The organism is Hymenobacter aranciens, assembly GCF_030580865.1.
Lineage (GTDB): Bacteria > Bacteroidota > Bacteroidia > Cytophagales > Hymenobacteraceae > Hymenobacter > Hymenobacter aranciens.
On sequence record NZ_JAUQSY010000003.1, the window covers coordinates 55,671 to 112,246 of the forward strand.

A 56,576-nucleotide genomic window follows, 5' to 3' on the forward strand; every position below is an offset into this window, starting at 1 on the left:
TATCAACGACGAGCTGAAATAAGCGCTGGGCCGCTACGGCGGCTGGCTTTAGCAGATTATCAAACGCCCCCGGCTTGCAAAGGCCGGGGGCGTTTTTTTGCCCGATTTATACTGCCCAGTTTGCTTAGTAAATAGGGTTGATTTTCTGCCGGCTAATTGGTAGATAAACCGTGTAGTTAATGCGTTGTCTAACAGAGCGGTTTGCTTGCTAAAAACTTTGTCAAAAATTTTAGTAAACGTGCAACTAAAAACCTTCGCACGCGGTTTAGCCAGCATGAAGACTACAGAGGAAACCCGCATCATTCAGCTCATCCCGCAGGAAGCTCCTGCCGCTGATGAGCAACAGGAGAAGCAAGCCGATGAAACCTGGCGCAAGTCTATTCCGGCCCAGGTTTTCCTGAACTACTTCTTCGCTATCAATTACCACATTCAGGAAAACGACACGGCCCTCGGTGGCTTGTCGCAGCTCCCGTTTTTCCGCAGCCACGAGGCCCAGTTGGAAGAGGCCGACGTGGCGGCCATTACCAAGCTGCTGCACACGAGCTGGAGCACCGAGTACGCCCTGCGCGCCACGGCCGAGCTGGGCGATGAGAACTTCCTACGCAATGCGCTGCACTGGACTTTTCCGCAGGCTTACCACGCTATTCTTTCCGGCTTGCAGGCGTTTCTGTACACCACCGGCGTGCGTTCCAGCAACTCGCAGCTCATTCGCCGGGAGGTGGGGCGGCTGGTGGTGAAGAATGCCTACCCGCGTCCGGTGGCGTTTTATGCGGCTGGGGCTTATGGCGACTTCAGCATTCACCGCTTGCCGCTGGCGGGCTACAAGGCCGGGCTGCACATTGCCAGCCAGGAAATTGATGCCCAGGCCCAGATTGGCCAGTTTCTGCGCACCACGCGCAAGATGAAGGCGCAGTGGACGCGCCAGCAGGTGCAGGCCAACCCCAACACGGCCATCCGCAGCCAGAAAACCGGGCGCCCGCTCGATAAGTGGACGGCCAGCCACTGGCAGCAGATTACCTGGCGCCTGGGCTACACCACCATCTTCGACCTCTTGGGCCGCCTGCGTATCTCGCAGAGCAGCCGCGAAATCGAGCGCTACGTGGAGGCCGACATCGACTTCAACCTCTTCCATACCTCGCTGCTCAACATCGTGAGCTACCTCAACGGCATTCACGAGACCTACGTGGCGAAGGCCCTGGGGCTGGAGCGCTACCAGCAGCTGGTGGCCGAGCTGCCGGCGCACTTGCAGGCAGGCTTTGTGCAGGAGCGGCTGCGCACCCGCGTGGAGCCGGTGCTGGCCCCCACGCCGCCCTCGAATCCGGCCCTGCGCCTGGAGGGCGAAGAGCCGCAGCAGTACCGCATGGCGGCCTAATTGCCCGTCATTTGCAGATAAAGCCGCTCCGGTTTCGGAGCGGCTTTTTTCGTGTTGTACTTTTGTGGTTCACTTTTAACCGGTCCCACGGCCGTTGGCTTGCCTGGCAGGCCTTTTCGGGTGATTTGGTTGCCACAGCTGTGGCTGCCGGCGAATCCGAATGAATCCGTGGTTCAGATAACAATGCATCAACTAAGCGAGCAGGAAATCCTGCGCCGTAACAAACTGGAAGAGTTACAGAAGCTAGGTATTGAGCCCTATCCTTCCGAGCTGTTCGACGTGAACTTTTACGCCCAGGAAATTCACGACAACTACCACCCCGAGCTGAACAACTTCCAGGAAGTGGTGCTGGCGGGGCGGCTGATGTCGTCGCGGGTAATGGGCAAGGCTTCGTTTGCCGAGCTCATGGACTCGTCGGGGCGTATTCAGCTCTACGTGAACCGGGATGAAATCTGCCCCGGCGAGGACAAGACGCTGTATAACGTCGTGTTCAAGAAGCTGCTTGATTTGGGCGACTTTATCGGCGTGAAAGGCCATGTGTTCAAGACGCAGGTGGGCGAAACGTCTATCCACGTCACGGAATTGAAATTGCTGGCGAAGGCGCTACGCCCGCTGCCGGTGGTGAAAACCCAGAAGGACGAAGCGACCGGCGAAACCATTACCTACGACGCCTTTACCGACCCCGAGCAGCGCTACCGCCAGCGCTACGTGGATTTGGTGGTGAACCCGCATGTGCGCGACACTTTCGTGAAACGCTCGCAGCTGGTGCAGTCGATGCGGAATTACCTCAACGACAAAGGCTATTTGGAGGTGGAAACGCCGATTCTGCAACCGCTGTACGGCGGGGCGGCGGCGCGGCCGTTCAAGACGCACCACAATACGCTGGACATGGACTTGTACCTGCGCATTGCCAATGAGCTGTATCTGAAACGCCTGATTGTGGGTGGTTTCGATGGTGTGTATGAGTTCTCGAAGGACTTCCGCAACGAGGGCATGTCGCGGTTTCACAACCCCGAGTTTACCCAGATGGAGCTCTACGTGGCCTACAAGGACTACGCCTGGATGATGGACCTGGTGGAGGAAATGGTGGAGCGCGTGGCCCTGGCTTTGCACGGCAAAACCGAGGTGCAGGTGGGCGACAATGTCATCAACTTCCAGCGGCCCTGGCAGCGCTACACTATGTTCGAGGCCATCGAGAAGTACACCGGCGAGGCCATCGGCGAGATGGACGAGACGGCGTTGCGCGCCACGGCGGCTAAGCTGAACGTGCACTTGGAGCCCAGCATGGGCAAAGCCAAAATCATCGACGAGATTTTTGGCGAGCACGTGGAAGGCAAGCTCATTCAGCCCACGTTTATCACGGATTACCCGGTGGAAATGTCGCCGCTGGCCAAGAAGCACCGCGACCGGCCCGGCATGGTGGAGCGTTTCGAGGCCATCTGCAACGGCAAGGAAATCTGCAACGCTTTCTCCGAGCTCAACGACCCCATCGACCAGCGCAAGCGCTTCGAGGACCAGCTGGAGCTGGGCAAGCGCGGCGATACCGAGGCCATGGTGCTCGACGAAGACTTCCTGCGCGCCCTGGAGTACGGCATGCCGCCCACGGCCGGCCTGGGCATCGGCATCGACCGCCTGAGCATGATTATGACCAACTCGCACTCCATTCAGGACGTGCTGTTTTTCCCGCAGATGAAGCCGGAGAATAACGGGTAGGGAATAAAGATTACTAAAAGGAAAGGGCCTCCTGCTACACGCGGGAGGCCCTTTCCTTTTTGGGGTAATGGTTGCTGCAGGGGCTACTGCTTCACGATGCGGCGGGTGAGCTGGCGGCCATCGGTGAGCTGGCCGTGCAGCAGGTAGGTGCCGGCTGGCAGGGCGCGCAGGTCGAGGCGGGCATCGGCGGGCAGCTGGGCTGGCGTGAGCACGGGGCGGCCGCATACGTCGAGCAGGCGGAGCTGGCGCAGGGTGGCCGTGGGCGGCAGGTCGATGCGGAGCCAGTCGTGGGTGGGCGTGGGGTGCACCTGCCAGGGCTGGGACGGGGCGGCAGCGGCGGCGAGCACCGCGTTGCCCAGGGCGTAGTCTTTGATGATGATGATGAGGCGGTCGGTGCCGGTGGTTTGCACTAGCAGACGCAGCCAGCCGTAGCGCCAGCTGCCGCCCGCCCGCAGCCGCAGGCCCAGGTAGTGGTCTTGCCCGCCCAGCCACATGCCGTACGACTGATTACCCGCCGGATTGTTGTTCAGGCGCACCAGCCACGAGGGGCCGTAGGGATAGATGGTGCTGCGGCTGCCCCAGGTATTGGGCGGCAGGGAGCTGGCGGGCTGCGGGCCGCGCGCCTGAATGGTATCGGCGGCGGCAAAGGCAACCAGCGCGGGCGCCTGCGAGGAGGAGTAGAGGGCTACGTCGTCGTGCCGGGGGTGCACCTGCGCCTCGGCGTAGCTGGGGAAGTTGACGGTGCTGACCACGGCCGTCAGCTGCAGGTCGAAGCGGCCGTCGCCATCGAGGTCCAGCGAATCGGTGCTCTGATTGACGCCTGGGCGCTGCCCCGCCAATACTTTATTGGGCCTTAGGTTGATGTAGCGGGCATTGGTGGTGCTGCCGGCCACAATGTACTGGGCCTGCGCGGTGAGGCTGCTGAGGCTGACGGCTACCGCAAGCAGCAGGAGAGGTTTAGGCATCGGAGATGGGAGAAAATGTGGGGCCACGCGCTGGTAAGACCGAAAGAATGGGCGGGAGGTTGCTGCGCCGGCCCCCGCTCAGCGGTAAGTTGGCCGGGCCGTAGGGCCAAATTAGCTTCTAAGTAGCGAAAATCCCGGTGTAAGTGGTGGGGCACCGCACGCATGGCAGTGGCGGTATTTGCAAAACTCAGGAATAAAGTCGTACTTACTGCCTCAATTCTCTTACCACCAGTTTACCCATGAAAAAGAAGTACTTCTCCTATTTCGAAAACCCCTTCCTGGCCCTGCGCATGCCGCGCCCGGCCTACAAGGAGCAGGCCCAGCACACGCTGCGGGCGGTGCGCGAAGCCGACCTCGGCGCGGCCTTCGAGCCGCTGTGCGAGACGCTGGAAACAGCCATCAATGATTTTGATGAAAACCTGACCGAGCGCGAGGAATCGACTGCCGGCGACACCCGGGCCTACCACACGGCCCGCGCCAACTGGCTCGAATTTGTGGACGACACCTACATCGACTACGTGAAACCCAAGCTGCGCAAGCTCGATGGCTTCGCCGATTTCAAGCCCTATGGGAAGTCGCGCCTCGATGCGCTGACGCAGGAGGATTTGATTGTCAAATCCAACGCTCTCATCGAGCTCTACGTGGAGTATGAGGATAAGCTCTACCCTACGCTGGTGAAGGATGCCCGCGCCAAGCTCAAGGCCATGACCGACGTGGACGAGCACCGCGACACCCAGGATGCCACCACCGACACCACCATCCTCGACCTGGCCGACGACCGCCGCGCCATTGCCCTGGCCCAGCGCCGCGTGAAGGCGCAGCTGGAATTGACGTTTGACGAGCCGGACAAGGTGTATAGCTTTTTTGATTTCGCGAAGGCGACCGTCAATAAGTCGGGCAAAGCCAAACCCACGCCCAAACCCGCCGCCAACTAGCCAGCGCTGCACGGGCGTGCAAGGCGGTTGTTGACTTCTCGCAAACGCCTTACACGCCCGTGCAGACGACTTGCAAAACTGCTAAACCGGCCTACACGCCCGTGTAAGGCATTTACGGACTACCCGCAACTGCCCTGCACGGGCGTGTAAGGCTATTACCATAAAACAAAACCGGCTTACACGCCCGTGTAAGCCGGTTTTTGCCTGTTGGCAGGTGTGCTACACGCCCGTGCCGCCGTGAGGCCCACCGATGCCCAGCCCCAAGCGGATGGATTATCTTCGCTGCCTCATTCCTTCGTGCTCATGGCTGATTCTCCCCAAACCGCTTCCGCTGGTGCCACCCAACCGCCTTACCTCAAGCACGTGCATCTGCGCAACGTGCCACCGCTGCGCGACGTGACGGCGGATTTCAAACCGGGGCTGAATGTGATTATCGGGAAGAATGGGTCGGGAAAGACGCGAGCTATGAAGCTAATAAAGGAGTTAGTGGAGATGTTCGAAGAGAAGCATAGCGGAGTGGGAAGCGAGATAGTAATAGGTGGTAAAGAAGATGTGAAAATATCTTTTAAAGAACAGCTGGTAAGTAAAGACTCTCAAAGACCATTTCTATCAAAAGCAATGGTTAACCAGTTAGCTCTAATTGCCGTTGCAGTTTCACTTGTAATAAACAAGACGAAAATCGAAGAAAATGAAGTACTAGAAGAGGCAATGTACCGTGTGACTAAAGACCATCAACTTCATTTCGTTGTGCCTATTTGGCATGGTATACCTACTTTACCTCTAATTGATACTAGTGCTGACTTTTCTATTACAAAGGCTGGGAGCCCAACCCTGATGAACACCAATTTGGAATGGTGGAAAGTAGATAGCCAATTGCTTAGTGCCTTGTTTAGAACTTTTGACGAAATTAGGTGGGATGAAATTATCGGTACAAATTCTGATGCAGACTCTCAATTACATACTGCCCGACAAAGGATAAGCAGTGCTGCCGATAGTCATGTAGCTCGACTAAACGTATATCTGCCACTCTATTCCCCTCTCGAAGCAGTAAGAAGAAGCGACCAATTTCAGGTTTATTATAATTCGGGGAATGAGGAGATAATCGTTAAAGGGCTTGTGCTGGAATATAAAATTGCTGGTGACTGGCTGCCGTTTAGCGCACTTTCAGATGGAACCAAGCGGCTCCTCTTTATAATAGGAGAGCTAACGGCATCTTTTGTTGCTTACTGGCACGGCAAGGATTTTCAACTTAATGACGAAGGTTTCAACAAAATCATCCTCCTCGAAGAGCCCGAGCTCGGCATCCACCCCGACCAACTGCAACTGCTGCTCCAGCTGATTCGCGAAGTATCGCGCGAGCACCAGGTGATTATGACCACCCACTCGCCGCAGACGCTGGACATCCTGAACCGCGACGAGCTGGACCGCATCAGCATCTGCGAGTACGTGCCGGGCAAGGGCACCCAGATGCGCCAGCTCAGCGCCGCCAAGCAGGCCAAGGCCCGCGCCTACCTGCGCGATGAAGGCTTTTTGAGCGAGTTCTGGCGCTTCTCCAACCTCGAAGACCCCGACTAAGCAGGCCCAGCCATGAGCAAAGCAGCTATTGCGCCCCGGTTTCGGGTGGGCCTGCTGGGCGAATCGCCCAACGACACGGTAGCGGTGGAGAAACTGCTGCTGCCGCGCTACGGGGCGCAGGGCGAGTTTATCACGATGGTCGATAACGTAACCGGCGACAACCTGGAAACACAGGGGGCTTTCCGGCAATTGCGCCGCGAGTACCAATTGGAAAAGCCCAACCTCGTACTGGTCATCCGCGACCTTGACGACTTGGAAAAGCGCCGGGACCGGGTGAAATACCGGCGCCGATATAAGTTCTTCCGCAAAGTCGACAAACAAGTAGAAGGCAAAGGGCTATTCCTGCTCAACATCTACACCATCGAGGCGCTGATTGCCGCCCACATCGAGAAGTTCAACGAGCACTACGGCTGCCACTGCGTCATCGAAGGGGACGTGATGAAGATTGAAAAGCCCATCGAGCTGCTGCGGGCCGCCACGGCCGGCTGCAAAACCCATTACCTCGAAGGCCACTGCGGCGAGCTGCTGGCTAAAATGGACTACAATCGGCTGTTGGCCAACTGCCGCTACTTCCAGAAATTCGATACTGACTTTGCAGCCCGGCTACCGGGTGCCTGATGCAGTGCCGGGTTCCACCACCAGCCGGTAGACCACGAAATGCGGGATTTTGTAGGTTTTAAACCACTGCTCGACCGGCGTTTTGCTCTGGGCCAGGCTGCAGTAGAGCAGCATCCCGTCTTCCTCGTAGGGCAGCGTGTACACCAGGAAGGGCAGCTTCTGCCGCACCGGGAAGGTGTGGGTTTCGGTGGGCTGCTGGCCAGGGGCTAAAGCTTGCTGCAGCGGCTTATAGGGCCAGATATCGGCCCGCAAGCTATACTGGTCGGCGCGGCCGGGCACCGGCTGGAAGGTCTTTTTAGTGGAGCCGCCGGCAAAGAAAAACTGGTTTTCGAGGGCATTGCCGGGCGTTTGGCGGGCAAAGACGTCGAACCCGAACCGGCCCTGGGTATCGAAGCTGGTGAGCTGGCCGCCATCGCGCAGCAGCTCCTGCTCGGGGCCGGGCACGCCCTGGCGGTACTCCTGGTAGGTGAGGTGAAAGCGGTGGCCCGCCAGCCGGGGATGGTGGGCTGTCAGGTGTAGCTTCTCGACGTGCATGACGTGGCTCATGAGTTGGTGCAGCTCGGGGTTGTCGGAGCCGAAATGCAGCTGCACGGCCACGCTGTCGGGGGGCAGGAGCGGGGCCGACTGGGCCCAGGCGGTAGCCGGCAGCGCCAACATAGCCAGCCAGAAGTAAACGTGTTTCATAGAAAAAAGACAGGCTTGAAAGCCCGCCGCGAAGAAACATCACCGGCCGTAAGCAAACGAGGGATTGCCGCGCAGTGCGGCAATCCCTCGGGAAATAATTGCGGCGACGAGCTGCTAGTTACAGCTTATCCGTAATCTGCCGCGTCACCTGCTGGCCCAGGCGCAGGGCCTGAAACTCGGCCTGATTGGCGCGGATAGACAGCTTTTCGTCGAGCGTGAGCACGGAGCGCAGCTGCTCGTAGCGGGTGTTGAGCGAGGCCATGACGCTGGCGGCGGCGGTCCAGTCGGCGGCCTGCCAGCCCGAGCGCTTGTTGCGGGTTTGCTCCAGGAGCTGGTCGTAGGCGGCTACCAGGTTGGTGTTGGTGAGGCTGGAAACGGCGGTTTTTTTGCCCAGCGTTTTCGACACATCGGCGTCGGAGGCGGCCATCACGGCGCCGCGGGCTTCGGCCTCGGCGGCGGCGGCGGCGGGCACCGGCTCCGAGTAGCTGCGGGTGGTGCGCTTGGTGACTTTGCCGGTGGCGGGGTCGATGGTTTCGGTGACCTCGGTTACCTGGTGGGTGGCGGGGGCCGTTTGGGCCAGGGTGGCGAAGGGCAGGGCCAGCAGCAGGGCCGGGAGTACGTGCGAGAGTTTCATGGGAATAATAGAAAAGTGCTTGCGGCCTTTAACGCAAAACCGGGGCCAGATGATGAAAACCGGGCGATAAACCGGCCGCCACCGGCTCCAAAAGGAAGAAATGTAAAGCCTGATGCCCGGCGGGTAACCAGCTGACAGCAACAGGTGAAAGGATGAGCGGAGGGGCGTTTTTAAAATCCCCGGAACGCAATTCGCAGCATGGCCGGAGGGCACCGGCCGGGCGTACTTCGCATTCGCTAAGCCACCGGGGCCGGCTGCCCAGCCCCCGCCCCCCGGCCCTCACCTCACTTTCCTGACTTATGGAAGCTGCCACCCCCAAACTGCCCCTCGCCCTCAAACTGGCCTTCACCGCCTTCCTGGCCGTGATGGTGCCGGTGTACTACGTCAACTACGGCCCCACCAACTTTCTTTACTTCTGCGACATTTCGTTGCTCTTGTGCCTCATCAGCATCTGGACCGAGCGGGCCCTGCCGGCCTCGATGGCGGCCGTGGGCATCCTGCTGCCGCAGGTGTTCTGGTGCCTCGACTTCCTGGGCGAGCTATTGGGGATGCGCTTGGTGGGCATGACGGGCTACATGTTCGACGCCAACCGCTCGCTGTTTCTGCGGGGGCTGTCGTTTTTCCACGGCTGGCTGCCGTTCCTGCTGCTGTTTCTGGTGAAGCGCCTGCGCTACGACGCCCGCGCCCTCTGGGCCTGGACCGGCCTGGCCTGGGGCCTGTGCCTGGTGGCCTACTTCCTGCTGCCCGCCGCCGGCACCGTGCTGCCCGACCCTAAAATTCCGGTGAACGTCAACTACGTCTTCGGCTTCGACGACGCGCATCCGCAGACCTGGATGTCGGCCCCGATGTATCTGCTGGTGTGGATGACGGGGCTGCTGGTGGTATTTTACCTGCCTACGCACCTGGTGCTGCGCCGGCTGTTTGGCCGCCCGGCCGGGCAGAAAAATCAAGTGGAGCCCGCCCGCCTCGGCGGGGAGCCGGTGCTGGGCTGATTACGCGGGCTACTCCCTGGGCCTGAGCAAGCCCGGCTGCCGGAACCTGCCGCGTGGTCCGTCGGTTAGTATATTGCTTTCCAAACCAGTATTTCCGTTGTCCCATGCGCCAGGAAACCCTCGCCGATGAAATTCCGCCCATGCGCCCCGGGCGCCTGAATCTGTACTCTCCCGATGACATCAAGCGTTGGGGGGTAGAGCGTTTTTTAGATACTGTGTGCCGGAAGGAACCACTGGAAATTCCTGACCTGGGTTTTACGGAGGAAGAAAACCGGGCGATGGATGAGATTTTGCGTCAGGAACGAGAAGCCTCAGCCCGTGGTCTTTGATACCAATGCTGTTATTGCACATGTACGTCGGCAGCAGCGTTTGCCGGTACGTGCGGTGCTGCCTATTGTAGTGATTGGCGAATTGAAAGCCTTCGCGTTGAAAAGCAATTGGGGCTACCAGCGCGTAGAATTTCTGGAATACCTTCTTGAAGAATGCCCGGCCGTTGCGATAATAGATTCTATGACCGACCTCTACGCTCGCTTGGATGCCTATAGCCAAGGAAAGTTGTCTGGCCTGCCTCTGCCCTACGGGCTTACGGCGCGTAATATGGGTAAGAATGACCTATGGATAGCAGCTACTGCTCTTTATCTGGACATGCCACTTCACACGGCTGATAAAGACTTTGACCATCTGCTACCGTTAGGCCTGACTTTGGTGCGGGAGCCTTTTAAGTAAAAGTGATTAAGCGGTAGCCTGCTGTAGATGCTCTGCCAGCGCCGCCCGCACCCGGCGCAAATCCTCGTCGGTCATGGCCGTGCCGCTGGGCAGGCACAGGCCGCGCTCAAACAGGTCGGCGCACACTTCGCCGCCGTACATGGGCGCGTCGGCAAAGAGCGGCTGCAGGTGCAGCGGCTTCCAGAGCGGGCGGCTTTCGATGTTGTGGGTTTCGAGGTGCTGGCGCAGGCTTTCGGGCGTGGCCGTCGTCTCGGCCGGGTTTAGCAGGATGGTGGTCAGCCAGCGGTTGGAGTGGCTGCCGGGGCGCTCGGTAGCGGGCGCCACGGTGAGGCCCGGCAGGCCCGCCAGGTGCTCGCGGTACCAGTTGAAAATCTGGCGGCGGCGCTTCACGCGGTCGTCCAGCAGCTCCATCTGGCCGCGGCCGATGCCGGCCAGGATGTTGCTCAGACGGTAGTTGTAGCCCAGCTGCGAGTGCTGGTAATAAGGCGCCTCGTCCTTGGCCTGGGTAGCCAGGAAGCGGGCCCGCTCGGCCAGGGCGCGGTCGTAGGTGACAAGCGCGCCGCCGCCGCTGGTGGTCAAAATCTTGTTGCCATTAAAGGAAAACACCCCAATGTGGCCAAAGCCCCCCAGCGGCTGCAGCTGCCACGCCGAGCCCAGCGCCTCGGCCGCATCTTCCAGCACGGGCAGGTCGAATTCCTGCGCCACGGCCAGCAGCTCGGGCAGCAGCGCGGGCATACCGTAGAGGTGCACCAGCAACAGGGCTTTGGGCTTTTTGCCCCGGGCCAGGCGGTCCGTGATGGCCTCGCGCAGCCGTACCGGGCACATATTCCAGGTTTCGGCCTCGCTATCCACGAATACCGGCGTGGCCCCGCAGTACACGATGGGGTTGGCCGTAGCCACGAAGGTGAAGGACGGGCACAGCACTTCGTCGCCCGGGCCCACGCCCAGCAGCAGCAGCCCCAGGTGCAGGGCCGCCGTGCCCGAGCTCAGCGCCACGCAGTAGGGCACGCCCGCCGCCGCACAGATATCGGTCTCGAAACCCGTCAGGTTGGGGCCGGCGGGGGCTACCCAGTTGTCCTCAATAGCCTTGTTTACATAATTCAGCTCGTGCCGCCCCAGGTGCGGCGGGGAAAGGTAGAGGCGGTCGTAACGCATGGGTTTTTAATTAATAATTAAGAATTAATAATGAATAAGGGGAGAGGGAAGTGAGCTAACGGACACGAAACGTAGCTGCATGGCAAATACATAGTCTGTCAGGCGTTGCACACTTAATTATTAATTCTCAATTATTAATTAAAGAATTGCCCTCGCTGGTACGCCCACGGCCGTGATGCCGGCCGGCAGGTCGCGCACGGCCACGGCGCCGGCGCCCACGATAGTACCCGCGCCCACCCGCACGCCCTGGATGACCGTGGCATTGGTGCCCAGGTACACGCCGGTCTCGAGCCGGGCCGCGCCGCCTACGTTGGCGTGCGGCATGAGGGAGCAGAAGTCGGCCAGCGCGGCATCGTGGCCCAGGGTACAGCCCAGGTTCAGCAGTACGAAGCGGCCCAGTTGGATGTCGGTGGTGAGGATGCAGCCCTGCTGCACAATGCAGCCCTCGGCCAATTGCAGGTTCTGGTAGGGCTCGTGGGCCACGCCGGGGTGTAGCAGGGTGGGGAAAAACAGCTTGGGCGAGGTCAGGCGGCTTACCACGGCGGCGCGGCCGGCGCTGCTGCCCACGGCCACGGCCACGTGCAGCGGCTCGCGCGCGGCGTTGAGGTCGGCGGCGGTGCCGAGGTAGGGGAGGCCCGCCACGGTAGCAGCGGCCGGGGCCACGTCGTCGTAGAAGCCCCGTAGCTCCCAGAGCGGCGCGGTGGCGGCTTCGTTGATTTGGTGGATGAGTACGGCTACCTCGCGGCCCAGCCCCCCGGCCCCAAAAATCACCAGCGGCAGGGCGGCGTCAAAGCTGTCGTATTCGGGGAAGAAAAGTTGGCTCATGGGTAGGAGAAGTCGGCAATCTGGGTACAAAAGAACGTCATGCAGAGCGCAGCGAAGCATCTCGCGTGCAGCGGTAATCAATTACTACCACAGGTGAGATGCTTCGCTGCGCTCTGCATGACGTTCTTTTTACTTCTTTACCTGTTCTATCTCAGCACTCCCCACAAACCGCTCGGCTGGCGCGTACGCCCCCGCCGGCTGCTCCCGCGCCAGCACATGCCGCAGCGTCAGCCAGAGAATACGCAAATCGAGCGCCCAGCCCCGGTGCGCCACGTACCAGGCATCGAGGCGAAATTTCTCTTCCCAGCTCAGGGCATTGCGCCCGTGTACCTGGGCCCAGCCGGTGATGCCCGGCCGTACCTCGTGGCGCACGGCCTGGGCGGGGGAGTAGAGCGGCAGGTACTCGGGCAGTAAAGGCCTGGGGCCGATGAGACTCAGCTCGCCGCGCAGCACGTTCCAGAGCTGGGGCAGCTCGTCGAGGCTGCTGCGGCGCAGGCTGCGGCCCAGGGTGGTGAGGCGCTGCTCGTCGGGCAATAATTGGCCGGCGGCGTCGCGCTGCTGCGTCATGGAGCGGAATTTTACGATGTCGAACAACCGCCCGTGTCGCCCCGCCCGCCGCTGCCGGAACAGCACCGGCCGCAGCCCGCCCAGCCAGGCCACCACCGCCGTGGTTAGCAGCACCGGAGCCAGCAACAGCAAGCCCAGCGCGGCGGCCGTGAAGTCGAAAAGGCGTTTGGTGCGCTCGTACATAGCTTAAGTTTGCCCCGAAATTACCACCCGCCATGCTCACCTTCCCCAACGCCAAGCTCAACCTCGGCCTCTACGTCACGGCCCGGCGGCCCGACGGCTACCACACCCTGGAGTCGGCCTTCGTGCCGCTGCCTTGGTGCGACGCCCTAGAGCTGGTGCCCGCGCCCGCCAACCAGTCCAGCAGTCTGGCCCTCACCGGCCGCCCCATCCCCGGCGACCCCGCCACCAACCTCTGCCTGCGCGCCTACGAGCTGCTGAAAGCCGATTTTCCCGCGTTGCCGCCGGTGCAGCTACACCTGCACAAAATCGTACCTATCGGCGCCGGCCTGGGCGGCGGCTCGGCCGACGCCGCCTTCGCCCTGAAGCTGGTGAACAGCGAATTTGACCTGGGTTTGAGCGAGGATGCGCTGGAAAGTTACGCCCGCCGCCTGGGCGCCGACTGCGCCTTTTTCATTCGCAACCAGCCCGTGCTGGCCGTGGAAAAGGGTGACGTATTTGAGCCGCTGGACCTGAATCTGAAAGGCACCGCCTGCGCCGTTATTTACCCCGGCCTGCACATCAGCACGGCCGAGGCCTACGGCCGCATCACGCCCCGCCCGCCGCAGCACGAGTTACGCGCCGCCCTGGCCCAGCCGATGGCAACCTGGCGCGACACGGTCAGCAATGATTTTGAGGAGGCCCTGACGCCGCACTACCCGGTGCTGGGCGAAATCAAGCAGCTGCTCTACGCGGCCGGGGCCACGTATGCCAGCCTGTCGGGCTCCGGCTCGGCCGTTTATGGCCTGTTTTCCGGTCATGAAACGGTGCCGTCGTTGTCAGCCAAGGACGACTATTTACTCTGGACGGGCCTGCTGTAGCCGTTGCAAACGGCGCTGGTCCCAGCCTTCTACCAGCGGGTGCACCAGCACGCTCACCAAAATCAGCAGCGTGCCCAGGTAAAAGCCGCCCGACATTTTCTCCTCCACTCCGAAAATCAGTACCGCCAGCCCGATGCCGTACACCGGCTCCAGGTTGGTCGTCAAATTTACCACGAAGGCCGACAGGCGCTTCATCAATTCGACGGAAGCCGAAAAGGCATACACCGTGCAGGCGCCCGCCAGCAGCAGCAGCCACAGCCAGTCGAGGCCGTGCCAGCCCAGTTGCACGCCCCGCCCCGCGGTGAAATAATGGCCGTAAAAGGGCAGAAAAATTACCACGCTCAGGCAGGCGCCCAGCATTTCGTAAAACGTGAGCCGCAGCGGCGGGTGCTGCTTTACCAGCTTCGAATTCAGCACGCTGAACAAAGCCGACAGCACCGCCGACAGCACCGCCACGCCCAGTCCCAGCAGCTGGTCCAGCTCAGCCTGCGACACCAGGTAGAGCCCCAGCATCGTCAGCATGCCCAGGCCCACTTCGTAGCCGCGCACCCGACGCCACAGCAGCAACGGCTCCAGCAGCGAGGTCCACAAGGCCAGCGTGGCCAGCCCCGCTAGGCACACGCTTACGGAGGAAATTCGCGCCGCCAGGAAAAAGGTAATCCAGTGCGCTGCTACCAGCGCGCCCACGCCCAGCAGCCGCCCCACCTGCCCGATGGGGATGCGCCAGGGCTGCCGCCGCCCCAGCAGCAGGGCCGCCAGCCCCCCCGCCGCCAGCAGCGTGCGCCAGAATACCAGCTCCACCGGCGGCACCGTCAGCAGCTTGCCCAGGATGGCCGTGAAGCCCCACAGCAGGACGATGAAATGGAGGCGGAGGTAGTCTTTTAACAAGGGTAGGAGGGTAGGAAGGTGTGAGGGTAGGAGTTAGGAGTGAAGAGGCCGAGATAATAAGAAAAGCAGTGCTGAGAAATCGGCGGTCAAAAAAACTCCTACCCCCATACCCTCTCACCCCCACACCCTATTTAGGCACAAACCGGTACAGCGCCAGCCCGATACCGGCGAATACCACCGTGGGCACCCAGGCGGCCACCAGCGGCGGCAGGCTGCCCACTTGCGCCAGGTTGCGCGAGAGCATCACGAAAATGATGAAGATAAACGCCAACACAAACCCCAGCGCAATCTGCCCGCCCACCCCGGCGCGCGACTTCCGGGCGCTGAGAATCACGCCTATCAGCGTCAGCACCACGATGGCGAAGGGGTAGGAGTACCGCTCGTACTTCTCGCTCAGGTAGAGCTGGGTATCGTCGGCCCCGCGCTGGATTTTCTGCCGGATGAAGGCGTTGAGCTCCGGCAAAGTCATGGTTTCGGCCAGCTTGAAGGTGCTGGCAAAGTCCTTCGGGAAGAGGTTGAGCGTGGTGTCGCGGGCGGGCAGCGTGAGCAGGGCTTCGTCCTGCGGCCCGCGGAAGGTGCGGACGAGCTGCGGCGTCATGTGCCACACGTGCTTCACCGAGTCCCAGGTGATGGCATCGGCCGTCATACGGCGCTTAAGTACCGTGCCATCAATGGTTTCGAAAGCAAAGCGGTAGCCAATGTTATTGGTGTTCTCGTAGCTTTCCATGTACACGTAGGTGCGTGCGCCCTCCTTGATGTGCACGTTGCGCCCCGTGAAGCGGTAAGGGTTCTTCACGTACCGCCGCTCAAAATCCACCCGCGTCTTATTGCCCATCGGCAGCACCCAGCCGATAAGCCCGAAAATCAGCAGCGCCACCACGCTGCCACCGATGGCGTAGGGCATCAGCAGCCGCCGAAAGCTCACCCCACTGGCCATAATGGCCACAATCTCGGTGCGCGCCGCCAACTGCGCCGTCACGAATACGGCGGCAATAAAAATGGTAATCGGCGCCAGCAGATTGGCGAAATAAGGGTACAGGTAGATGTAATAGCCAAAGACAATCTTGCCCATCGACAGATTGTGCTTGATGAAGTCGTCGTTCTTCTCCGTGAAGTCGATGACGCAGATAACCGTCACCAGAATCAGCACCGTGAAGAAAAACGCGGTGAGAAACTTCTTGATAATGTAGAGGTCGAGTATCTTCATTTTCAATCAATGAGCAATGAGCAATGAGCAATGAGCAATGCAGAACGAAATTGTTCATTGCTCATTGCCAATTGTTAATTGAATTAAAGCCTGCGCATCACCTGCTCCACCATGCCCGGCTTCCAGGCCCCAAACGTACCGGCCACGATTTGCTTACGTGCTTCTTTGACGAGCCACAGGTAAAAAGCGAGGTTGTGCGCCGAGGCAATTTGCGGCCCCAGCAGCTCCTTGCTCTGAAACAAGTGCCGCACGTACGACTTCGAATAGAACGTGCTGGCCGGCCCGCTCAGTTCGGCGTCGATGGGAGAGAAGTCGGTTTCCCACTTCTTGTTGGTAATGTTGATGATGCCCTGCGAGGTGAACAGCATGCCGTTGCGGGCGTTGCGGGTCGGCATCACGCAGTCGAACATATCCACACCCAGGGCAATGTTTTCCAGGATGTTGCCCGGCGTGCCTACGCCCATCAGGTAGCGCGGCTTGTCCTCGGGCAGGATGTCGCACACCAGCTCCGTCATCTCGTACATCTGCTCGGCCGGCTCACCCACGCTCAGGCCGCCGATGGCGTTGCCGGGCCGGCCCTGCTCGGCAATAAACTCGGCCGATTGCCGCCGCAAGTCCTTGAACGTGCTGCCCTGCACTATCGGGAACAGCGTCTGCTCGTAGCCATACAGCCCCTCGGTGCTGTCGAAGCGATGGATGCAGCGCTTCAGCCAGCGGTGCGTCATGTCGAGCGAGCGGCGGGCGTAGTCGTACTCGCAGGGCCAGGGCGTGCATTCATCAAAGGCCATGATAATATCGGCCCCAATCACGCGCTGAATATCCATCACGCCTTCCGGCGAAAACAGATGCTTCGAGCCGTCGATGTGCGAGCGAAAGGTTACACCTTCCTCCTTAATCTTGCGGGTGTTGCTGAGCGAAAAAACCTGGTAGCCCCCCGAGTCAGTCAATATCGGCCTGTCCCAGCCGTTGAACTGGTGCAGGCCGCCGGCCGCGCGCAATACGTCGAGCCCCGGCCGCAGGTATAGGTGGTAGGTGTTACCGAGGATAATCTGGGCCTGCACCTCTTCCTTGAGCGTTTGCTGGCTCACGGCTTTCACCGAGCCGGCTGTACCCACGGGCATGAAAATCGGCGTTTCAATGGTCCCGTGGGCGGTTTGGATGAGGCCGGCGCGGGCTTTGGTACTGGGGTCCTGGGCGAGAAGGTCGAAGGTCATGGAGTAAAAACGGGCAGTAGTGGGCAGAAAGGAAGAATTGGTATTGGGTGTTAGGTTTTTGGTATCAGGTACTGGGAATAAAAGGCATTTTGCCTAATACCAAAAACCTAACACCCAATACCCAAAACGGCAGCGCCACCTCTACACTGTTTCAGATTGTGCGATTACCGTGCAAAGATACCCCTGCCCGCCCCGCGCCGTACCTTTGTCGGCCCGTGCCAACATTCGATTACCATCCCCATTCGCCCATTTTCTGGCTGCTGCTGGCCACCGTACTGCTGCAACTCTACTACGCGGTGTACTATTTCTGGCCCTTCGCCACCCGCCCCGCCGAAGCCCCGGCCGACACGCCCGGTCCCGACGACGAGCCCGTGTCCATCGTCGTTTGCGCCCGCAACGAGCTCGACAACCTGTGCCGCCTGCTGCCGCTGCTGCTTCAGCAGGACTACCCCGGCGGCTTCGAAGTCGTGCTCATCGACGACCGCAGCTACGACGAAACCCAGCTCTACGCCCAGCAACTGGCCCAGTATTACCCCGAAAAATTCCGCCTCGTCACCGTCGACCGCACGCCCGACGGCTTCGCCCCCAAGAAATACGCCCTAACCCTCGGCATCAAGGCCGCCAAACACCCCCGCCTCCTCTTTACTGACGCCGACTGCATCCCCGCCACCAACCAGTGGCTGCGCCTGATGCAGCGCGGCTTCGCGCCTACGGCCAAAAATCCCGCTGCTGATTTGGTGATTGGCTTCTCGGCCTACGGCGAGCAGCCCGGCTTCCTCAACCGCCTCATTCGCTTTGAAACGCTGCTCACCGCCGCGCAGTACCTGAGCTTTGCCTGGCGCGGCAAACCCTACATGGGCGTCGGCCGTAACCTCGCCTATTCCCGCGCTACCTTCAATGCCACCAAAGGCTTCGCTTCCCACATTCGCCAGCTCAGCGGCGACGATGACCTGCTGGTGCAGGATGCCGTGGTCCTGGGCCGCCACGCTGCCGTAGTGGCCGACGCCTCGGCCCACACCCTCAGCGAAGCCCCCGCTACCTGGACGCACTGGTGGCGCCAGAAGCGCCGCCACCTCTCGGCCGGCCGCCGCTACCGGCTACCCGACCGCCTGCGCATTGGCACCTTTATGGCCGCCAATGGGTTGTTCTACCTGACTACTATTTGCCTCCTTATTTTCCGTGAAAATTGGGTACCTTTGATAACATTGTGGGCCGTGCGAACTTTATTTGTGGCGGCCGTATATGCCCGGCTTAGTCGCCGCTTGCAGCAGTCGCTCCCAATCGGGTGGCTACTCTTGCTCGATATCGTTTATTTTTTCTACTACTTCGCCTTAGGGGTTTCCCTATCCTTCAATCGCGCCCTCCGATGGAAGTAACCAATCAGGACATTCAAAAGCAGTTTTCGGCCAAAGCCAAGCACGACTTCAAGCTCATTCGGGCCGCTGTCGACCACGGCGACGAAAAAGCCTACGCCGAGCTGATGCACATCTACAAGAAGCCCGTGTATCACGTGGTGCTCAAGATGGTGCGCAATCAGGACGACGCCGAAGACCTCACCATTGAGGCCTTCGCCAAGGCTTTCCGCAACCTGCACAAGTTCAACCCGGAGTACGCTTTCAGCACTTGGCTGTTCCGCATCGCCACCAACAACTGCATCGACTTTATTCGCAAGAATAAAATCAAGACGATGTCCATCGACTCGGCCATCAAGGTCGACAACGGCGACGAAATCACCATCGACTTCCGCGACAACGACCTGAATCCCATGGAACACGCCATGCGGAATCAGAAAATCGAAATCATGCGCCTCGTGGTGTCGAAGCTGCCCGACAAGTACCAGCGCCTCGTGAGCCTGCGCTACTTCGACGAGTTGAGCTACGAAGAAATCGCGCAGGAGCTCAAAGCGCCGCTCGGCACCGTGAAAGCCCAGCTGCACCGCGCCCGCGAGCTGCTCTACGACATGGTGAAGAACACCAAGCAGGTGATTTAATCCCGTATGTCATCCTGAGCAAAGCGAAGGACCTTATCAGGTTAGAACGAATTGTTCTGGCGTGATAAGGTCCTTCGCTTTGCTCAGGATGACAGCTATTTGGTTTTGAAAACAATGAATTTGATTCAACACTACTTCCCCGAGTTCACCCCGCAGCAACTCCAGCTATTCAAGGAACTCGAAACCGAATTTAAAGCCGTCAATGAGCAAATCAACCTCGTGGCCCGCACCGACGTCGATAACCTCGTGGAGCGGCACATTCTGCACTCGCTGGGCATCGCCAAAGTCATCCAGTTCCCTAAAGGCAGCACCGTGCTCGACGTGGGCACCGGCGGCGGCCTGCCCGGTCTGCCTCTCGCTATTGCCTTCCCCGACGTGCATTTCCATCTCGTCGATAGCATTGGCAAAAAGATTCGCGCCGTGCAGTTTATGGCCGCCGCGCTGGGCCTGCACAACGTGACGGCCGAGCAAACCCGCGCCGAGCAGCTCCGCACCAAATACGACTTCGTGGTGAGCCGCGCCGTGGCCCGCCTCGCCACCTTCCACACCTGGATTGCGCACCGCTACAAGCCGCAGGGCGTGCCCAACAGTGGCCTGTACTACCTGAAAGGCGGCGACCTGACCGAAGAAATTGCCGAAAGCGGCCTGAAAACCACCGTGACAGATTTGAGCGACTTCTTCCAGGAAGAGTTCTACGAGACGAAAAAGGTCGTTTTCGTCCCCGCCAACAGCGCCCGTTAGCCTCTGCGTCTTCTGCGCTACCCTCTGCGTCCTTTGCGGGAGGTTTGTCTACGCCGGCACCTCCGCCGTCAGAAATTCCACCGCCCGGCGCTCCGAATAATACTCCCCATCGCCCTGCGGGAAGCCCACGTGCCCACCTGCCGTCGGCGTTTCCAAAAACACAAACTCCGAAGCTGCCGCTACCTCCCGCGGATAGCACGAGGGCGGCAAAAACGGGTCGTTCTGTGCGTTCACCAACAGCGTTGGAATGCGAATGCCCGCCAGATACTGTCCCGAGCTGGCGTGCGCATAGTAGGCATCGGCCGAGGCAAAACCGTGCATCGGCGCCGTGTATTTATCATCGAATTGCGGAAAGTCCCTCAGCAATTCCAGCCCTTCCACCTCCACTTGGCCCGGCATCAGCGCGGCTTTATCGCGGATTTTTTGCCGCAACGATTTCAGAAACCGCCGCAAATACACCTGGTTCTGCGGCCGGGCAATGTGAATGGAGCTGGCCCGCAAATCCGTCGGCACCGAGAACACGGCCGCCCGCTTCACCTCGGCCGGCACGCGGGCGGCGTTCTCGCCCAGGTACTTCAGCGTCACGTTGCCGCCGGCCGAGAAGCCGGTGAGGTAGATGCGCCGGTAGCGCCCGGTGCTCAGCGCGTGGCGGATAACGGTGTCGAGGTCGCCGGTGTCGCCGAGGTGGTAGGAGCGGAGCAGGCGGTTCATTTCGCCGCCGCAGCTGCGGTAGTTCCAGGCCAGCGCGTCGAGGCCGGCGTGGTTGAGGGCGCGCACCATGCCGCGCATGTAGGGCCGTTGCGCATCGCCCTCCAGGCCGTGCGAGACAATGACGAGGCCATCGGTGGGCCGGCGCGGCGGCAGGCGGCTCCAGTCGAGGTTCAGGAAGTCGCCGTCGGGCAGTTCGAGCCGCTCGCGCTGGTATGTCACGTCGGGCACCTTGCGCCAGAGGCTGGGCACGATGGTTTGCAAGTGGCCATTGAAGAGGTAGAACGGCGGCTGGTAATGCGATTGGGCGACGAGGGGCATGCGGGCGGGTGGCTTTGGCTTCGGTAAAGTTCGGAAATAATCGGCATGCCGAGTAGTTTTTAATTGCCTGTCTTGAACGCAGCCCCTGTCATGCTGAACGCAGTGAAGCATCCTCTCGCGACACAACGCTTCGTTTAAACGTGATAAGATACTTCATTGCGTTCAGCATGACAGAACCCACTTGACATATTTTTTCTATCAACCCGTTGGTTTTGCCAAACCCTTTGCGTACCTTTGCCCTCCCAAAGACAGAAAAAATCAGCATTAAGCTCCCCTATACTCCTTCTCATGGCAAACCATAAGTCGGCCCTCAAACGCATCCGCAGCAACGAAGCCAAACGCGTGTTGAACCGTTACCAGCACAAATCCACCCGCACGGCTATCAAAAAACTGCGCGGCACCACCGATAAAACGGCCGCTCAGGAGCTGCTGAAAAAGGTGTCGTCGATGCTCGACCGTCTGGCCAAGAAGAGCATCATCCACAAAAACAAAGCTGCTAACAACAAGAGCAAGCTGACAAAACTCGTTAACGCGCTCTAGTGCGACTACGAGTCTAGGAAGGCCGGGCTGCGCCGCCCCAAGGCCCGGTCTTCCGCTCCCATCACCGCAAGCCCCGTTTCCGTCAGGAAGCGGGGCTTGCTGCATTCAGACCGTGCGGGCCGCAATGTTGTGCGAAGAAAAAGCCGGTACTTTGGAGTAAGCCATTTTCTCTTCATTGCTTATGAAACGATTCTACCCCGTATTGGCCGCGCTATTGCTTACGAGCATGGCCCACACCACCAGCGCCCAGACGACCGCTTGGCGTCCCTTCCGGCCCGGCCTGATATACACCTACGCCGACCCCCAAGCTACTGCATTACAATTGCACAGTCTGCGGGTCGATTCCAGCTATGCTACTTCGGGCGGCGACTCGGTGTATACCTTCAACCGTCTGTTGCGCAAGCCGTCGAGTGGAAGTTATGGCTACTACCGGAGCCGCAATAACCTGTTTGGCGCCCGGCTACGTTGGCGCCCGGGCACGGCTGAGTATTACCTGGAAGCCAATGCCGAAACTGTGGCTGGCACGGCTTTTACGCCCACGGCTATCAGTTTGCGGCTGTTGCCCCGGGCGGCAGTAGGCAGCACCTGGCAGGCCAGCAGCCAGCCAGCGCTGACGGCCACGTTGAGCAATCGGGGCTTGGGCACTGGCACGGCCGCAACGGATACCGTGGCTACCATCACGCTTAGCAATGGGCAGGTAGTGAAAATGGGGCGGCAATCGGGCCTGATACAAGGGCCGCAGTGGCTGGATATTGCCAATGCAAGTGCAGGGCAATGGCAGGCATATTATGAGCCTCAAACGCTGTTGCAATCCCCCTATTCGCCAATACAGTTGTTTCGGGTGCTGGTGGGCGACCGGCTCGGTTATGAAACCACGCCGATTATGACCAATCCGTTTCCCTGCTATGAAGGGCATATGCTACGGGAAATTACAAGCCAGCAGATTGTAGGCGACAGCTTGATTATGACCTACCGGCAGCAGCGCCAGTATCAGACTTTTGCTTATCCCAACTGCAGTGGGGCCAGCAATACAGTTTATCCCGTCGAGAACGGGCGTTGGGCTTTCTCGATGCGCACTGGTAAGTCGCCACAGTTTACGACGCTGGGGCTGCTGACGGGCGAATATCAGCCGTATCCGAACGCCGCCTTCAACGGCCTGGAGATGTCGATGGGGATAGGAACTACTGGTACCACGGGCATTTGCACCTCAGCCGTCGAGTTACGCTTTCAGCGCGTGTACAATGGCACAAGTGGCCCTCCCGGCTTCTACTACCCGGGCATTGATTACCTGGGTTGGCAGCAGGTATTTGCCGGCCCCGACCTCAATGCTATGCTTGCCTATGGTGCCGGCGACCTGCAGACGCACGAAACCCGGCTGGTGTACATCCGGCGGGTAATTCCCGGTGTCGGTACTTATAGCAGTTGCGGCAACGCTAGCAGCTTCAGCACCTTGCTCAGCAGCCGGGCTGCCCAGGCCACCGCTGCTGCCACACTTGCTCCCAATCCTGCCAACGACCAGGCAACCCTGACCCTAACGCAGCCGCTCACCAAAGCCGCCACGCTCACGCTAACCGATGCACTGGGCCGCCGCGTGTGGCAAGGCGCGGTAGCTGCCGGGCAAAACTCCGCTGCGGTACCGCTGGCTAGTCAGCCTGCTGGCTTGTATTTAGTGCAGATGCAAACCGGCAACTCTGCGCTGCTCACTTGGAAGCTAACGCACGAATAAGCCGTAATTACAAGGCAAAAAAAGAAGCCTGCTACCATCGTAGCAGGCTTCTTTTTTGGGAAAATGCAGTGTTCTATGCTACGCTCACCTTCATCATATTCGTGCGGCCCTTCTCGTTAATCGGCATCGAAGCGGTGTTGATAAACACGTCGCCCTTTTGCAGGTGGCCGGTGGTGGTCAGCACGTAAGCGAGGTCACTGATGGTGCTGTCGGTGCTAATGCGGCGGTCGTAGTAGAAGCCGCGCACGCCCCACGAGAGGCTGATAACCGTGAGCAAATCGCGGTTGTCGGTGAAAACGAAAATGCCCGCCTGCGGGCGGTATTTCGAGAACTGGAAGGCCGTGTAGCCGCGGTGCGACATGGCCGTAATGGCCTTGGCGCCGGTGTTTTTGGCCAGGTGACAGGCGGCCGAAATGATGCTGTCAACCATAAAGTTGGGCGAAGTCGGGTCAATCGGCCACCACTTGTGGAACAGGCGCGGCATACCCGTTTCTACGCTCAAGATGGTGGCCACCATCGAGCGGATAACTTCGGCGGGGTAAGCGCCCACGGCGGTTTCGGCCGAGAGCATCACCGCGTCGGCCCCGTCGATGACGGCGTTGGCCACGTCGCTGGTTTCGGCGCGGGTGGGGCGGGGGGCCGTAATCATCGACTCCATCATCTGGGTGGCCACGATAACGGGTTTGCCGGCCTTGTTGCATTTCTCCACAATAAGCTTCTGGGCCATCGGCACTTCTTCCATCTTCACTTCCACGCCGAGGTCGCCGCGGGCCACCATCACGGCGTCGGTGAGGGCGATGATGTCGTCGAGGTTTTTGAGGCCCTCGGGCGTCTCAATTTTGGCGATAACGCGGGTGTTTTTGCCAGCGTCGGCAATCAGGTTTTTGATGAAGCGGATGTCGTCGCCGCGGCGGGCGAAGGACAGGGCCACCCAATCCACGCCGTTTTCGAGGCCGAATTTCAGGTCCTCGATGTCCTTCTCGGTCATGGCCGGAGCCGACACTTCCGAGTCGGGCAGGTTGATGCCCTTGCGGGGTTTTACCAGGCCGCCGTAGATTACCTCCACGTCCACTTCGGTGTCGCGGTCAGTGGCCAGCACTTTCAGCTCGATTTTGCCGTCGTCGATGAGAATCATGTCGCCGGGCTTCACGTCGCGGGCCAGGCCCAGGTAGATGGTACTCAGGCGCGTGGCGGTGCTGATTTCCTTTTCGCCGCACACGAGCTTGATTTTGTCGCCGGGCTTGATTTCGACGCCGCCGCCTTCTACGTCACCGAGGCGAATTTTCGGGCCCTGCAAATCCTGGAGCAGGCCCACATTGGTGCGCATGTCCTTGTTGAGGCGGCGCACGAGGTTGATAACGGACAGGTGGTCCTCGTAGGAGCCGTGCGAAAAGTTCAGGCGGAACACATCCACGCCCTCGCGGATGAGCATGCCCAGCCGCTCGTAGGTGTTGGACGCGGGGCCGACGGTGGCCACGATTTTAGTCTTGTTGAACGTGGGACGATTTTCCATGCGCTAAGGCCGCTTCAAATCCAGCAGCAAATCGAGGGGTTAAGGTGTAACGGGGCAAAAAAACGGCATCTTGACGATGCCGCTCACAAAATTAAATTTTCCTTGTACTTAAGCGTGTTCGGGTCGAATTGACAAACATACTGCACCTGCGGCAGGGCCGCAAGTAGCTGCGTAATTTCGTCGGCCGCCAGCGGCCCCGCGCCGTTGCTCACGGCCAGCAGGTAGTCGTATTCCTTGATGTCGGGGGCCAGGAAGGGCTTTTTGAGCACGGAGGGGGCCACGGAGCGGTTGCGGAACAGGCGCAGCGAGAGCGTTTCGGTAGCGTGCAAATAATGACTGAACACGAGGCGGCCGCGGTTAAGCAAATCGAGGAGCAATTCGGGTTGTTTGACCAGGCGCAGGCGCAGGGCGCGGTTCAGCGCCCAGGCCAGGTGGTAGTCGCGGGTGCTGGAAACGAGTCCGAACAAGTCGAAATCGCACTCATAATCAACTTCCAACGTAAATGTTTTCATGATGGCAATAATAGGGCCTCAGGGCCGGGCCAACGACAAAGCTACGATTTCCCCGGGCGGGGGCCATAATGTTGTACCGGGTTTTTGCAGGCCCGGCCGTGGCGCAGTTGAAATTTTCCCCGTTACTTTGTGCGAAAGTTTTCCCTAACCCATTCCTACGGAAATGTCTGAAATCGCAGAAAAAGTAAAAGCCATCATCATCGACAAGCTGGGCGTCGAAGCTTCGGAAGTAACGCCGGAGGCAAGCTTCACCAACGACCTGGGCGCTGACTCGCTGGACACCGTTGAGCTCATCATGGAGTTCGAAAAGGAGTTCAACGTGAGCATCCCCGACGACCAGGCCGAGAACATTGGCACCGTAGGGCAAGCCATCAGCTACCTCGAAGAGCACGCTAAGTAGTTCTCTTAGGCTGGCGCAGGCGCTAACTGGCAGCTGAGCGGCCCCCGCGTGGGCTGCCCTGCGGAGCGCGTGCTGCTGGCCCCCGCTTAGACTTCAGTACCGGCCGGCTCGCCGCCGGCCGGTTTTGCTGTTTTATTCTCTTTCAACTTTTTGCGCCTGCTGGCGCCCGCTTATGTCGTCCATTCGACGCGTCGTCGTTACCGGAATCGGAGCTATTACACCGCTGGGCAAAACTGCCCCGGCTTATTGGGAGGGCCTGCGCTCGGGCACGAGCGGCGCCGCGCCCATCACCCGCTTCAATGCCGAGAAGTTTAAAACCCGCTTCGCCTGCGAGGTAAAGGACTATAACATGACCGATTACTTCGACCGCAAACAGGGGCCGAAGATGGACATGTTCACGCAGTTCGGGGTTATTGCTTCCGACGAGGCCATTGCCGACGCCGGCCTGCTGGCCGAGGGCGGCAACATAGACAAGGACCGGGTGGGCGTTATCTGGGGCTCGGGCATCGGCGGGCTGCGCTCGCTGCAGGAAGAATGCTTCCAGTTTGAGCGGGGCGACGGGACGCCGCGCTACTCGCCGTTCTTCATCCCGCGCATGATTGCCGACTCCGCGTCGGGCAACATCAGCATCAAAAACGGCTTCCGCGGGCCGAACTTCGTGACGACCTCGGCCTGCGCCTCGTCGAACGACGCTATTATCGCGGCTTTCAACAACATCCGCCTCGGCCTGGCCGACGTGGTGGTGACCGGCGGCTCCGAAGCCGCCATCACCGAATCGGGCGTGGGCGGCTTCAACGCCCTCAAAGCCATGAGCGAGCGCAACGACGACCCGGCTTCGGCTTCGCGACCTTATGACAAGGACCGCGACGGCTTCGTGCTGGGCGAAGGTGCGGGCGCCATCATCCTCGAAGAATACGAGCACGCCAAGGCGCGCGGCGCGAAAATCTACTGTGAGATGATTGGCGGCGGCATGTCGTCGGACGCTTACCACATCACCGCGCCCGACCCCAGCGGCTCCGGCGTGGTGCTGGTGATGCGCAACGCGTTGCGCGACGCCGGCATCCAGCCCGAGGATGTGGATTACATCAACACCCACGGCACGAGCACGCCGCTCGGCGACGGGGCCGAAATCAAGGCCATCGAAACCGTGTTCGGCGAGGCGGCCAAAAAGCTCAACATCTCCTCGACCAAGAGCATGACCGGCCACCTGCTGGGCGGCGCGGGCGGCGTGGAGGCAGTGGCCTGTATTCTGGCAATGCAGCACAACATCGTGCCGCCCACCATCAACCTGCACACCCCGGACCCGGAAATCAACCAGGAGCTGAACTTCACGCCGAACGTGGCGCAGGAGCGCGAGGTGAACGTGGCGATGAGCAACACCTTTGGCTTCGGCGGGCACAATACGTCGGTGATTTTCCGCAAGCTGGCGGAGTAGTCCGTTCGCATTTTATGGCGCTGCCGTTGTTTGGTTTATTTCGCCGGATAGTCGGGGGCGACAAGGAGTTCCGGCAGGCCATCACCACGGTGACGGGCCTGTCGCCGACGAACGCGCAGCTGTACCGGCTAGCCTTCACGCATTCCTCGGCGGTGCGACAACAGGGCGAGGCCGGCCGTAGCCAAAGCAACGAGCGGCTGGAGTTTCTGGGCGACGCCGTGCTAGGCACGGTGGTGGCTGAGTACCTGTTTAAGAAATTCCCCTACGAGCAGGAAGGCTTTCTGACGGAGGTGCGTTCGCGCATTGTGAACCGCGAAAGTCTGAATGCCATTGCGCTTAAACTGGGGCTGGATAAGTTGGTGATGCTGGACGCCGGGCAGGGCCGCGCCGCCCGCTCGCGCTCGGTGAATGGCAATGCGCTGGAGGCGCTGGTGGGCGCGGTGTATTTGGATTTGGGCTATAAATCGGCGCGGAAATTTATCCTGAACCGGCTGGTGAAAGGGTTTGTGGACGTGAAATCATTAACCACGACCACGGCTAACTTTAAGAGCAAGCTGGTGGAGTGGGCGCAGCGCGAGGGCAAAAACGTGCGCTACGATATCCATGGCGAGGCCCGGCCGGGCGGGGTGATGGAGTTCACCGCCCACGTGGTGGTGGACAATGAAAATGTGGCTACCGGGATGGGCTTGAGCAAGAAGCAGGCGGAGCAGCTGGCGGCGGAGCGGGCGCTGGCGGCGCTGGGAGTGAATTGACAAACCAAAAGCCGCAAAGCGGCGAAACGTTGGTAGCCTTAATGATAGCAAATTATCTAGAGCCGCAAAGCGGCGACACCTGACGCTGGGTGCCGCCGCTTTGCGGCTCTGACTCTTTAATGCGGTTTTTCTACCAACATGTCGCCGCTTTGCGGCTTATTGCGTTAGTACCTTTTTTCAATCAACTGCTAGTTTATGCGCATTGCCGGAGCCGCCCTGAATCAAACGCCCATCGACTGGGAAAACAACCTGCGCAATATTCGCACGGCCATTGAGCAGGCCAAAGCGGCGGGCGTGGAGCTGCTGTGTCTGCCGGAGCTGTGCTTGACGGGCTACGGCTGTGAGGACCTTTTTCTGAGTGACTGGATGCCGGCGGCGGCGCTGACGCACCTGCAGCAGGTGCGGCCCTGGACGGAGGGGATTTGCGTGGTGGTGGGCGTGCCAGTGCGGCTGAACCATCGCACCTACAACACGGCGGCGGTGCTGCGCGACGGGCAGATTCTGGGCTTTGCAGCCAAGCAGTTTCTGGCCAATGACGGGGTGCATTACGAGCCGCGCTTTTTCGTGCCCTGGGTGGCGGGCGAGACGACGACGGTGGAATTCGAGGGCGAAAGCTGGGCGCTGGGTGACCTCACGTTTGAGCACCGGGGCGTGCGGTTTGGCTTCGAGATTTGCGAGGATGCGTGGCGGCCGGACGACGTGCGGCCGGCCTGCCGGCTCACGGGGCGGGTGGATTTGATTGTGAACCCCTCGGCCAGTCACTTTGCGATGAGTAAAACGGACGTGCGGTATAAGCTGGTGCTGAATGCTTCGCGGAATTTTAACTGCACCTACCTCTACGCTAACCTACTGGGGAATGAGGCGGGACGCATTACCTACGACGGCGAAATTCTGGTGGCGCGCAACGGGCATCTGCTGAAGCGGAACCAGCTGCTGAGTTTTAAAGAGGTTGATTTGGAGTGGGTGGATGTGGACTTTGCCACCGAGCAGGAGCGGGCCGAGGAAATTGCCGCCCTGCCGGCACCCGACGAGTACCGCGAGCTGAACCAGGCGTTAGGGCTGGCATTGTTCGACTACGTGCGCAAGGCGCGGAGCAAAGGCTTTGTACTTAGCCTGAGCGGCGGGGCGGACTCCTGCCTGTGCGCGGTGGCAGTGGCCGAGATGGTGCGGCTAGGCGTGAGCGAGCTGGGCGTGGAGGAATTTAAGCGGCGCAGTGGTGCTTTCGACCCAGCTAAAAATGAAGTGGTGCAGGCCGGGGCGGGCGGCGCGGCGCTCCAGGAGGTGCAGGAACCCAATACCGAAAACCCAATACCGAAAACCGAAAACCAGCAACTCGTGGGCCACCTACTGACCTGCGCCTATCAGGGCACGGTGAATTCCTCCGACGACACCTACATTTCCGCCAAAGACCTGGCCGAGTCCATCGGGGCGCGGTTCTTCAACTGGGGCATTGACGAGGAGGTGAGCGGCTACGTGGGCAAAATTCAGGGGGCGCTAGGGCGGGAATTGAGCTGGAAAACTGACGATTTAGCGCTGCAGAATATCCAGGCACGGGTGCGGGCTCCGGGTATCTGGCTGCTGGCGAATGTGCTCAACTGCCTGCTCATTACGACCTCCAACCGCTCGGAGGCCAGCGTGGGGTATTGCACGATGGATGGCGACACGGCCGGCAGCATCTCGCCCATTGCGGGCGTCGACAAGGACTTCGTGAAGAAGTGGCTGCGCTGGGCCGAAACCGAGTTGAACTACCCGGGCCTGCGGCACGTGAATGCGCTGCAACCGACGGCCGAACTGCGCCCGCTGGAGGACAAGCAGACCGACGAGCGCGACCTGATGCCCTACACTTTGCTCAACCGCATCGAGCGGCTGGCTTTTTACGACCGGCTGAGCCCGCGGCAGGTGTTGGATACGCTGGTGACGGAGGGCACCGGCTTCGAGCGGGAGCAGCTGGCGACCTTCGTGCGGCGCTTCTACTCGCTGTGGAGCCGCAACCAGTGGAAGCGCGAGCGCTACGCGCCAAGCTTCCACCTCGACGACTACAACGTGGACCCGCGCTCCTGGCTGCGGTTTCCGATACTCAGTGGCGGGTTTCAGGAAGAATTGGCGGGGCTGTAGCTTGCTGTCATGCTGAATGCAGCGAAGCATCGTATCAGGTTCGAACGAAATCGTAGTGGCGTGAGAGGATGCTTCGCTGCGCTCAGCATGACAACCGGCCCTACCTTTGCCGGCATGAATTCTATGCTTGCTGCTATTCTCTGGGACCAGGACCCCATTTTGGCCCACCTCGGGCCGGTTACGCTGCGCTGGTACGGGCTGCTGTTTATGTCGGGCTTCGTGGTGGGCACGTTCGTGCTGACGCACATTTACCGGTCCGAAAAAGTGTCGCCGCGCTGGGTCGATGTGATAACCATTTACATGCTCATCGGCACCATTGTGGGGGCCCGGCTGGGGCACGTGTTGTTTTACGAGCCTGATATTCTGCTCAAGAATCCGCTGGAGGTGTTCATGATTTGGCACGGCGGGCTGGCCTCGCACGGGGCTACGATTGGTATTCTGTTCGCCTGCTGGCTGTTTGCGCGCAACAATAAATTCGACTACCTCTGGGTGCTCGACCGCATCGTGATTGTGGTAGGCATCGGCGGGGCGCTTATTCGGCTGGGCAACCTGATGAACTCCGAAATCGTGGGCAAGCCGACGGATGTGCCCTGGGCCTTCGTGTTTCCGCGCGATACCGAGCACCTGAAGCCGGCGCGGGCGGGGCAGACGTTCCCGGCGGGCTCGGTGACGGTGAAAACGGCGCAGGGCCGCGACGGCGAGCTGGAGGTGGCCACCACCCCCGTAGTCGGACCGCTGAGCGCCCCGGCCAACGTGGCCGTGCCGCGCCACCCCACCCAGATTTACGAAGCCCTGTTTTGCGTGGTGCTGGTGAGCCTGCTCTACGCCATCTGGAACCGGCGTAAGGACCACACGCCGCGTGGGCTCATCTTCGGGCTGTTCGTGGTGCTGCTGTTTTCGCAGCGCTTCCTGGGCGAGTACCTGAAGGAAAATCAGGTCGATTTTGAGAACGGCAACCTCTTTAACCAGGGGCAGCTGCTGAGTATTCCGCTGGTGCTAGTGGGCATCTGGGTACTGCTGCGGGCCGGGAAGAACCCCGAGAACCCGTACGGGTACGCGCCCCGGGACCTGGGGCAGGAGGAGGCGGAGTAACAGAACTTCCGTAAAAGCACGTCATCCTGAGCGCAGCGAAAGGACCTCACCCGTGCCTCGTGTGGCAGTAATTTCTTCTCGTTTGACCGATTAGAGTTACCACCACATGCGGCGCGGGCGAGGTCCTTTCGCTGCGCTCAGGATGACGTTCTGGTTTACTTGAACGTGTACTCAAACAGCCCGCCCTGCTCGGTCGAAATCAGCAGCGTTTTCGCGTCCTTAAACACGCAGCCCTCCGTCTGCCCCACGCCGGGCAGCGGAATCTGGCGCGGGGTGGCCTTCAGGATTTCCGCCCAGGAATTACCGTCCAGGATGAACATCTCGCTGCGGGCCAGCAGCACTAGGCGGCGGCCGTCGGCCCGGATGGCGGCGTCGGTGACTTCGCCGGGGATGGCGAGCTGGGTGACAGCGGTGGCGGTATAGTTGCCGGGCTGGTCGGGCACCGAGTACACTTTGCAGGTGCTGCCCAGGCCGCGGTCTTTGGTGAAGAGCCACACCCGGCCCTCGTGCCAGCGGGTGGCTTCGCAGTCGAAGTTGCGCTCCTTTTTCTTTTCGGGCGGGAAGGCGGTTTGGTCGGGATATTTGAAGTTGATTTCGGCCACCTGCTGCGGGGTTTCGGGGCGGAAGCGCAGGATGCGCAAATCGCGGCGGGCGGAGTTGTTGTTGCCGCAGTCGCCGAGGTAGTAGTTGCCCTGCGGGTCGCGGCTCAGGCTTTCCCAGTCCTTGTTTTCGCCCCCGATGGCCAGGCTGCCCAGCGCCTCGCCGGTGCCCGAAATTTTGTAGAGGGTGGGCGTGGTGCCGCCGTCGCCGAAGGTGTAGTAGGTGCCGGGCTGGTCGGCTTCGGCCAGGCCCGAGCTTTCGGGCACGGCCCCCTTGATGGTGCCCACTTGCTCCAGGCCATCGATGGCGTCGGCGGCGCCTTTCACCTGCTTGCGGCTGCCGGCCTGGGCTTCGGTCTGGTCCGATTTTTTACTCTTTTTGCCGCCTTTTTTGGATTGGCCTTCGGAGCAGGCGGCGGTGAGCAGGAGGGAGGCGAGCAGGGGGGCGACGAGGGAAATACGCATCAACGAACGGCTAGGAGAGAGGATAATCATCCTGCCTATACGCGGGGCGGGGCGTTAAAGCTACGAGAAGATGGTACGCTGGCGCGCGTCTCCGACGCGTGCCGACTGGCTGGGCGTCTCCAGACGCCCCCGGTTGCGCCGTCTGGGCTGGCCGTTCCAGGCAGCGAGCCGGAGGCTCGAACCCAGTCGGCACGCGTCGCAGACGCGCGCCAGCAGCGCAACCAAAACCCTACGGCACCGGGTCGTAGCCGTGGCCGCCCCAGGGGTGGCAGCGGCCGATGCGCCGCAATGCCAGCCGCCCCCCGCGCCAGGGGCCGTATTTCCGGATGGCCTCGGCGGCGTAGGCCGAGCAGGTGGGCGTGTAGCGGCAGCTGGCCGGCGTGAGCGGCGAAACAAGGTACCGGTACACCCAGATGAGGCCGAGGAAGAGGGCGCGGGAGAGGCTGCGGAACATTACTCAAAGATACTTGGGAGTGGTTCCAGACCACTCCAGAGTGGTGTCGGACCACTTCAGGGTGGTGTCGGACCACTTCAGAGTGGTGTCGGACCACCTCAGGGTGGTGTCGGACCACTCCAGAGTGGTTCCAGACCACTCCAGAGTGGTTCCAGACCACTTCAGGGTGGTCCGGAACCACCTTGGCACAGCCGCAACGCCCGGCTCCGTAACTTTGAGGCAACCTTCCCCGCCCGCCGGGTACTTTGGCCTCCTGACGTTTCTACTTTTCCCACCTCTTCCATTTTTATGCGAAAGAATTCCTGGTTGTGGCTGCTGCTGTTGCTGCCCTCCTTCGCCGCCCGCGCCGACGAAGGCATGTGGCTGCCGATGTTCATCAAGCGGCTCAACTACGCCGACATGCAGAAAAAAGGCCTCAAGCTGACGGCCGACGAAATCTACTCCGTCAACACCTCCAGCCTCAAGGACGCCGTGGGCCAGTTTGCCGGCGGCTGCACGGCCGAGTTCGTGAGCGCGCAGGGCCTGCTGCTCACCAACCACCACTGCGGCTACGGCGCCATCCAGAGCCACAGCACCCCCGCCAACGACCTGCTCAAAAACGGTTTCTACGCCCCCTCGCCCGCCCAGGAGCTGCCCAGCCCCGGCATCACGATGGACGTGCTGGTGCGCATGGACGACATGACCAGCCAGGTGATGGCCGGCGTGACCCCCGGCATGCCCGAGGCCGACCGCGCCGCCCTCATCGCCAAAAACCAGAAAGCCCTGGGCGACAACGCCAGCGAAAACGGCAAGTACGTGGCCTACGTGCGCGACTTTTTCGGCGGCAACGAGTTTTACCTCTTCGTGTACCAGCGCTTTGGCGACGTGCGCCTCGTGGGCACCCCGCCCGAGAGCGTGGGCAAGTTTGGCGGCGACACCGACAACTGGATGTGGCCCCGCCACACCGGCGACTTCTCGGTGTTCCGCGTGTATGCCGACAAGGACAACCAGCCCACCAAGGGCTACGAGAAGGGCAACAAGCCCTTCAGCCCCAAGAAATTCCTGCCCGTGAGCATGGCCGGCGTCAGCGAAGGCGACTTCGCCATGATTATGGGTTTCCCCGGCCGCACCCAGCGCTTCCTGCCCGCGGCCGGCCTGCAGATGATGCTCGACCAGACCCACCCCAGCAGCATCAAGCTGCGCGACACGCGTCTGAAAATCTGGAAGGAAAGCATGAACCAGAGCGCCGACCTGCGCATCAAGTACGCCAGCAAATTTGCCAGCATTGCCAACTACTGGAAGTATTTCATCGGCCAGAGCGAGGGCATGAAGCGCCTCAAAACCATCGAAACTAAGAAGGCCGAAGAAGCCCGCCTGGCCCAGTGGGTGGCCGCCGATGCCACCCGTCAGAAAGAATACGCGCCGGCCCTGGCCACCATCGACCAGGCCTACCAGCGCATGCGCGAGTATAACCTGAGCACGGTGTACTACCGCGAAGCCGGCCTGGGCAATGAAATCACGGCCTTCGCCACCCGCTTCATTCCGCTGCAAAAGCTGCTCAAAGACCCTAAAGCCGACCCCGCCGAGGTGAAGAAAATGGTGGAAGGCCTGCAGGCTGGCGCCACCGCTTTCTTCAAGGACTACGACGCCGCGACCGACAAGAAAGTCTTCGCTGCGCTCATGCAGATGTATGCTGCCGACGTGCCTAAGGCGCAACAGCCCGAGGTATTCCAGATTGTCGAGAAGCAGTACGGTAACTCTTGGGCGAAGTACGCCGATTTCGTGTTTACCAACACCTTCCTGGCCTCGAAGTCGGGCACCGAGGCCTTCCTGGCCAATCCTACCGCCGCCAAGCTCGATGCCGACCCCGCCTTCCAGACGGCCAACAGCATCTACACGAACTACGCCACCAACATCCTGCCCAAAAACCAGGAGCAGATGAGCCTGCTCGGCCCCGCTAACCGCGCCTACGTGGCCGGCATGCGCGGCATGAACGCCAATAAAGTGTACTCGCCCGACGCCAACTCGACCATCCGCCTGAGCTACGGCGCCGTGAAGGCCTACAACGGCCGCGACGCCGTGCACTACGACCTGATGACCACCGCCCAGGGCATCCTGGAGAAGGAAGACCCCACCAACCCCGAGTTCGTGGTGCCCCAGAAGGAGCTTGATTTGCTGAAAGCCAAAGACTACGGCCGCTATGCCGACCAGCGCACCGGTCAGCTGCCGGTGGCCTTCCTGACGACGAACGACATCACCGGCGGCAACTCCGGCTCGCCCGTCATCAACGGCCGCGGCGAGCTGCTGGGCCTGGCCTTCGACGGCAACTGGGAAGCCATGACCGGCGACCTTGTGTACGACGCCGACCTGAAACGCACTATCTGCGTGGATATCCGCTACGTGCTCTGGTGCATCGACAAGCTGGGCGGTGCCCCGCAGCTGGTGAGCGAAATGCAGGTGGTCAACAACGGCCCGAACCCCGGCGTAGGCGCCTCGGCCGGCGTGAGCACCGAGCTGCGCACCCAGAAAAACGGCAAGGTGAAGATGAAAGTGAAGCCGGGCAAAAAGAAGGATACGGCTTCGATGAAGTAATCCGGCTTTCGGTGAAATGAAAAGCCCCGGCGCGGTTGCGTCGGGGCTTTTTTATGTTATTTCGGCAGCCCATTCAGTTCCGTTTTCCACCGCTCCCAGTCCGGCATTAGCCGCGTTTGCAGCACATAAAATCGCGCCGAGTGGTCGGGCACCAGCAGGTGGCAGCACTCGTGCAGCAGCACGTAATCAATGCAATCCGGCGAAGCGCGGATTAAATCAACGCTCAGGCGGATGCGGTTGGTGCTGGGCGTGCAGCTGCCCCAGCGCGTGCGCATGCTGCGCACCAGCAGCGCCGGGGGCGGCAACTGAAACTCGGCGAAGCGCGGCCAGATGCGGGCGAAGGCGGCGGCAAAATGCGCCACGGCCTCGCGGGCATACCACTGGTGCAGCAGCGCCGCTACGGCCTCCGGCGCCAGCGGCGCGGGGCTGCCGATGTGCAACTGGCCGGCGGCCAGGCGCACGCCGGGCTTCGCGGTTTCGATGAAAACCAGCGGGTACGCTTCGCCCAGAAAGTAGTGCAGCGCCCCGGCTTCGTAGTGCCGGGTGGGCTGCAGCGGGGCGCGTTGGCGGAAGGCTTCCTGGTGCTTGAGAATCCAGTCGGCCTTTTTCAGCACTTGCTGCTGAACCCAGGAAAGCGGCACCCCGGCCGGAGCCGTCACGCGCACCGTGCCATCGGGGCGCACGGCGAAGCCGATGGTGCGGCGCGAGCGGAAAGCCAGTGTGTAGTCGATGCGCTGGTTGTCGAAGGTGACAAAAGCGGGCTGGGGAGCGGGTAGAAAGCGGGGCATGGACTACAAATTTCGCGCAGCCGCGCCGAAAAACGGCCGCCCCTGCTGCGAATGTCGCGCCGGCTTCCTACCTTTCCCGCTATGCAAACACATCTACCCGTTTTCATTATCTCCCTGCTAACGCTGTCCTTCGGCGCCCGTGCCCAGGCCCTGGGGCCGGGCGTGCACGGGGCACGGGCGGCGGCCCTCAGCAATGCCTCGGCCACCCTCGGCGGCGAGGTGTGGGCTATTGGCAACAACGTGGCCGGCCTGGGCTCGCTCAATACGCCGGTGGCGGGCTTCTACGCCGAGAATCGGTACTTCAGCGCGGCTCTCAACGTGGCGGCGCTGGCCGTGGCTTTGCCCATCGGCACGGTCACGCCCGGGGCCACGCCGGCCCAGCCCGCGCAGGCCAAAAACGGCGTGGCCGGCCTGGAGGTGCAGCGCTTTGGCGGCAGCCTCTACAACGAAACCCGTGCCGGCCTGGGCTATGGCTACCGCTTCGGCCTCATCAGCCTGGGCGCCCGCGTGGATATGCTGCAGGTGAGTATCGAAGGCTTGGGCAGCCGGCGCGTGGCCCTGGGCTCGCTGGGCGGGCAGATGGAGCTGCTGCCCAACAAGCTGGCCGTAGGCGTAAGTTTGTACAACCTTAATCAGGCCCGCCTGGCCTCGTACCAGGACGAGCGGGTGCCCACCATCCTGAAGGCCGGGCTGGCCTACCGCCCCAGCACGCAGGTGTTGCTGCTGGCCGAAACCGAAAAAGACGTGGAGCGCGACGCCAATTTCAAGGCGGGGCTCGAATACCGGCCAGTGCCCATTCTGGCGGCCCGCGTGGGGCTAGCCAGCCTCACCGAGCAGGTGAGCGCCGGGCTGGGGGTGCGGGCCAAAAGCCTGGAGCTGGATTATGCGGCAGCGTATCAGCAGGCGCTGGGATTCAGCCACCATCTGAGCGTGGCGAAAGTGTGGAAAGGGAAGGGGCAATGAGAAAAACCTTACTGTTTAGTGCGGTTTTGGGTGTACTGTTCACCGGTGCGGCCCAGGCCCAGGACTACGTCCGCCGCCAGCCCGACCTCGACCGCCTCACGCAGGAGTTATTTGCCGAAATCCAATCGGACCAGGTGCCCTACGAGGACCTCTACGAAACCCTGCTGCAATACTACCAGACGCCCATCAACCTCAACACCGCCAACCGGGAAGACTTGCGGGCGCTGCTGCTGCTATCGGAAAACCAGATTACCAAGCTGCTCCGCCACCGCGAGCTCCACGGCGACCTGCTGAGCGTGTACGAGCTGCAGAGCATCGAAAGCTTCGACCTGCGCACCATCAACCGCGTGCTACCCTTCGTGACGGTGCTCAGCGCCGACCCCAACTCGGCCCGCGGTAACCTCTGGCAGCGTATTGCGCACGAGGACAATAACTACCTGTTTCTGCGCTACGAGCGGGTGCTGCAGGAGCGTGAGGGCTACACCCCGCCCACGCTCTACCAGGGCCGGCCCACCACTCGCTACCTGGGCTCGCCCGACAAGGCCATTATCCGCTACCGCGTGAGCCACACCAAGGATTTCAGCCTCGGGTTCACGATGGAAAAGGACGCCGGCGAGCAGCTGGTATGGAACCCCCGGAACGGACAGTTCGGGCCCGATTACCTGTCGGCGCACTTCGTGGTGCAGGAGCGCGGGCGGCTCAAGACGCTGGCCGTGGGCGACTACCAGCTGCAGTTTGGGCAGGGGCTGCTGCTGTCGTCGGGGCTGGGCGTGGGCAAGGGGGCCGAAACGATTACAACTTTGCGGCGCTCGTCGGTGGGCGTGCGGGCGTATTCTTCCTTGCTCGAAAATACGTTTTTCCGGGGGGCGGCGGCCACCTACCAGGTGCTGCCGCGGGTGCAGGTCACAGCCTTTGCCTCGCACAAAAACATCGACGCCAACGTGCAGCAGAGCCTCGACTCGCTGGCGCAGTTCGATGAGTTTACCTCCGGCTTTCTCTACACCGGCTTCCACCGCACGGCCTCGGAAGTGGCCAACCGCCACACGCTGGCCGAAACCGTGACCGGCGGCAACGTGGGCTACACCAGTCGCAGCGGCAACCTGGCCTTCGGGGCTACGGCCGTGGCCTCGCACTACGGCACGCCGCTGCTCAAGCGCCCCGAGCCCTACAACCGCTTCGAATTCAGCGGGCGCGACAATCTGGGCCTGGGGCTCTACTACAGCTACGTGTGGCGCAACCTGCTGCTGTTTGGCGAAACGGCGCGCAGCAGCTCCGGCGGCCTCGGCACCGTCAACGGCCTGCTGGCCAGCCTGGGGCCTACCGTGGATGCGGCCCTGCTGGTGCGGCACTACGATAAGAACTTTCACACCCTCTACGGCAACGCCTTCGGCGAAAGCACCCGCAACATCAACGAAACCGGCGTGTACCTGGGCCTGAAGGTGCGCCCGGCCCCGCGCTGGGAAGTGTCGGCTTACTACGACCAGTTTCAGTTTCCCTGGCTGCGCTACCGCGTGGCGGCCCCCAGCAGCGGCCACGATGCACTGGTGCGCCTGGCCTTTGCGCCTGCCAAAACCAGCCTCTTCTACGTGCAGCTGCGCCAGCGCCTCAAGCCCCGCGACCTGCCCGCCGACGCCGACCCGCTGCGCGCCCTGCCGCTGCCCGGCGACCAGCTCCGCCAGAGCATCCTGCTGTATTACAACACTAACCCCAGCACTGCGCTCGAGCTGCGCACCCGCGTGCAGGCCCTGCGCCTGCGCGACGACGTGGGCCTGGGCTGGCGCGCCGGCTACGCCCTGGCCCAGGATGTGAGCTACCAGGTGCACCGCCGCGTCAAGCTCACCGCCCGTTACTCCGTCTTCGATGCCGACGACTACGACACCCGGCAGTATGTGTATGAGCAGGATGTGCTGCTGGCCGTGTCCATCCCGCCGCTCTACGGGCAGGGCACTCGGGCCTACGCCATCGCCGAAATCCGCCTCGGCAAGCCCCTCACGCTGTGGCTGCGCTACGCCGAAACCCGCTACCGCTACCAGAACACCGTGGGCACCGGACTGGAGGAAATCCAGGGCAATATGCGCAGCGAAGTGAAGGCCCAGCTGCGGTATAAGTTCTGAGGGCTGCTGGGGCCGGGAAAGCCGTTGGCGGTTATTTTTAAAGGAAAAGTACTATCAAACGCTAAAAAAGTGCTCCAGCTGAGCGTTTCATGTCACCGGCTGAGCGTTTCATGACGCCGGTTGGGTGTTTGATGTCACCGGCTGAGGGGTTGAAATCTCCGGCGGATTGTTTGAAAACGGCGGCCGGGCGTTTGTTGCCAACGGCTGGGTGTTCGAAGGCGGCGGCGGGGCGTTCCAGGCCGGCGGCGGTGGCTTTGGGCCCACCGGCAGGCATCTGGCGGCCTACCCAGTCAGTTGGCGGCGCTGCTGGCGGGCCCCCTGGCTTCTTGGCGGCGGGTTGGCAGCCCCGGCCCCGTCCGCCGGGGCTGCCCCGCCTCAGATGGTGCCCCGCAGGTGCTGGCTGAGCAACTGCGCCCGGCTGTTGACGTGCAGCTTGCGGTACACGTGCTTGACGTGGGTGCGGATGGTGAGCGTGGCCAGGTCGAGGCGGGTGGCAATTTCCTTGTCCGACAGCCCATCGACGATGCCCTGCAGCACCTGCTGCTCGCGGGGCGTGAGCAGGTCGGGGTGGGTGGTGGGGGTGGGCCGGAAGTGGGCCAGCACCTTGCGGCCCACGGCGCGGCTCATGGGGGCCCCGCCGCGGGCCACCTCCAGCACGGCCTCCTTAAGCTGGGCCAGGGGCGTCGATTTGGTGAGGTAGCCGGTGGCCCCGCAGCACAGGGCCTGGTAGATGTGCTCAATGTCGTCGTAGGCCGTGAGCATGATAACCTCCAGGGCGGGGTAGCGCTGCTTGAGCAGGGGCAGGGCCTCGGTGCCGCTCAGGCCGGGCAGGCCAATATCGAGCAGCAGCACCTGCGGCACCAGTGCGTCTTCCAGCTGGGCCAGCAAGTCCTCAATGGAATCGGCCACCAGCAGCCGCCCGATTTCCTCTGCCTCCGAAAAATACGTGCGAAGCATTTCGGCCGTGAAAACATTGTCTTCGACGATGCCTAATGATAATTTCTGCATGTATTCTCTATTATTATAAAAATAAAATAAATCGTAGTAATAATCAGGGCGCTATTCCGCAGCGCCAGCGTCGTATGGCGGCTCAGCCAGCGCTTTGATACGTCCAACTACTGGCAGTATGCAAAAGTAGGGGCGCCTAAAAAACCACTGATACCAAACGCCTACCCTATTTGCGGGTCATGCCGGCCGGGCGGGCACTGGTAACCTGCCGCGCCGTGGCCCCGCTCGCCGCCTTGCGCCGGGGCCGGAGCCGGAGCGGCGGCCTCGTCTGCCCGGGCGGGCGTTTGGGGCAGCCGGCTGGCCGGTAATAGCTTGTGCCGGATAAGGCAGCCGGCCGCCAAAATGATAGTGCGAGCGGCAGCAGGCGTTGCCCGACCCAAAAACAGCCGCGGATAAAACCACCGCGTCTACCGCATTTAAGGTAGGCTTTTTTTGAACGGCCGGCAGCAGCGCCAGTAATTTTGTGTGTTGCCAACCTCTACCTGTCTTGCTATGAAACCTGCTCCTGCGTCCTCCTTGCCGCCTCCGCTGCCCTCCCAGACGCACCAACAACGGCTTTCGGCCAGGGTGTGGAGCCTGTTTCTGCTGCTACTCCTGACTGTGCTGCTGCTGGCCCGTTTCTGAGCCCCGCCCTCGCTGCCCGGCACATCATGAGCTGTGCCACGCTGGCATACGGCGGTTCCGGCGCTTTGGCTGAAAACCAGGTGTTGATAGTAGCTGCTCTGCTATTTGCCAGGTTTTAGGCCCCGCGCCGCTCACGCCCCCTGCCGGCTGCCGCTGCCTGCCTGTAGCCCCTCGGCGCGGGGCCGGCTGCGCCAAGCCATAGCCACCATAAGTAGGTTACTACGCAGCCCGCCCAGTGGCTGCCGGTCCAGCTGTCGCCCGCCCGGTGCGTTGGCAGTGCCGGGCCGGGTGGCCTCCTGCTTCTACTTTATTTTCACCACCAACCGCACTAAATTTTCATCCCATGAATGAGTTTCGAATTGTTCAGGTAGAGCCCCTGACGCACCCCCTGCCCTATGCCGTGGAAGAGCGTCGCAAGGTCTGGTGTTCATTCTGGTCAAGGTGGCAGTTTCTCAAAGAATGGACCGACCTGCCCTGGCGCTGGCGGGTGCCGCTGCTGAAATTTCAAACGCCCGCCCTGGCCCGGCTGCACATTGATCAGCGCATGGCCCGGCAGGCCGAGCAGCAGCTTTTGCAGGAGCAGAAGAAATTGGAGAAGCAGCAGCGCCAGCAGCTCCCCCGGGTGATTGAGGTGCTACGGGTGCCGCAGCCCTGCTAGCGTCTGCGCGGCAGTAGCTTTCCCCGCCGGCGGCGGCTGAAGCCCGCCTTTTAACAGCAGTTGCGTACCTTTTATTATCCATTAGCTGGATAATTCGATTATGAATACTTTGAAGCGGCATCACGTCAGCGTGTCGGGCACGGGGGGGCAGGCTATGGTATTTGTGCATGGCTTTGGCTGCGACCAGCATATGTGGCGGCTGGTGGCCCCGGCCTTTGAGGCGCAGTACCAGGTGGTACTGCTTGATTTGGTGGGCGCCGGCGGCTCCGACCTGGCGGCCTACCAGCCGGCGCGCTACGCCACCCTGGCCGCCCATGCCGAAGACGTGTGCGAAGTGCTCCAGACCCTGCACCTGCACGAGGTCGTGTTTGTGGGCCATTCGGTGAGTGCCATGATTGGGGTGCTGGCGGCCATCCGCGAGCCGGCGCGGTTTGCCCGGCTCGTGCTGGTGGCGCCTTCGCCCTACTACCTCAACGAAGGCCCCTACACGGGCGGGTTCGAGCCGCACGATATTGACGACCTGCTCGGGGCAATGGATATTAACTACCTGGGCTGGACGGCCGCGTTTGCGCCCGTAGTGATGGCCAACCCTGACCAGCCCGCGCTGGCCGCTGAGCTGGCTAATAGCTTTTGCCGCACCAACCCCGACATTGCCCGGCACTTTGCCGACGTCACCTTTCGGAGCGACAACCGCGCCGACCTGCCGCACGTGCGCACCCCTAGCCTGATTCTGCAGAGCGCGCGCGACCTCATTGCCCCGCTGGCCGTAGGCTACTACATGCACGAGCAGCTGCCCGACAGCGACCTCGTGGTGCTGGATACTACCGGCCACTGCCCGCACCTCAGTGCGCCGCAGGCCACCATTGCGGCCATACGCGCCTACCTGCGACCGACCTCCCATCTACCTACATGAACGCTGAACCCGAGGACGGCGCCCCCGCCGGCCACGACCTGCGCCTGACCCAGCAAAACGCCGAAGAGCTATACGAGCAGGCGCCGTGCGGCTACTGTTCCTGCCTGCCCGACGGCACGCTGGTGAAGCTCAACCAGACGCTGCTCGACTGGCTGGGCTACACCCGCGAGGAGCTGGTGGCCCGCCAGGGCCTGCAGCAGCTCCTGACCATGGGGGGCGCGCTGCACTTCGAGCTGCATGGCATGCCGCTGCTGCTGCTGCAGGGCTACGTGCGGGAGCTGAGCTACGAGCTGCGCCGCAAAAACGGCACCACCCAGGCGGTGCTGCTCAATGCCACCCTGCTGCGCGACACCGACGGCTCGCCGCTGGTGGCGCGCCTCACCATGTTCGACATCACCGCCCGGCGGCAGTACGAGCTGGAGCTGCTGCAGGCCAAACAGCTGGCCGACAGCCAGCGCGAGCAGCTGGCCCAGGCCAACGCCGCCCTGCTGGAAAATAACAAGCTGCTCACGCGCACCAACGCCGACCTCGATACCTTCATTTACACGGCCTCGCACGACCTGCGGGCGCCCATCACCAACATCGATGGCCTGCTGACGCTGCTCCACCGCCAGCTGCCCCCCGAAGTGCGGCAAGCCACGGCCATCGCGCACATTCTGGGTCTGATGAAAACGTCCGTGGACCGCTTCATGGGCACCATTCACCAGCTCACCGATATCATCCGGCTGCAGAAGTCGCAGGCCCCGCACGCCGAAACCATCGACCTGGCGGCCCTGCTCGACGACATTTGCCTCGACCTGACGCCGCAGCTCCGCGCCGCGGCCGTCCAGCTCACGGTAGAGGTAAGCCAGTGCCCCGAGGTGGCCTTCGCACCCAAGCACTTGCGGAGCATCCTGTATAACCTGGTCAGCAATAGCATCAAGTACCGGCACCCCGACCGTCCGCCCGCGGTGGTGGTGCGGTGCCGCCGGCACGGTACCACCACCATTCTGGAAGTGGAGGACAATGGCCTGGGAATGAGTGCTGCGCAGCAAGGCAAGCTTTTCGGCCTGTTCCAGCGTCTGCATTATCACGTGCAGGGCTCGGGCGTGGGGCTCTACATGGTCAAGCGCATCGTGGAAAACGCCGGCGGCACCATCACGGTGCAGAGCCAGCCCAACGTGGGGGCTACGTTTACCGTGGCGCTGCCCGCGCAAGCCGTCAGCAGCGAGGAGCCCGCCCTGCAGCCGCTGGAGTAGCCGGGCGCCGCTGGCCCGTAAAGGTCCCGGCTACCACCCGCATATAGGGTAGGCTATTTGGGGCAGTAGCAGAATTAAAAGCTGGAATTTTACGCTACCATTAGCCGCCTCGGCTGGAGGCCCTTCGATGGTCCGCCATTTATTTCGTGTTATACTTATTGCCAGAAACTGGGTACCACGCAGCAAGAAACCGAAACAGTAATGACCCAGCACAGCCTAAAGCAACAGCATGCGCAACTCAACGCCCTGTTAGAAAGCATTGATGACGCGTTTGTTGCCCTGGATAAGACGTGGCGCCTGACGTATATCAACAGCGCCGCCGAGCAGCTGCTCAACATCAGCCGGGAGGGCGCGCTGGGCCAGAGCCTGTGGGATTTCTTTCCCGAAGCCGGGGGCAGCCTGCAGCAGCGCTACCAGCAGCACTACCAGCAGGCCCTCGATACCGGCCAAACGGTGCGCTTCGATGCGCACTTTGCCAATGGAAAGCGTTGGATGGAAGTGAAGGCCCGACCGTTTGCCGGGGGGCTGTCGGTCCAGTTTACGGATATCAGCGCCCGGCTGGCGGCTGACCATCAGCTGCAAATGCTGGCGCAGGTAGTGCGCGGCATCGACAGCGGCGTCATCATCACCGACGCGCGCGGCCGCACCGAATGGGTGAACGATGCCTTTACCAGGCACACCGGCTATACCCTGGCCGAGCTGTTGGGCCGCTCGCCGGGCTCGATGCTGCAAGGGCCCGAAACCGACCCCACCACCGTGGCGCACATTCGCGAGCGCCTGAAGCGGCAAACTGCGTTTTCAGTTACCATTCTGAATTACAAGAAGTCGGGGCAGAAACTATGGGTGGCGATGGACATCACCCCCATTTTTGATGAGGATGGGGAGCTGAGGCAGTTTGTGGCCATCCAGCAGAACGTGACCTACCGCAAAGAAATTGAGGCCAGCCAGGCCAAAATAGCCCAGAACCTGTACCGGCATAATCGTGACCTGCAGCAGTTTACCTATGTCATCTCGCACAACCTGCGCGCCCCCCTGGCCAATGCGCTGGGGCTGGCCACGGTGCTAACCCGGGTCGACAAAAACAGTGAAGCCTTCGGCGTCACTCTCACCAACCTGCGCCTGAGCATGGTGCAAGCCGACGCCGTGCTGCAGGACCTGAATACGGTCCTCTCCATTCAGGACGAAAAGGATGTGCTGGAAGTGGAGCCGCTGGTGCTGGAAAGCGTTTGTAAGCAAGTGCTTTGCGACCTTAAAGAGTTGCTGCAGCAGTGCCAGGGCCAGGTCAATATCAGCATTAGCAAGGGCCTGGTCACGCGTGGCAACCGGGCTTACCTCTACAGCATATTTTACAACCTGCTGTCCAATTCCATCAAGTACCGCGCCGCCGAGCGCAACCTGAAGGTCGACATCACGGCCACTCTGGGCGCGCACGGTGGCCCCACCATTGTTTTTACCGACAATGGCTCGGGTTTCGATATGTATAAGGCTGGCTCCGAAGTATTTCAGCTCTATAAGCGCTTTCACACCAACCAGCGTGGGCGCGGCATCGGCCTGTTTCTGGTGAAGGCCCACGTGGAAGCCATGGGCGGCAAGATTGAGGTAATCAGCGAAGTGAACTTCGGCACCTGTTTCACTATCCACCTCGACCAACAGTAAGCCCTGCTATGCTAGTCTACCTCATCGACGAAGACGATATCAGCCTCTATCTCACCGAGCAAACCCTGATTCTGGAGGACTTTGCCCAGCAAATCAGGGCCTTCAGCACGGCCGAAGAAGCCCTGGCTGCGCTGGTCGCGCAGCTGGCCAGCCACCCGCCACAGGTTATCTTTCTGGACCTGAACATGCCCGTCATGGATGGCTGGGAATTTCTGGCCGCTCTGGAGCCCTACGCGGCGCAGGTGCTAAGCCAGTGCCGGATATACTTGCTTACGTCGTCGCTGGCCCTGGCCGACACCGCCCGCGCTAACACCCACCAGCTGGTGAGCGGCATCATCCACAAACCGCTTGATGAAGGAGACCTGCGGGCCATTCGGGCCACGCTAGCGCCGAACCCTGCGTTAAGTTGACGGAAAAGGCAGGCGACTACCGCATTTAGGGTAGTACTTTTTAGGGATGACCGCGAGGGACAGGGATAATTTTGTGCTAACAATTATCCCTTCTACCTATGAATTCATCCGGTACACTTCTGGCGCTCATCTCCAGCCCTCGCCACCTGGAGCCTTTAGGCCGACGCAGCCTCCATTCTATCGGCTTCGGTCAGACTAAAAGCACATTCGCCTATTGGATGCTGCTTTGCTGCTGGCTGCTGGCCCTGCCAGCGCGCAGCCAAAGCCCCAACTGGCAATGGGCTGCTCAATCGAACGGCAGCGGCGTGGGCCAGCTAAAAAGCATGGCTGTGGATGGGGCCGGCAATTCCTACGAAGTAGGATTTTTTACGGGTGCCATTCAGTTTGGCGCTACCTCGCTGGTTAGCCAGGGGCGTAGCGATGTGTTCGTAGCCAAGCTCTCGCCGGGCGGTAGCTGGGAGTGGGCCGTGGCGGCGGGTAGCGCCGACAGCGACAACGCGACGGGTATAGTAATCGATGCGACGGGCCGGATTTTTGTTAGTGGCAGCTTTAGCAGCCAGGCCCGCTTCGGCGCCAGCGTGCTCACCAGCCAAGGCGACATGGATGTGTTTGTGGCCCAGATAAGTCCGCTGGGCAAATGGCAATGGGCCACGGCGGCTGGCGGACCGGGCCAGGACCGGGCCAGTGCCCTGGCCGTTGGCAGCGCCGGCGACCTAGTGGTAGGCGGACGGTTTACCGACACGGTCGCTTTCGGCACCAGCCAGCTAGTGAGCAAGGGCAGCAGCGATGCCTTCGTGGCTCGCCTCACGCGCACGGGCACGTGGCAATGGGGCATCGGGGCGGGAGGCGAAGAAAATGACGAGGTTAGTGCCTTGGCAGTTAATGCCGCCGGCGACATTTATGCCACCGGTTATTTTAGTAATACCGTAGCTTTCGGCAGTAATCTGCTAACCGGGCAGGGGATGGACGATGCCTTCGTGGCCAAGCTGAGCAGCGGCGGGCGGTGGCAATGGGCCACGGCCGCTACCGCCACCAACACTGCCTACGGCAAAGGGCTGGCGGCGGACCCGGCCGGCGGCGTGTTCGTGACGGGCTCCTTCTGGGGGATGGCACAGTTCGGGCCTACGAAGCTCAACAGCAATGCCAGCGACGACGGCTTCGTGGCCAAGCTGGACGATACGGGCGCGTGGCAATGGGTGGCTCCCCTGGCCAGCGACTACCTGGAGAGCATCGTTGGCATTGCGCTCGATAAGACGGGCCGGATTTACATTGCCGGCACCTTTAGCCGCAGCATTCAGGGGGGCGCCTTCCGACTTAGCAGCCGCGGCCAGCAGGATGTGTTTGTGGGTTACATTAGCCGGCAGGGCAACTGGCTGGGCCTTACGGCTGGCGGCGGCTCGGGTACGGACGAAACCAATGCCATGGCCCTGACGCCGGGCGGTAACGTGTTTGTGGGTGGCGGCTTTAGTAAGCAAGCAATGTTCGGAGCTACGCAGCTACAGTCTGGTACTGCTGCAACTCAGGTGTGCGTGGGCCGGGCCGCAGTGGGTCCGCAGCCATAAAGGATTGTCGTTTAGAGTGATTTAAGCTTAACGTCCAAGAGCAGCTGCTGAGCCGCCAAGGGTGCAGCGTGAATGCAGGAAGGTTGTGAGAGGCATAACGCGCACCGTCCGGTGCGCGGTTAGAAATAATCCTCAACGAGCCGCTTAAGTGCGGGCGAACGAGGGTTTAGTGTTGCATACACTATAGAAAGAAACCGGCTTCTGGCCGGTTTTTTTCTGCCTGGAAGGTAGGTTTATTGTTAGTGAGTAAGGTGCGTTAGGCTGCAGACTATCAGTATACGACCGTTGAGCGCCCTTGTGGCAGTGGTTATGTTTGTAGAGTTGCCAACTCTGATTTAGCCGTCGCAGCTGCGGGTAGGAAACGTGACTTCCCGAAAGAAAAACAGCAGGCCGGAGGAAGCAAACGCTAATCGTGAGCCGCTAGCAGCATCTGCCACAAAAAAAGGCGGCCCCCGCTACCGGGAGCCGCCTTTTTGCGGTGCGCTAAGCCGAGGTGCTTAGTTTTTCAGCAGGCGCTGCACCACCGTGCCCTGGGGCAGGGTGAGGTGCAACTGATACACGCCGGTAGCCAGCTTGCCCAGGTCGAGCGAGTGCTGGAGCACGGTGCCATTCTTGCTGAGCTGCTCCTGCGCCACGGTGCGGCCCAGGGCATCGGTCACGCGCAGGGCCACGGCGCCGCGCTGGCTGTTGTCGATGCTCAGGTTGAAGGTGCCGGTACTGGGGTTGGGGTACACCGCTACACCCAGCTGCTGGGCCGACTGCTGGGCGCTGAGGCCTACGGCCTCGTTGGTCCATTCTGAGCAGCCGTTGGTGTTGCAGGCCCGCACGCGGTAGAAATACTGGCCGCTTGTGTACAGCACGTCTTCGTAGATACCGCCCGAAATCTGCGCCTGAGCTGGCACTTGCAGGGTGTTCAGCAGCGTAAAATTCTGGTTGTTGTTGGGCGAGCGTTGAATTTCATAGTACGTGGGTACGCCGCCGGTGCCGGGCATCGTCCAGATGGACTGCAGGGTGGTAGTGTTGTTGGCGCGGCCCGCGTCAATAACCGTCAGCGACGAGGGGGCGGCCGGTACTTCGCCTACCAGGCACAGCTCCAGCGTCCAGGCCGTGATGCGGCCCCCGTTGCCCGCCATGTTGTCCGACACCGACAGGGTCCAGTTGCCGTTGGCAGGGCTGCCCGTCAGAGCGTTCAGCGGGTTGGCCGGGCGCACGGTGGCGTTGCTGGTGAGGGGGCAGGAAATAGCCGCCGTGGCCAGGTCGTCGAAGCTCAGGTTGATGTCGGCGGTGCCGGGGCAGGTGCCGCGCGGAATCACCACCACGCTAACGCCCTGCGGGTTGATAAGGGTTACTTCCACCTCTTCCACGGCCGAGTGCGTAACGGCCAGGTTGCGCAGGCGCACTTCGCCCACCCGCTCGGTACTGGCGATGGTCGTTACCGAGTTAGCTGTCACGCCCGCCGTCAGGAAAATGGGACGGGGCACGTTGGTGGCCACTGTCGGCACGCAGGTCTGGATGCCGGTACGGAAAGTTTGCACGGCCGAGAACGGCGCCGTCGCGCAGGGGCTGAGGGCCCGCACGCGCCAGTAGTAAGTAGTGGTGGGGTTCAGGTTTGCGGTGGGCGTGTAGTTGTTGGTGGTCACGGTGATGGGCGTGCCCAGCACCAGGGTGCCAGCGGCAAAGGTGTTGTCGGTGGCCACCTGCAGCTCGTAGCCCGTGGCATTGGCCACGGCCGACCACACAAAGCGCGGCCGGTAGCTGGTGGGGATTCCCCCCTGCGAGTTGGGCGAGGTGGCTGAGGCCGTGCCGGTAGCGGCCGGCTGCACCACGAAGCTCAGGGTTTGTACCTGCGTGACGCTGCCGCTGGTGCCCGACAGGGTCAGCGCATAGGTGCCGGGGGCGGTGGAGGCGGCCACGTTCACGGTCACCGTCGAGGTGCCGGGGGTGCTGCCTACCGTCACGCTGGGCGTGCCATACGTCACGTTGATGCCAGCGGGCAGGTTGTTGGCACTCAGGGCCACCGTGCCGGTGAAGCCCGTAATCTGACCCACCGAAATCGTGGTGCTGGCCGAGGCGCCGGGGCAGGCGCTGAGGGTGGCAGGAGTAGCCGCCGGCGCCAGGAAGAAGGTCGGGCCCGAGTTGCCCACCACGCGGAAGTTTTGGTTCGAGATGTCGAAGAAGACGTTGCCATTGGCGCGCACCATCACGCGGGCGGTGTTGGTAGTGGGTGCCGTCAGGGGCACCGTGATGGTTTCCGAGCCATCATTCGGCACGGCCGTGGCCAGGGTGATGGGGTAGGTGAAGCCCCCATCGTTCGAAAGCAGAATGTCCACGTTGGCCGCGTTGATGGGCGCGGCAGTGGTGTTGGCCACATCCCAGGTTACCTGGGCCGGAGCGCCGGCTTGCCACACAATGCTGCTGGTGTTGGGCAGCGTGACGAGGAACGGACCAGCCGTGCCCACCACCTGCATGCTCATGGCGTCGTAGTCCACGGCACCGCCGCCCACGCGGTTGTCGCGGGCCACGAAGCGGAAGTTGAGGTTGCGGGCGTAGGTAGGCAGTCGCTCGCCGATGTTGGTGGTATTATTCACCAGGTCACTCAGGCGGGGGAAGTAGCGCGTGGGCGACGTCGTGGGCACGAAGTCGCGGAAAATCGGCGCGTCGCCCTGAGGGTTGCTCACCGTGGTCAGCACGGTGCCCAGGTCAAACTGCTCCCACATGTAGGTCAGCGGGTCACCGTTGGGGTCAGTGCCCGAGCCCGTCAGCACGAAGGGCGTGCTCCGGGGGATGATGTAGTTGGCACCGGCTTCGGGCACCGGCACGCCGTTGTTGGTCGGCGTCGTCACGGCGCAGTTGCCCTGGCTGCTGGTAAGGTGCGACAGAATTTCGTCGAAGCTCTTCGAGTGGAAATATGGGATACTGTTGTCGGCAATGTCTTCCGGCGAGCAGATGCCCGCGTAGGCCATGATGGTAACGCCGCTGCCGGGCTCGTAGGCGGCCGTTGTGGCGCGGGTGGGGTTCGAGTTGGGCGGCGTGAAGCTTCCACCCACGCAGTTGCCGGCGTTCGAGGCGTGAAAAGTGTGGTTGCCGTTGAACTGGTGGCCGATTTCGTGCGCCACAAAGTCAATATCAAACGCGTCGCCCACTGGGTTGGGCAAGCCGGTTACGCCCCGGGCCTTGCCCGAGTTCACGCACACCGAAGGCCGCTGGGCAATGCCGCCGCCGCCGGTGCTAAATACGTGGCCAATATCGTAGTTGGCGTTGCCAATGATGCGGTCCACGTTTTGCTGGTTCTGGTCCAGCATCAGCGGGCCGCTGGCGTCGGTGTAAGTCGGCGAAGGCTGAGTACCGGTACCGCTCAGGAAGGTGAGCTGGTCATTATTAGGTATCAGCACCAGGCGGCAGGCAATTTCCAGCTCGTACACCCCACTCACGCGGTTAATCGACGCTACTTTGCCGGCAATGACGCCAGCGGCGGTGTTGCCCTTGGTGCGGGCGTACTCCGGCGTGTTCGACAGCGCCAGGCGGAAGGTGCGCAACTGGGTGCCGTTGGACTGGCGTTGCAGGCCTGCGGGGGCAGCGGTGCCGGGTACGCCGGGCGTCGCCACGTTCATGCTCTCATCGTTGAAGCAGCGGAAGCCCACCACCTTCGTGTTCATGGCGTTTTTGTTGAACACCAGGTGGTGCACATCGTCGCCGTAGCGCAGGGCCGGGTCGATGTAGAACGTGCGCGTGGGGCTGATAACCATGGCGTGGAAGCCCAGCGAGCTCACGTCGAGGCGGGCCACGGCCGACGGGTCGTCTACCCCCTGGGCCTGGTAAGTTTTGATTTCCGGAAACTTAGCTGCCAGGGCAGGGGCCATCACCGGTACCTGCGTCACGCGGAAGCGCTGCGAGCCGCCCTCGGGCAGTGGCAGCGAAATCACCACGTTAGAATTGCGGGCGCCCGCGCCCTGCTCGGCCGGGGCCGGCAGCAGGGCCGTCCGCATGGCCGCCATGTTCACCTCAATGGCACGGTAGCTGCTCAGCGCGGCCGTAAATTTGGATGCCTCGGTAGGTACGTCGGGATTGTTGGCCCACAGTACCTTTTGTGCCGAAGCCCCCAGCGGAGCGGCTACGCTCAGCAGGCCGGCCACCGCCAGCCGCTGCCAGGAGCGCCGCATCACAGGTAGGGTTTGAAACATAAGGAGAAATGAAAAAAGTGGAGGTTTGCGTTAGGAAAGCTCTAAAAGTAAGGATTTTTACAGAAATCCGGCCGGGTTTAGCGGCTTGCCGCCAGCACTCAAACAAAGAAACCGGCTGACTGCCAGCTAGCCGCCTAAATTAGACCAATACCAAAAAAGCATCGTCGGTTTGGCCCAAACTCCCACCTTTTAGAAGTCGTTCCCGCCTGCGGGCAGAAAAAAACGGACAGGGAAATGGGATGTTTCCCAGAGCTGGGGTTAATGCAAGATTAAAAAAGAACGTTGTGCTGAACGCGGAGCCGTCATGCTGAGCGGTTTCGGCGGACTGGTACCGGCTAGCTCTCCGTCTTCACCAGCACCACCTGCGCCTTGTCGGCGATGCTGATTTTGCGGCGGAAATCCACATAACCGGTGTAGGCCGTGCGGGGCAGGTGGGCGCGCTTCAGATCTACACGGCGGATGTACTGCACCGTGCCATCGGGCAAGGCCTGAAAATTATTGGAATACGTGCCGTAGTCGGTGCTGAATTTTACGGCCGTGGGCAGGGCCTCGGGCCTGAAGCCGGCGGGCAGGTGCAGGCGCACGGTGTCGGTGTGCAGGCTGGCGGTGGGCAGCCACAGCTCGGCCTGGCGCTCGCCGATGAGGGCGGGTAGCGCGGGCAGGCGGCTCAGCAGGTTAGGGTTGACGAAGGCGCGCTTGCCGGTGGGCGGTGCGAAGCCCGGCAGCGTCAGGCCCAGGTTTTCGACCACGGCCGGGGCGGTCGGGGTGCTGGCCGCCGCCAGGTTGAATTTGGTGAGCGTGAAGGTGGGCAGCCGAAGGTGCTCGGTCACGTATTTTTTCTGCTCGGCGGGGGCCAGGTCGTGCAGCAGGCTGGCGTACTGGTCCTGCTCCAGGCCGGTGCGCAGGGTGCGGGCGGTAGCGGTGGCGCCGCCCGTGGCATCCAGAAACAAATCGAGGCGGCGCTCCAGGCGGTTGTGGCGGGCGTCGTAGTGCGGGGTGCTCACCAACTGGCCGCCCCGGGGCGTCACCAGCAGCGCGTGGCGGTTGCCGGTAAAGCTGCTCATGTAGCCGAAGGCCTCAGTCTGGCTGGTGCATTCCAGCCACAGCGTGTCGGCCTTGGGAGCCGTCATCGGCACGCAGATGATGGCGTGGTTGAACTGCAGGCTGGGGAAGTCGGGGCGCAGGTCGGCGTGGTGACGGCCGGCGCCCACTAGGGCCACGTAGGCCGGCACGCCGGCAGCGTTCAGTAGCGCCATAGTGTAGTTGCTGAGGGCTTTGCAGTCGCCGTAGCCATTGGTGGCCACCGAGCTGGCCGGGAAAGTCTGCCAGCCGCCAATGCCCAGCTGAATGGAGATGTAGCGGGTGCTGCTCTGCAGCATTTCGTACACCCGCTGCACGCGGGTGCGCACGTCGGGGGCGCCCTGCACTAGGGCCGCCACTTTGGCCACGGTGGCGGGCGGCAGCTGGTCGCGGTTGGCGTTCAGGTCGTAGCTCCACTGGCCCAGGCCCTGCCAAGTGCTGGCATTGCCCTTGTGGCCCTGCACCTCGAAGATGCCGGGCGCCAGGGCCACCATCGGCGTGGTATAGCGCAGGGGAGGGGCCAGCTCTTCCTCTTCCAGCGAAGGCCGGTTGGCCAGTTTCCACTCGTACACTTCCTGGCCGTCGACGGCGCTGTGGCTGAGGGCGGGGCCGGTCCACTGCCGCTCCTGGTAGCGCAGGGGCAGGCTGCCGGGCGTGCTCACGCGCAGGCTGGCGCTTTCCACGGCCAGGCCTTCTTCCGCCTGCGGGGCCCAACTGGGATAAAACAAGGTGTTGTCGGACACCGTTTCGTAGTCGAACTCCACGGTATAAGGCGTTTGGGGCTGGCGCAGGTCGGCGAAGCGCACGCGGGCGTCGCTCATCAGGCTGCCGTCGCGGCCGCCCATGCCCTGGTCGCGGATTTCGGTGCTGCGCAGGGCGTGCAGCAGCTTGCCATCGGCATCGTACACGGCCCCGCGCAGGTAGCTGATGGACGTCAGCGCATCATACGGCGTGGTGAGCAAGCCAAAGTCGTCGCCAGCCTGGTCGAGCACCGTCACCACGTAGTGAATGCTGTGCACCAGCCGGCTGGCCGATTTTACGGTCACCACCTCGTCATCAGCGCGCAGCACGGCGTGCGCGCCCTCGCGCAGGGCCGCCGGAATGGCAGCCACGGGATACTTAGGGGCCGGGGCGGCCGGGCGGCTGGGTGCCGCTTCGGGCAGCGGCAGCAGGGCCAGCAAGGGCAGGAGGAAATTCATAGCAACGAAGGAAAAGCGTAGCGCAAGGCTTCGCAATTAAGCTTTTTTCTTGATGACCAGCTTCTCGGCCTGCTTTTCCAGCATCAGGCGGTAAAACTCGCGCAGGTGCTCGTACTCGGCGGCGGTGTACTCGGGCTTGCGCAGGCTCATGCGGCTGGTAATCTGCAGGCCTGCCTCGGTGGGCGAGGCACTGTACAGGAAGCGGCCGCCGCCCTCGGGCAGGTCAATCACGGCGGGTTTGGGCAGCTCGGCCACCTCGTAGCCGGCGGGCAGGCTCAGGGTCATCAGTGTGGTTTCGTCCTGCGGCATCCCGAAATCCACCGGGTACATGCGGTTGTCGTGGCGGAAGGGGTTCTGGTCGGAGCTGAACTCGCCGAGGGCCCCCAGGTAAAACAGGCCCGCCGTGGCATTGTCATCGGCCGGCTGCGTGAATTCGTAGTCCAGCTTCAGCGGCTGGCTGAGTTCCTGGCGGTTCGAGATGGTGAACTTGGGCACCGTCCAGCTCGAGTGCTGGCTGGCAAACTGGTTGCGGTATTTGGGTTCGCCCTGCTCCTGCAGGGTGCTGCGCTCGGCTGCGGCCGCGTAGCCGCCATATTCCTCGTGCACCGTGCCCGTGATGGCGCCCTGCGCATCAAGTGTCAGCTTAACTTGTTGGTAGTGAGTTTTGCGATGGCTGGGCGTCAGGTCTACCCAGTGGTCGCCGGGCAGGTCTTTCGCCACCACGCGGCCCAGCTTGTTGAGGCAGCGTTCGGGCAGTACGCCGCTGGGCAGCAGCGGTTCCGTAGCATCGAGCAGCATGGCTTTGCCATCGGTGTTGGTCACGCTGGCCACCACGTAGTTGAAGCGTGAAGCCATGGGCTGGGCCAGGTTTACGCGGCCGTTGGTGCGGGTGCTCAGCACCACTGGTTGGGCCGGGATGTTGGCCGTGCGCAGGGCGGCAATCAGTAGCAGGTTCACGTCGGCGGCGTTGCCGCGGTGCTGCTCCAGGTAAATCTTACGCAGCGGGGCCGAGGTATAGATGGTTTCTACATCGTTGTACTTAACGGTATTGCGAACCATGTTGTGAATGGCGGCCACGCGGGTTTCCAGCGTCGCTGTGGGGGACAGGTTCAGCCTGGCCAGCTCGTCCTTCAGGAAACCACCCCGGTTAAGCTGCAGGCCAAACGATTCGTCTTCCAGCAGCGTCGTTTCCACTTTTTCCCAGGTGCGGGTCACGTCGCGGGTCATCACGCCGGGCACCACCAGGCTCGACAGCTCGAAGTCGATACGCGACTCGTAGTCGTCGAGCGTGGTAATGAAGGGCTCCTTGGTCAGGGCCGGCACGTCTTTCATCACCCAGCGCGACTCCGTGGTGCGCACCGGATGCTGCGCAATGATGGTGCTGCCTTCGGTGTGCTCCCGAATGGATAGCGGCAAATATCCTTGCATGAGTGTTTTATAGTCGAACCAATCGGGTACGCTGGTGCGGTACTCGCTCCAGCGCGTGGGAATGGTGCGCTGGAAGCTCCAGCCCGGCAGGCCGGTCGAGTGCTCCGAGATGATGGAGTAGCTGTACTCAATCACGGCGCCTTCGCGCACGTTGGGCATCGTAAACTTGCGCAGGCGCAGCTGCCGGACCACGTCTTCTGTGAACTTGTTGTCGTCTTCCAGCTTGCTTTTTACCAACTCACCATTCACCAGGTTATACGTGTAGCCCTTCAGGTTATACAGCCGCTGGTGGCCATAGAGCGGCACCTGCACGGTAGCCCAGTCAAACCCCGCCTTTTTCTGAATTTTAATCCGCACCACCACTTCCAGCTCACTCTGAAAGTTGTCGGAAGCGTTGGCAATCACGCGGGCGCGGCCAAACTCGGCCAGCACTACGGCCTCGGCGGCGCTATCGGCTGGCAGTAGCTTGGCGTTGAATTCCTTGAGGTCGAGCTTGCCGAACTTTAGCGGCTCGGGCTGGGCCAGGGCCCGGTGCCCACCCAAAGAGGCCGCCGCCAGCAGCAAGACCCGGCAATAGAGTAAAGAAAATTGCATCGATAGAGAAAAATGAAGTGGTGGAAAAGAAAGGTTGAAATTACTGTAAAATTTTTGACAAGATACTAGTTGCTGTATTTTTTTTATTGCGTCCATGCCTACCGCTGCTTTCTGATTTTCAGCTTCTCGGCCTGCTTTTCCAGCATCTGCTGGTGTAGCTCGCGCAACTGCGCATACTCGGCGGCGGCGTACACGGGCTTCCGTAGCGTGAGGCGGCTGCTGAGCTGCAGGGTGTTGCCGGTGGCCGTCACGCTGCAGGCGAAGCGGCCGCCGTTGTCGGGCAGGTCCACGGCTTTCGATTTGGGCACGGCCACCAGCGTGTAGCCGGGCGGCAAAGTCAGGGTCACGAGCAGGGTTTCTTCCTGCCCGGTCCCGAAATCGACCGGGTAAAGCCGACTTTCGGCCAGAAAGGGATTGCGGCCGGGCCCGAAATCGCGCAGCGGACTCAGATAGATAACGTCGAGCGGCCGGTCGCTTTCGGCCTCCAGCCCGAAGCGGTAATCCACGCTGAGCGGCAGCTGGGCACTGTCGCGGTTGGCGATTACGGCGTTGCTCACGGTCATAGTAGGGCGGTAGCGGTTCAGGTTTTTAACAAATTTCTGCTCGCCGCCCTGAACCAGGAATTCGCGGGCTTCGGCCCCGGCGTACCCGGCAAGCTCATCGTGCGTCTCGCCGCTGTAAGCGCCGTCGGGCGCCAGGCGCAGCTGCACCCGCCGCAGCTGCACGTGGCGGTGCCGGGGCTTCACCGCCACCCAGCGCGAGGTGCCGGCGCGCTCGCCCAGCAGCCGGCCCTGCTGGTTGAGGCATTCGTTGGGCAGCAGGTCGTAGGGCAGCTGCGGGTTGGTGGCGTCGAGCAACACTTCCTCGCCGTCGGGCAGCTGCACGTGGGCCACCACGTAGTTGAACTGCGAAAGCTGCGGCGTGCCCAGCTGCACGCGGCCGTGGCTGCGGGTGCTCAGCAGCAGCGGGTTGGCCACAAAGCCGGCGGCCCGCAAGGCAGCCACCAGCAGCAGGTTAACGGTGGCGGCGTTGCCCTGGTGGGTTTCCTGGTAGCTGCGGCGCAGCGGCTCGCTCACCAGCAGGCCCGGTTGGTCATTGCATCTCACGGCGCTGGTT

General features: G+C 61.7%; 50 protein-coding genes (2 of these 50 cut by a window edge). 30 read left to right on the forward strand and 20 right to left on the reverse strand.

The genetic code is table 11. The features are described 5' to 3' along the window. The 3 genes from Q5H93_RS04810 to lysS all read left to right on the forward strand — a co-directional run. Positions 1-22, forward strand: partial view of a carboxy terminal-processing peptidase gene (locus Q5H93_RS04810; protein ID WP_305005362.1) — the 3' portion only. The gene continues 2,177 nt to the left of window position 1, outside the view; the window shows 22 of its 2,199 coding nt (coding positions 2,178-2,199); the start codon falls outside the window, past its left edge; its stop codon occupies positions 20-22. A 252-nt stretch (positions 23-274) separates the two neighbouring features. Next, positions 275-1,372: a hypothetical protein gene (locus tag Q5H93_RS04815; protein ID WP_305005363.1), complete on the forward strand. Its 1,098-nt coding sequence runs from the start codon at positions 275-277 to the stop codon at positions 1,370-1,372. 183 nt (positions 1,373-1,555) lie between these two features. Beyond that, on the forward strand, positions 1,556-3,085 hold the full coding sequence (gene lysS, locus Q5H93_RS04820; RefSeq protein WP_305005364.1) for a lysine--tRNA ligase: 1,530 nt from the start codon (positions 1,556-1,558) through the stop codon (positions 3,083-3,085). Between the two features lie 83 nt (positions 3,086-3,168). On the opposite strand, the gene Q5H93_RS04825 is transcribed toward lysS, so the two are convergent. After that, positions 3,169-4,050, reverse strand: a complete 882-nt coding sequence (locus Q5H93_RS04825; RefSeq protein WP_305005365.1) for a T9SS type A sorting domain-containing protein — start codon at positions 4,048-4,050, stop codon at positions 3,169-3,171. A 239-nt stretch (positions 4,051-4,289) separates the two neighbouring features. Here Q5H93_RS04825 and Q5H93_RS04830 point away from each other — a divergent pair, with 239 nt between their 5' ends. The 3 genes from Q5H93_RS04830 to Q5H93_RS04840 all read left to right on the forward strand — a co-directional run bounded on the left by Q5H93_RS04830 (position 4,290) and on the right by Q5H93_RS04840 (position 7,178). After that, positions 4,290-4,985 carry a hypothetical protein gene (locus Q5H93_RS04830; protein WP_305005366.1) on the forward strand — a complete coding sequence of 232 codons (696 nt, stop codon included), beginning with the start codon at positions 4,290-4,292 and terminating at the stop codon, positions 4,983-4,985. Positions 4,986-5,288: 303 nt separating this feature from the next. Further along, positions 5,289-6,560 (forward strand): AAA family ATPase, encoded by a 1,272-nt coding sequence (locus tag Q5H93_RS04835; RefSeq protein WP_305005367.1) that lies wholly within the window; start codon positions 5,289-5,291, stop codon positions 6,558-6,560. A gap of 12 nt (positions 6,561-6,572) precedes the next feature. Next, positions 6,573-7,178, forward strand: coding sequence for a hypothetical protein (locus Q5H93_RS04840; protein ID WP_305005368.1), 606 nt, complete (start codon positions 6,573-6,575; stop codon positions 7,176-7,178). Here Q5H93_RS04840 and Q5H93_RS04845 read toward each other — a convergent pair. Together Q5H93_RS04845 and Q5H93_RS04850 are read right to left on the reverse strand one after the other, a co-directional pair. Beyond that, on the reverse strand, positions 7,164-7,862 hold the full coding sequence (locus Q5H93_RS04845; protein ID WP_305005369.1) for a hypothetical protein: 699 nt from the start codon (positions 7,860-7,862) through the stop codon (positions 7,164-7,166). The genes Q5H93_RS04840 and Q5H93_RS04845 overlap by 15 nt on opposite strands. A gap of 118 nt (positions 7,863-7,980) precedes the next feature. Then, a complete protein-coding gene (locus tag Q5H93_RS04850; protein ID WP_305005370.1) occupies positions 7,981-8,496 on the reverse strand; it encodes a hypothetical protein in 516 nt (171 codons plus the stop codon). Positions 8,497-8,795: 299 nt separating this feature from the next. Here Q5H93_RS04850 and Q5H93_RS04855 point away from each other — a divergent pair, with 299 nt between their 5' ends. From Q5H93_RS04855 to Q5H93_RS04865, 3 genes are all read left to right on the forward strand, one after another. Continuing rightward, positions 8,796-9,488, forward strand: coding sequence for a membrane-associated protein (locus Q5H93_RS04855; protein ID WP_305005371.1), 693 nt, complete (start codon positions 8,796-8,798; stop codon positions 9,486-9,488). A 104-nt stretch (positions 9,489-9,592) separates the two neighbouring features. Then, positions 9,593-9,817, forward strand: a complete 225-nt coding sequence (locus tag Q5H93_RS04860; RefSeq protein WP_305005372.1) for a hypothetical protein — start codon at positions 9,593-9,595, stop codon at positions 9,815-9,817. After that, on the forward strand, positions 9,807-10,214 hold the full coding sequence (locus Q5H93_RS04865; protein ID WP_305005373.1) for a PIN domain-containing protein: 408 nt from the start codon (positions 9,807-9,809) through the stop codon (positions 10,212-10,214). The genes Q5H93_RS04860 and Q5H93_RS04865 overlap by 11 nt, the downstream gene beginning before the upstream one ends. Before the next feature lie 6 nt (positions 10,215-10,220). On the opposite strand, the gene Q5H93_RS04870 is transcribed toward Q5H93_RS04865, so the two are convergent. The 3 genes from Q5H93_RS04870 to Q5H93_RS04880 all read right to left on the reverse strand — a co-directional run bounded on the left by Q5H93_RS04870 (position 10,221) and on the right by Q5H93_RS04880 (position 12,944). Further along, complete coding sequence (locus tag Q5H93_RS04870; protein ID WP_305005374.1) at positions 10,221-11,369, reverse strand: DegT/DnrJ/EryC1/StrS family aminotransferase; 1,149 nt, start codon at positions 11,367-11,369, stop codon at positions 10,221-10,223. Between the two features lie 138 nt (positions 11,370-11,507). Then, positions 11,508-12,194 carry a NeuD/PglB/VioB family sugar acetyltransferase gene (locus tag Q5H93_RS04875; RefSeq protein ID WP_305005375.1) on the reverse strand — a complete coding sequence of 229 codons (687 nt, stop codon included), beginning with the start codon at positions 12,192-12,194 and terminating at the stop codon, positions 11,508-11,510. Positions 12,195-12,323: 129 nt separating this feature from the next. Then, complete coding sequence (locus tag Q5H93_RS04880) at positions 12,324-12,944, reverse strand: sugar transferase (RefSeq protein WP_305005376.1); 621 nt, start codon at positions 12,942-12,944, stop codon at positions 12,324-12,326. 32 nt (positions 12,945-12,976) lie between these two features. Between Q5H93_RS04880 and ispE the strand changes: the two genes are divergently transcribed. After that, positions 12,977-13,801 carry a 4-(cytidine 5'-diphospho)-2-C-methyl-D-erythritol kinase gene (ispE, locus tag Q5H93_RS04885; RefSeq protein WP_305005377.1) on the forward strand — a complete coding sequence of 275 codons (825 nt, stop codon included), beginning with the start codon at positions 12,977-12,979 and terminating at the stop codon, positions 13,799-13,801. Here the strand turns inward: ispE and Q5H93_RS04890 are convergent. The 3 genes from Q5H93_RS04890 to tgt form a co-directional block, all read right to left on the reverse strand. Beyond that, complete coding sequence (locus Q5H93_RS04890; protein WP_305005378.1) at positions 13,778-14,689, reverse strand: DMT family transporter; 912 nt, start codon at positions 14,687-14,689, stop codon at positions 13,778-13,780. The two genes, ispE and Q5H93_RS04890, sit on opposite strands and share 24 nt — an antisense overlap. A gap of 127 nt (positions 14,690-14,816) precedes the next feature. Next, positions 14,817-15,896: an LptF/LptG family permease gene (locus Q5H93_RS04895; RefSeq protein WP_305005379.1), complete on the reverse strand. Its 1,080-nt coding sequence runs from the start codon at positions 15,894-15,896 to the stop codon at positions 14,817-14,819. An 83-nt stretch (positions 15,897-15,979) separates the two neighbouring features. Then, positions 15,980-17,110, reverse strand: a complete 1,131-nt coding sequence (gene tgt, locus Q5H93_RS04900; RefSeq protein WP_305005380.1) for a tRNA guanosine(34) transglycosylase Tgt — start codon at positions 17,108-17,110, stop codon at positions 15,980-15,982. A 215-nt stretch (positions 17,111-17,325) separates the two neighbouring features. Here tgt and Q5H93_RS04905 point away from each other — a divergent pair, with 215 nt between their 5' ends. The 3 genes from Q5H93_RS04905 to rsmG all read left to right on the forward strand — a co-directional run bounded on the left by Q5H93_RS04905 (position 17,326) and on the right by rsmG (position 19,841). After that, positions 17,326-18,486 (forward strand): glycosyltransferase, encoded by a 1,161-nt coding sequence (locus tag Q5H93_RS04905; protein WP_305005381.1) that lies wholly within the window; start codon positions 17,326-17,328, stop codon positions 18,484-18,486. Then, complete coding sequence (locus Q5H93_RS04910) at positions 18,477-19,100, forward strand: RNA polymerase sigma factor (protein ID WP_305005382.1); 624 nt, start codon at positions 18,477-18,479, stop codon at positions 19,098-19,100. Before Q5H93_RS04905 ends, Q5H93_RS04910 begins: the two co-directional genes overlap by 10 nt. 114 nt (positions 19,101-19,214) lie before the next feature. Continuing rightward, positions 19,215-19,841, forward strand: a complete 627-nt coding sequence (gene rsmG, locus Q5H93_RS04915; protein WP_305005383.1) for a 16S rRNA (guanine(527)-N(7))-methyltransferase RsmG — start codon at positions 19,215-19,217, stop codon at positions 19,839-19,841. Positions 19,842-19,889: 48 nt separating this feature from the next. On the opposite strand, the gene Q5H93_RS04920 is transcribed toward rsmG, so the two are convergent. After that, a complete protein-coding gene (locus tag Q5H93_RS04920) occupies positions 19,890-20,870 on the reverse strand; it encodes a YheT family hydrolase (RefSeq protein ID WP_305005384.1) in 981 nt (326 codons plus the stop codon). A 288-nt stretch (positions 20,871-21,158) separates the two neighbouring features. Between Q5H93_RS04920 and rpsT the strand changes: the two genes are divergently transcribed. Further along, a complete protein-coding gene (gene rpsT, locus Q5H93_RS04925; RefSeq protein ID WP_305005385.1) occupies positions 21,159-21,410 on the forward strand; it encodes a 30S ribosomal protein S20 in 252 nt (83 codons plus the stop codon). A gap of 181 nt (positions 21,411-21,591) precedes the next feature. Continuing rightward, the gene (locus tag Q5H93_RS04930) at positions 21,592-23,136 is read left to right on the forward strand and encodes a T9SS type A sorting domain-containing protein (protein ID WP_305005386.1); all 1,545 of its coding nucleotides are present in this window, start codon (positions 21,592-21,594) and stop codon (positions 23,134-23,136) included. 73 nt (positions 23,137-23,209) lie between these two features. On the opposite strand, the gene pyk is transcribed toward Q5H93_RS04930, so the two are convergent. Together pyk and Q5H93_RS04940 are read right to left on the reverse strand one after the other, a co-directional pair. Continuing rightward, positions 23,210-24,649 (reverse strand): pyruvate kinase, encoded by a 1,440-nt coding sequence (gene pyk, locus Q5H93_RS04935; RefSeq protein ID WP_305005387.1) that lies wholly within the window; start codon positions 24,647-24,649, stop codon positions 23,210-23,212. Between the two features lie 83 nt (positions 24,650-24,732). Next, positions 24,733-25,161 (reverse strand): IPExxxVDY family protein, encoded by a 429-nt coding sequence (locus tag Q5H93_RS04940; protein ID WP_305005388.1) that lies wholly within the window; start codon positions 25,159-25,161, stop codon positions 24,733-24,735. Between the two features lie 163 nt (positions 25,162-25,324). Between Q5H93_RS04940 and Q5H93_RS04945 the strand changes: the two genes are divergently transcribed. From Q5H93_RS04945 to lgt, 5 genes are all read left to right on the forward strand, one after another. Continuing rightward, entirely contained in the window at positions 25,325-25,561 is a 237-nt protein-coding gene (locus Q5H93_RS04945; protein WP_019948606.1) for an acyl carrier protein, read from the forward strand. A gap of 172 nt (positions 25,562-25,733) precedes the next feature. Next, the gene (fabF, locus tag Q5H93_RS04950) at positions 25,734-26,996 is read left to right on the forward strand and encodes a beta-ketoacyl-ACP synthase II (protein WP_305005389.1); all 1,263 of its coding nucleotides are present in this window, start codon (positions 25,734-25,736) and stop codon (positions 26,994-26,996) included. Between the two features lie 26 nt (positions 26,997-27,022). Continuing rightward, complete coding sequence (rnc, locus tag Q5H93_RS04955; protein ID WP_305005390.1) at positions 27,023-27,748, forward strand: ribonuclease III; 726 nt, start codon at positions 27,023-27,025, stop codon at positions 27,746-27,748. 195 nt (positions 27,749-27,943) lie between these two features. Beyond that, positions 27,944-29,863 carry an NAD(+) synthase gene (nadE, locus tag Q5H93_RS04960; protein WP_305005391.1) on the forward strand — a complete coding sequence of 640 codons (1,920 nt, stop codon included), beginning with the start codon at positions 27,944-27,946 and terminating at the stop codon, positions 29,861-29,863. Between the two features lie 123 nt (positions 29,864-29,986). Next, complete coding sequence (gene lgt / locus Q5H93_RS04965; protein WP_369810990.1) at positions 29,987-30,955, forward strand: prolipoprotein diacylglyceryl transferase; 969 nt, start codon at positions 29,987-29,989, stop codon at positions 30,953-30,955. Between the two features lie 155 nt (positions 30,956-31,110). Here lgt and Q5H93_RS04970 read toward each other — a convergent pair whose 3' ends face one another. Next, complete coding sequence (locus Q5H93_RS04970) at positions 31,111-32,019, reverse strand: hypothetical protein (protein WP_305005393.1); 909 nt, start codon at positions 32,017-32,019, stop codon at positions 31,111-31,113. Positions 32,020-32,248: 229 nt separating this feature from the next. Next, positions 32,249-32,473, reverse strand: coding sequence for a membrane protein insertion efficiency factor YidD (gene yidD / locus Q5H93_RS04975; protein ID WP_305005394.1), 225 nt, complete (start codon positions 32,471-32,473; stop codon positions 32,249-32,251). A 288-nt stretch (positions 32,474-32,761) separates the two neighbouring features. Between yidD and Q5H93_RS04980 the strand changes: the two genes are divergently transcribed. Further along, on the forward strand, positions 32,762-35,044 hold the full coding sequence (locus Q5H93_RS04980; protein WP_305005395.1) for a S46 family peptidase: 2,283 nt from the start codon (positions 32,762-32,764) through the stop codon (positions 35,042-35,044). A gap of 56 nt (positions 35,045-35,100) precedes the next feature. On the opposite strand, the gene Q5H93_RS04985 is transcribed toward Q5H93_RS04980, so the two are convergent. Further along, positions 35,101-35,832, reverse strand: a complete 732-nt coding sequence (locus tag Q5H93_RS04985; RefSeq protein ID WP_305005396.1) for a M48 family metallopeptidase — start codon at positions 35,830-35,832, stop codon at positions 35,101-35,103. A gap of 81 nt (positions 35,833-35,913) precedes the next feature. Between Q5H93_RS04985 and Q5H93_RS04990 the strand changes: the two genes are divergently transcribed. Next, a complete protein-coding gene (locus Q5H93_RS04990) occupies positions 35,914-36,795 on the forward strand; it encodes a hypothetical protein (RefSeq protein ID WP_305005397.1) in 882 nt (293 codons plus the stop codon). Positions 36,796-36,821: 26 nt separating this feature from the next. Beyond that, positions 36,822-38,909, forward strand: coding sequence for a ComEA family DNA-binding protein (locus Q5H93_RS04995; protein WP_305005398.1), 2,088 nt, complete (start codon positions 36,822-36,824; stop codon positions 38,907-38,909). 375 nt (positions 38,910-39,284) lie between these two features. Here Q5H93_RS04995 and Q5H93_RS05000 read toward each other — a convergent pair whose 3' ends face one another. Continuing rightward, positions 39,285-39,917: a response regulator gene (locus Q5H93_RS05000; RefSeq protein ID WP_305005399.1), complete on the reverse strand. Its 633-nt coding sequence runs from the start codon at positions 39,915-39,917 to the stop codon at positions 39,285-39,287. 492 nt (positions 39,918-40,409) lie between these two features. Here Q5H93_RS05000 and Q5H93_RS05005 point away from each other — a divergent pair, with 492 nt between their 5' ends. The 7 genes from Q5H93_RS05005 to Q5H93_RS05035 all read left to right on the forward strand — a co-directional run bounded on the left by Q5H93_RS05005 (position 40,410) and on the right by Q5H93_RS05035 (position 46,978). Next, positions 40,410-40,541, forward strand: a complete 132-nt coding sequence (locus tag Q5H93_RS05005) for a hypothetical protein (RefSeq protein WP_305005400.1) — start codon at positions 40,410-40,412, stop codon at positions 40,539-40,541. Between the two features lie 343 nt (positions 40,542-40,884). After that, positions 40,885-41,199, forward strand: coding sequence for a hypothetical protein (locus Q5H93_RS05010; protein ID WP_305005401.1), 315 nt, complete (start codon positions 40,885-40,887; stop codon positions 41,197-41,199). Positions 41,200-41,299: 100 nt separating this feature from the next. Beyond that, entirely contained in the window at positions 41,300-42,112 is an 813-nt protein-coding gene (locus Q5H93_RS05015) for an alpha/beta fold hydrolase (protein WP_305005402.1), read from the forward strand. After that, positions 42,109-43,350, forward strand: a complete 1,242-nt coding sequence (locus tag Q5H93_RS05020) for a sensor histidine kinase (RefSeq protein WP_305005403.1) — start codon at positions 42,109-42,111, stop codon at positions 43,348-43,350. Before Q5H93_RS05015 ends, Q5H93_RS05020 begins: the two co-directional genes overlap by 4 nt. A gap of 201 nt (positions 43,351-43,551) precedes the next feature. Next, on the forward strand, positions 43,552-45,006 hold the full coding sequence (locus Q5H93_RS05025) for a sensor histidine kinase (protein WP_305005404.1): 1,455 nt from the start codon (positions 43,552-43,554) through the stop codon (positions 45,004-45,006). A gap of 8 nt (positions 45,007-45,014) precedes the next feature. Continuing rightward, entirely contained in the window at positions 45,015-45,416 is a 402-nt protein-coding gene (locus tag Q5H93_RS05030) for a response regulator (RefSeq protein ID WP_305005405.1), read from the forward strand. Positions 45,417-45,634: 218 nt separating this feature from the next. Beyond that, on the forward strand, positions 45,635-46,978 hold the full coding sequence (locus tag Q5H93_RS05035) for an NHL repeat-containing protein (RefSeq protein ID WP_305005406.1): 1,344 nt from the start codon (positions 45,635-45,637) through the stop codon (positions 46,976-46,978). Between the two features lie 497 nt (positions 46,979-47,475). On the opposite strand, the gene Q5H93_RS05040 is transcribed toward Q5H93_RS05035, so the two are convergent. The 4 genes from Q5H93_RS05040 to Q5H93_RS05055 all read right to left on the reverse strand — a co-directional run. Next, a complete protein-coding gene (locus Q5H93_RS05040) occupies positions 47,476-51,159 on the reverse strand; it encodes a reprolysin-like metallopeptidase (protein ID WP_305005407.1) in 3,684 nt (1,227 codons plus the stop codon). A gap of 335 nt (positions 51,160-51,494) precedes the next feature. Then, the gene (locus Q5H93_RS05045; protein ID WP_305005408.1) at positions 51,495-53,438 is read right to left on the reverse strand and encodes a DUF3857 domain-containing transglutaminase family protein; all 1,944 of its coding nucleotides are present in this window, start codon (positions 53,436-53,438) and stop codon (positions 51,495-51,497) included. A gap of 36 nt (positions 53,439-53,474) precedes the next feature. Next, positions 53,475-55,460, reverse strand: coding sequence for a DUF3858 domain-containing protein (locus Q5H93_RS05050; protein ID WP_305005409.1), 1,986 nt, complete (start codon positions 55,458-55,460; stop codon positions 53,475-53,477). Between the two features lie 98 nt (positions 55,461-55,558). Beyond that, on the reverse strand, positions 55,559-56,576 hold the 3' portion of the coding sequence (locus Q5H93_RS05055) for a DUF3858 domain-containing protein (protein WP_305005410.1). The gene runs 947 nt beyond the window's last position; only the last 1,018 of its 1,965 coding nucleotides appear in the window; its start codon lies beyond the right edge, outside the window — the gene reads right to left on this strand; its stop codon occupies positions 55,559-55,561.

Bases quoted from the DNA above. Each gene is read 5' to 3' on its own strand.
- Q5H93_RS04815 (WP_305005363.1), top strand. From the start codon at position 275: ATGAAGACTACAGAGGAAACCCGCATCATTCAGCTCATCCCGCAGGAA.
- lysS (WP_305005364.1), top strand. From the start codon at position 1,556: ATGCATCAACTAAGCGAGCAGGAAATCCTGCGCCGTAACAAACTGGAA.
- Q5H93_RS04825 (WP_305005365.1), bottom strand. From the start codon at position 4,050: ATGCCTAAACCTCTCCTGCTGCTTGCGGTAGCCGTCAGCCTCAGCAGC.
- Q5H93_RS04830 (WP_305005366.1), top strand. From the start codon at position 4,290: ATGAAAAAGAAGTACTTCTCCTATTTCGAAAACCCCTTCCTGGCCCTG.
- Q5H93_RS04835 (WP_305005367.1), top strand. From the start codon at position 5,289: ATGGCTGATTCTCCCCAAACCGCTTCCGCTGGTGCCACCCAACCGCCT.
- Q5H93_RS04840 (WP_305005368.1), top strand. From the start codon at position 6,573: ATGAGCAAAGCAGCTATTGCGCCCCGGTTTCGGGTGGGCCTGCTGGGC.
- Q5H93_RS04845 (WP_305005369.1), bottom strand. From the start codon at position 7,862: ATGAAACACGTTTACTTCTGGCTGGCTATGTTGGCGCTGCCGGCTACC.
- Q5H93_RS04850 (WP_305005370.1), bottom strand. From the start codon at position 8,496: ATGAAACTCTCGCACGTACTCCCGGCCCTGCTGCTGGCCCTGCCCTTC.
- Q5H93_RS04855 (WP_305005371.1), top strand. From the start codon at position 8,796: ATGGAAGCTGCCACCCCCAAACTGCCCCTCGCCCTCAAACTGGCCTTC.
- Q5H93_RS04860 (WP_305005372.1), top strand. From the start codon at position 9,593: ATGCGCCAGGAAACCCTCGCCGATGAAATTCCGCCCATGCGCCCCGGG.
- Q5H93_RS04870 (WP_305005374.1), bottom strand. From the start codon at position 11,369: ATGCGTTACGACCGCCTCTACCTTTCCCCGCCGCACCTGGGGCGGCAC.
- Q5H93_RS04875 (WP_305005375.1), bottom strand. From the start codon at position 12,194: ATGAGCCAACTTTTCTTCCCCGAATACGACAGCTTTGACGCCGCCCTG.
- Q5H93_RS04880 (WP_305005376.1), bottom strand. From the start codon at position 12,944: ATGTACGAGCGCACCAAACGCCTTTTCGACTTCACGGCCGCCGCGCTG.
- ispE (WP_305005377.1), top strand. From the start codon at position 12,977: ATGCTCACCTTCCCCAACGCCAAGCTCAACCTCGGCCTCTACGTCACG.
- Q5H93_RS04895 (WP_305005379.1), bottom strand. From the start codon at position 15,896: ATGAAGATACTCGACCTCTACATTATCAAGAAGTTTCTCACCGCGTTT.
- tgt (WP_305005380.1), bottom strand. From the start codon at position 17,110: ATGACCTTCGACCTTCTCGCCCAGGACCCCAGTACCAAAGCCCGCGCC.
- Q5H93_RS04910 (WP_305005382.1), top strand. From the start codon at position 18,477: ATGGAAGTAACCAATCAGGACATTCAAAAGCAGTTTTCGGCCAAAGCC.
- rsmG (WP_305005383.1), top strand. From the start codon at position 19,215: ATGAATTTGATTCAACACTACTTCCCCGAGTTCACCCCGCAGCAACTC.
- Q5H93_RS04920 (WP_305005384.1), bottom strand. From the start codon at position 20,870: ATGCCCCTCGTCGCCCAATCGCATTACCAGCCGCCGTTCTACCTCTTC.
- rpsT (WP_305005385.1), top strand. From the start codon at position 21,159: ATGGCAAACCATAAGTCGGCCCTCAAACGCATCCGCAGCAACGAAGCC.
- Q5H93_RS04930 (WP_305005386.1), top strand. From the start codon at position 21,592: ATGAAACGATTCTACCCCGTATTGGCCGCGCTATTGCTTACGAGCATG.
- pyk (WP_305005387.1), bottom strand. From the start codon at position 24,649: ATGGAAAATCGTCCCACGTTCAACAAGACTAAAATCGTGGCCACCGTC.
- Q5H93_RS04940 (WP_305005388.1), bottom strand. From the start codon at position 25,161: ATGAAAACATTTACGTTGGAAGTTGATTATGAGTGCGATTTCGACTTG.
- Q5H93_RS04945 (WP_019948606.1), top strand. From the start codon at position 25,325: ATGTCTGAAATCGCAGAAAAAGTAAAAGCCATCATCATCGACAAGCTG.
- fabF (WP_305005389.1), top strand. From the start codon at position 25,734: ATGTCGTCCATTCGACGCGTCGTCGTTACCGGAATCGGAGCTATTACA.
- nadE (WP_305005391.1), top strand. From the start codon at position 27,944: ATGCGCATTGCCGGAGCCGCCCTGAATCAAACGCCCATCGACTGGGAA.
- lgt (WP_369810990.1), top strand. From the start codon at position 29,987: ATGCTTGCTGCTATTCTCTGGGACCAGGACCCCATTTTGGCCCACCTC.
- Q5H93_RS04970 (WP_305005393.1), bottom strand. From the start codon at position 32,019: ATGCGTATTTCCCTCGTCGCCCCCCTGCTCGCCTCCCTCCTGCTCACC.
- yidD (WP_305005394.1), bottom strand. From the start codon at position 32,473: ATGTTCCGCAGCCTCTCCCGCGCCCTCTTCCTCGGCCTCATCTGGGTG.
- Q5H93_RS04980 (WP_305005395.1), top strand. From the start codon at position 32,762: ATGCGAAAGAATTCCTGGTTGTGGCTGCTGCTGTTGCTGCCCTCCTTC.
- Q5H93_RS04985 (WP_305005396.1), bottom strand. From the start codon at position 35,832: ATGCCCCGCTTTCTACCCGCTCCCCAGCCCGCTTTTGTCACCTTCGAC.
- Q5H93_RS04990 (WP_305005397.1), top strand. From the start codon at position 35,914: ATGCAAACACATCTACCCGTTTTCATTATCTCCCTGCTAACGCTGTCC.
- Q5H93_RS05000 (WP_305005399.1), bottom strand. From the start codon at position 39,917: ATGCAGAAATTATCATTAGGCATCGTCGAAGACAATGTTTTCACGGCC.
- Q5H93_RS05005 (WP_305005400.1), top strand. From the start codon at position 40,410: ATGAAACCTGCTCCTGCGTCCTCCTTGCCGCCTCCGCTGCCCTCCCAG.
- Q5H93_RS05010 (WP_305005401.1), top strand. From the start codon at position 40,885: ATGAATGAGTTTCGAATTGTTCAGGTAGAGCCCCTGACGCACCCCCTG.
- Q5H93_RS05015 (WP_305005402.1), top strand. From the start codon at position 41,300: ATGAATACTTTGAAGCGGCATCACGTCAGCGTGTCGGGCACGGGGGGG.
- Q5H93_RS05020 (WP_305005403.1), top strand. From the start codon at position 42,109: ATGAACGCTGAACCCGAGGACGGCGCCCCCGCCGGCCACGACCTGCGC.
- Q5H93_RS05025 (WP_305005404.1), top strand. From the start codon at position 43,552: ATGACCCAGCACAGCCTAAAGCAACAGCATGCGCAACTCAACGCCCTG.
- Q5H93_RS05030 (WP_305005405.1), top strand. From the start codon at position 45,015: ATGCTAGTCTACCTCATCGACGAAGACGATATCAGCCTCTATCTCACC.
- Q5H93_RS05035 (WP_305005406.1), top strand. From the start codon at position 45,635: ATGCTGCTTTGCTGCTGGCTGCTGGCCCTGCCAGCGCGCAGCCAAAGC.
- Q5H93_RS05040 (WP_305005407.1), bottom strand. From the start codon at position 51,159: ATGTTTCAAACCCTACCTGTGATGCGGCGCTCCTGGCAGCGGCTGGCG.
- Q5H93_RS05045 (WP_305005408.1), bottom strand. From the start codon at position 53,438: ATGAATTTCCTCCTGCCCTTGCTGGCCCTGCTGCCGCTGCCCGAAGCG.
- Q5H93_RS05050 (WP_305005409.1), bottom strand. From the start codon at position 55,460: ATGCAATTTTCTTTACTCTATTGCCGGGTCTTGCTGCTGGCGGCGGCC.